61 protein-coding genes and 1 other annotated feature (1 of these 62 cut by a window edge) are annotated in these 57,671 nt (G+C 41.8%); of the genes, 19 read left to right on the forward strand and 42 right to left on the reverse strand.

The features are described 5' to 3' along the window. Positions 1–315, forward strand: the final stretch of a protein-coding gene (locus tag NSQ17_RS11005; protein ID WP_008343842.1) for an aldo/keto reductase. It extends 612 nt beyond the left edge of the window; only the last 315 of its 927 coding nucleotides appear in the window; the start codon falls outside the window, past its left edge; the stop codon is at positions 313–315. Positions 316–489: 174 nt separating this feature from the next. Here NSQ17_RS11005 and NSQ17_RS11010 read toward each other — a convergent pair whose 3' ends face one another. Then, the gene (locus NSQ17_RS11010) at positions 490–714 is read right to left on the reverse strand and encodes a YqkE family protein (RefSeq protein WP_008343840.1); all 225 of its coding nucleotides are present in this window, start codon (positions 712–714) and stop codon (positions 490–492) included. 119 nt (positions 715–833) lie between these two features. Between NSQ17_RS11010 and NSQ17_RS11015 the strand changes: the two genes are divergently transcribed. After that, the gene (locus tag NSQ17_RS11015; RefSeq protein WP_268431868.1) at positions 834–1,763 is read left to right on the forward strand and encodes an alpha/beta fold hydrolase; all 930 of its coding nucleotides are present in this window, start codon (positions 834–836) and stop codon (positions 1,761–1,763) included. A gap of 24 nt (positions 1,764–1,787) precedes the next feature. On the opposite strand, the gene NSQ17_RS11020 is transcribed toward NSQ17_RS11015, so the two are convergent. The 3 genes from NSQ17_RS11020 to NSQ17_RS11030 form a co-directional block, all read right to left on the reverse strand. Next, a complete protein-coding gene (locus tag NSQ17_RS11020) occupies positions 1,788–3,050 on the reverse strand; it encodes a tetratricopeptide repeat protein (protein WP_025207573.1) in 1,263 nt (420 codons plus the stop codon). Between the two features lie 300 nt (positions 3,051–3,350). Next, positions 3,351–3,590, reverse strand: a complete 240-nt coding sequence (locus NSQ17_RS11025) for a YqkC family protein (protein WP_008343836.1) — start codon at positions 3,588–3,590, stop codon at positions 3,351–3,353. A 12-nt stretch (positions 3,591–3,602) separates the two neighbouring features. Continuing rightward, positions 3,603–3,929, reverse strand: coding sequence for an iron-sulfur cluster biosynthesis family protein (locus NSQ17_RS11030; protein WP_039165847.1), 327 nt, complete (start codon positions 3,927–3,929; stop codon positions 3,603–3,605). A 212-nt stretch (positions 3,930–4,141) separates the two neighbouring features. On the opposite strand from NSQ17_RS11030, the gene NSQ17_RS11035 reads away from it, so the two are divergent. Then, positions 4,142–4,849 carry an expansin EXLX1 family cellulose-binding protein gene (locus NSQ17_RS11035; RefSeq protein WP_282745233.1) on the forward strand — a complete coding sequence of 236 codons (708 nt, stop codon included), beginning with the start codon at positions 4,142–4,144 and terminating at the stop codon, positions 4,847–4,849. Positions 4,850–4,866: 17 nt separating this feature from the next. On the opposite strand, the gene NSQ17_RS11040 is transcribed toward NSQ17_RS11035, so the two are convergent. Together NSQ17_RS11040 and NSQ17_RS11045 are read right to left on the reverse strand one after the other, a co-directional pair. Continuing rightward, positions 4,867–5,841 (reverse strand): GNAT family N-acetyltransferase, encoded by a 975-nt coding sequence (locus tag NSQ17_RS11040; protein WP_342467432.1) that lies wholly within the window; start codon positions 5,839–5,841, stop codon positions 4,867–4,869. Beyond that, the gene (locus NSQ17_RS11045; protein WP_007501073.1) at positions 5,838–6,317 is read right to left on the reverse strand and encodes a GNAT family N-acetyltransferase; all 480 of its coding nucleotides are present in this window, start codon (positions 6,315–6,317) and stop codon (positions 5,838–5,840) included. The genes NSQ17_RS11040 and NSQ17_RS11045 overlap by 4 nt, the downstream gene beginning before the upstream one ends. Positions 6,318–6,599: 282 nt before the next feature. Between NSQ17_RS11045 and NSQ17_RS11050 the strand changes: the two genes are divergently transcribed. From NSQ17_RS11050 to NSQ17_RS11065, 4 genes are all read left to right on the forward strand, one after another. After that, positions 6,600–7,049 (forward strand): YfmQ family protein, encoded by a 450-nt coding sequence (locus tag NSQ17_RS11050; RefSeq protein WP_024718948.1) that lies wholly within the window; start codon positions 6,600–6,602, stop codon positions 7,047–7,049. Between the two features lie 141 nt (positions 7,050–7,190). Further along, on the forward strand, positions 7,191–8,423 hold the full coding sequence (locus NSQ17_RS11055; RefSeq protein WP_024718949.1) for a DNA polymerase IV: 1,233 nt from the start codon (positions 7,191–7,193) through the stop codon (positions 8,421–8,423). A 15-nt stretch (positions 8,424–8,438) separates the two neighbouring features. After that, positions 8,439–8,783: a YolD-like family protein gene (locus NSQ17_RS11060; RefSeq protein ID WP_017367544.1), complete on the forward strand. Its 345-nt coding sequence runs from the start codon at positions 8,439–8,441 to the stop codon at positions 8,781–8,783. Positions 8,784–9,014: 231 nt separating this feature from the next. Then, on the forward strand, positions 9,015–10,250 hold the full coding sequence (locus NSQ17_RS11065; protein WP_008343828.1) for an MFS transporter: 1,236 nt from the start codon (positions 9,015–9,017) through the stop codon (positions 10,248–10,250). Positions 10,251–10,279: 29 nt separating this feature from the next. Here NSQ17_RS11065 and coaA read toward each other — a convergent pair whose 3' ends face one another. Further along, positions 10,280–11,239 carry a type I pantothenate kinase gene (coaA, locus tag NSQ17_RS11070; protein ID WP_008342294.1) on the reverse strand — a complete coding sequence of 320 codons (960 nt, stop codon included), beginning with the start codon at positions 11,237–11,239 and terminating at the stop codon, positions 10,280–10,282. A gap of 188 nt (positions 11,240–11,427) precedes the next feature. On the opposite strand from coaA, the gene NSQ17_RS11075 reads away from it, so the two are divergent. Both NSQ17_RS11075 and NSQ17_RS11080 read left to right on the forward strand, forming a co-directional pair. After that, entirely contained in the window at positions 11,428–12,756 is a 1,329-nt protein-coding gene (locus tag NSQ17_RS11075) for a CoA-disulfide reductase (RefSeq protein ID WP_342467433.1), read from the forward strand. 8 nt (positions 12,757–12,764) lie between these two features. Further along, positions 12,765–13,169, forward strand: coding sequence for a VOC family protein (locus NSQ17_RS11080; RefSeq protein WP_342467434.1), 405 nt, complete (start codon positions 12,765–12,767; stop codon positions 13,167–13,169). Positions 13,170–13,203: 34 nt separating this feature from the next. Here the strand turns inward: NSQ17_RS11080 and NSQ17_RS11085 are convergent, their stop codons facing one another. Both NSQ17_RS11085 and NSQ17_RS11090 read right to left on the reverse strand, forming a co-directional pair. Continuing rightward, positions 13,204–13,980, reverse strand: coding sequence for an SDR family oxidoreductase (locus tag NSQ17_RS11085; protein ID WP_058336677.1), 777 nt, complete (start codon positions 13,978–13,980; stop codon positions 13,204–13,206). Beyond that, on the reverse strand, positions 13,981–14,943 hold the full coding sequence (locus tag NSQ17_RS11090) for an MBL fold metallo-hydrolase (protein WP_342467435.1): 963 nt from the start codon (positions 14,941–14,943) through the stop codon (positions 13,981–13,983). Positions 14,944–15,112: 169 nt separating this feature from the next. Then, positions 15,113–15,324, forward strand: a binding site (T-box leader). A gap of 41 nt (positions 15,325–15,365) precedes the next feature. Here NSQ17_RS11090 and proC point away from each other — a divergent pair. Beyond that, positions 15,366–16,193: a pyrroline-5-carboxylate reductase gene (proC, locus tag NSQ17_RS11095; protein WP_024718913.1), complete on the forward strand. Its 828-nt coding sequence runs from the start codon at positions 15,366–15,368 to the stop codon at positions 16,191–16,193. A gap of 35 nt (positions 16,194–16,228) precedes the next feature. Here the strand turns inward: proC and NSQ17_RS11100 are convergent, their stop codons facing one another. Together NSQ17_RS11100 and NSQ17_RS11105 are read right to left on the reverse strand one after the other, a co-directional pair. Then, the gene (locus NSQ17_RS11100) at positions 16,229–16,720 is read right to left on the reverse strand and encodes a DinB family protein (protein ID WP_274660585.1); all 492 of its coding nucleotides are present in this window, start codon (positions 16,718–16,720) and stop codon (positions 16,229–16,231) included. Between the two features lie 117 nt (positions 16,721–16,837). Next, positions 16,838–18,451 (reverse strand): M20/M25/M40 family metallo-hydrolase, encoded by a 1,614-nt coding sequence (locus NSQ17_RS11105; RefSeq protein WP_046527206.1) that lies wholly within the window; start codon positions 18,449–18,451, stop codon positions 16,838–16,840. Between the two features lie 140 nt (positions 18,452–18,591). On the opposite strand from NSQ17_RS11105, the gene namA reads away from it, so the two are divergent. Together namA and NSQ17_RS11115 are read left to right on the forward strand one after the other, a co-directional pair. Continuing rightward, positions 18,592–19,608 carry an NADPH dehydrogenase NamA gene (gene namA, locus NSQ17_RS11110; protein WP_024718910.1) on the forward strand — a complete coding sequence of 339 codons (1,017 nt, stop codon included), beginning with the start codon at positions 18,592–18,594 and terminating at the stop codon, positions 19,606–19,608. Between the two features lie 119 nt (positions 19,609–19,727). Continuing rightward, positions 19,728–20,492, forward strand: a complete 765-nt coding sequence (locus tag NSQ17_RS11115) for an alpha/beta hydrolase (RefSeq protein WP_041091946.1) — start codon at positions 19,728–19,730, stop codon at positions 20,490–20,492. 44 nt (positions 20,493–20,536) lie between these two features. Here the strand turns inward: NSQ17_RS11115 and NSQ17_RS11120 are convergent, their stop codons facing one another. Next, positions 20,537–21,844: an aminotransferase class I/II-fold pyridoxal phosphate-dependent enzyme gene (locus NSQ17_RS11120; RefSeq protein ID WP_274660586.1), complete on the reverse strand. Its 1,308-nt coding sequence runs from the start codon at positions 21,842–21,844 to the stop codon at positions 20,537–20,539. Between the two features lie 139 nt (positions 21,845–21,983). Continuing rightward, positions 21,984–22,913: a ribonuclease Z gene (gene rnz, locus NSQ17_RS11125; RefSeq protein WP_041091778.1), complete on the reverse strand. Its 930-nt coding sequence runs from the start codon at positions 22,911–22,913 to the stop codon at positions 21,984–21,986. Positions 22,914–23,135: 222 nt separating this feature from the next. Between rnz and zwf the strand changes: the two genes are divergently transcribed. Further along, positions 23,136–24,611 (forward strand): glucose-6-phosphate dehydrogenase, encoded by a 1,476-nt coding sequence (zwf, locus tag NSQ17_RS11130; protein WP_008342269.1) that lies wholly within the window; start codon positions 23,136–23,138, stop codon positions 24,609–24,611. 50 nt (positions 24,612–24,661) lie between these two features. Here the strand turns inward: zwf and NSQ17_RS11135 are convergent, their stop codons facing one another. From NSQ17_RS11135 to NSQ17_RS11155, 5 genes are all read right to left on the reverse strand, one after another. Beyond that, entirely contained in the window at positions 24,662–25,384 is a 723-nt protein-coding gene (locus NSQ17_RS11135; RefSeq protein ID WP_008342268.1) for a GntR family transcriptional regulator, read from the reverse strand. A 175-nt stretch (positions 25,385–25,559) separates the two neighbouring features. Then, positions 25,560–26,966 carry a glycoside hydrolase family 1 protein gene (locus NSQ17_RS11140; RefSeq protein ID WP_342467436.1) on the reverse strand — a complete coding sequence of 469 codons (1,407 nt, stop codon included), beginning with the start codon at positions 26,964–26,966 and terminating at the stop codon, positions 25,560–25,562. Then, entirely contained in the window at positions 26,950–28,296 is a 1,347-nt protein-coding gene (gene celB / locus NSQ17_RS11145; RefSeq protein ID WP_007501108.1) for a PTS cellobiose transporter subunit IIC, read from the reverse strand. Before celB ends, NSQ17_RS11140 begins: the two co-directional genes overlap by 17 nt. A 25-nt stretch (positions 28,297–28,321) precedes the next feature. Beyond that, positions 28,322–28,654 carry a PTS lactose/cellobiose transporter subunit IIA gene (locus tag NSQ17_RS11150; protein ID WP_017357943.1) on the reverse strand — a complete coding sequence of 111 codons (333 nt, stop codon included), beginning with the start codon at positions 28,652–28,654 and terminating at the stop codon, positions 28,322–28,324. A gap of 3 nt (positions 28,655–28,657) precedes the next feature. Further along, complete coding sequence (locus NSQ17_RS11155) at positions 28,658–28,969, reverse strand: PTS sugar transporter subunit IIB (RefSeq protein WP_017367558.1); 312 nt, start codon at positions 28,967–28,969, stop codon at positions 28,658–28,660. Between the two features lie 424 nt (positions 28,970–29,393). On the opposite strand from NSQ17_RS11155, the gene NSQ17_RS11160 reads away from it, so the two are divergent. Then, positions 29,394–30,383, forward strand: coding sequence for a hypothetical protein (locus NSQ17_RS11160; RefSeq protein WP_160757540.1), 990 nt, complete (start codon positions 29,394–29,396; stop codon positions 30,381–30,383). Between the two features lie 125 nt (positions 30,384–30,508). Here the strand turns inward: NSQ17_RS11160 and NSQ17_RS11165 are convergent, their stop codons facing one another. From NSQ17_RS11165 to NSQ17_RS11180, 4 genes are all read right to left on the reverse strand, one after another. After that, positions 30,509–31,294, reverse strand: coding sequence for an SDR family oxidoreductase (locus NSQ17_RS11165; RefSeq protein ID WP_008342255.1), 786 nt, complete (start codon positions 31,292–31,294; stop codon positions 30,509–30,511). A 13-nt stretch (positions 31,295–31,307) separates the two neighbouring features. Beyond that, the gene (locus NSQ17_RS11170; protein WP_024718904.1) at positions 31,308–32,153 is read right to left on the reverse strand and encodes a GRP family sugar transporter; all 846 of its coding nucleotides are present in this window, start codon (positions 32,151–32,153) and stop codon (positions 31,308–31,310) included. Positions 32,154–32,409: 256 nt separating this feature from the next. After that, positions 32,410–33,819 carry an NADP-dependent phosphogluconate dehydrogenase gene (gene gndA, locus NSQ17_RS11175; protein WP_025207592.1) on the reverse strand — a complete coding sequence of 470 codons (1,410 nt, stop codon included), beginning with the start codon at positions 33,817–33,819 and terminating at the stop codon, positions 32,410–32,412. 98 nt (positions 33,820–33,917) lie between these two features. Continuing rightward, complete coding sequence (locus NSQ17_RS11180) at positions 33,918–35,174, reverse strand: DNA polymerase IV (protein WP_007501120.1); 1,257 nt, start codon at positions 35,172–35,174, stop codon at positions 33,918–33,920. A 120-nt stretch (positions 35,175–35,294) separates the two neighbouring features. Between NSQ17_RS11180 and NSQ17_RS11185 the strand changes: the two genes are divergently transcribed. After that, complete coding sequence (locus NSQ17_RS11185) at positions 35,295–35,576, forward strand: hypothetical protein (protein WP_008342247.1); 282 nt, start codon at positions 35,295–35,297, stop codon at positions 35,574–35,576. 64 nt (positions 35,577–35,640) lie between these two features. Beyond that, positions 35,641–36,420 carry a membrane protein insertase YidC gene (locus NSQ17_RS11190; RefSeq protein ID WP_045034397.1) on the forward strand — a complete coding sequence of 260 codons (780 nt, stop codon included), beginning with the start codon at positions 35,641–35,643 and terminating at the stop codon, positions 36,418–36,420. 126 nt (positions 36,421–36,546) lie between these two features. Here the strand turns inward: NSQ17_RS11190 and NSQ17_RS11195 are convergent, their stop codons facing one another. Genes NSQ17_RS11195 through mce form a run of 4 tightly spaced genes read right to left on the reverse strand, consistent with a single transcriptional unit; the run spans position 36,547 to position 40,042 of the window. Next, positions 36,547–37,011, reverse strand: coding sequence for a chemotaxis protein CheW (locus tag NSQ17_RS11195; RefSeq protein WP_008342245.1), 465 nt, complete (start codon positions 37,009–37,011; stop codon positions 36,547–36,549). Between the two features lie 14 nt (positions 37,012–37,025). Continuing rightward, positions 37,026–38,147, reverse strand: coding sequence for a tripeptidase T (locus tag NSQ17_RS11200; protein WP_035390776.1), 1,122 nt, complete (start codon positions 38,145–38,147; stop codon positions 37,026–37,028). A gap of 16 nt (positions 38,148–38,163) precedes the next feature. Then, a complete protein-coding gene (locus NSQ17_RS11205) occupies positions 38,164–39,627 on the reverse strand; it encodes an acyl-CoA carboxylase subunit beta (protein ID WP_047945445.1) in 1,464 nt (487 codons plus the stop codon). Beyond that, complete coding sequence (gene mce / locus NSQ17_RS11210) at positions 39,620–40,042, reverse strand: methylmalonyl-CoA epimerase (protein WP_342467437.1); 423 nt, start codon at positions 40,040–40,042, stop codon at positions 39,620–39,622. Before mce ends, NSQ17_RS11205 begins: the two co-directional genes overlap by 8 nt. A 101-nt stretch (positions 40,043–40,143) precedes the next feature. On the opposite strand from mce, the gene prli42 reads away from it, so the two are divergent. Further along, positions 40,144–40,236 carry a stressosome-associated protein Prli42 gene (gene prli42, locus NSQ17_RS11215; RefSeq protein WP_017357951.1) on the forward strand — a complete coding sequence of 31 codons (93 nt, stop codon included), beginning with the start codon at positions 40,144–40,146 and terminating at the stop codon, positions 40,234–40,236. 39 nt (positions 40,237–40,275) lie between these two features. On the opposite strand, the gene NSQ17_RS11220 is transcribed toward prli42, so the two are convergent. The 6 genes from NSQ17_RS11220 to NSQ17_RS11245 all read right to left on the reverse strand — a co-directional run bounded on the left by NSQ17_RS11220 (position 40,276) and on the right by NSQ17_RS11245 (position 44,795). Continuing rightward, positions 40,276–40,785: a L,D-transpeptidase gene (locus tag NSQ17_RS11220; RefSeq protein WP_008342241.1), complete on the reverse strand. Its 510-nt coding sequence runs from the start codon at positions 40,783–40,785 to the stop codon at positions 40,276–40,278. Between the two features lie 52 nt (positions 40,786–40,837). Continuing rightward, entirely contained in the window at positions 40,838–41,791 is a 954-nt protein-coding gene (locus tag NSQ17_RS11225) for an aromatic acid exporter family protein (protein ID WP_007501130.1), read from the reverse strand. Positions 41,792–41,902: 111 nt separating this feature from the next. Then, positions 41,903–42,625, reverse strand: coding sequence for an amino acid ABC transporter ATP-binding protein (locus NSQ17_RS11230; RefSeq protein WP_008342240.1), 723 nt, complete (start codon positions 42,623–42,625; stop codon positions 41,903–41,905). Then, complete coding sequence (locus NSQ17_RS11235) at positions 42,618–43,277, reverse strand: amino acid ABC transporter permease (RefSeq protein ID WP_024718895.1); 660 nt, start codon at positions 43,275–43,277, stop codon at positions 42,618–42,620. The genes NSQ17_RS11230 and NSQ17_RS11235 overlap by 8 nt, the downstream gene beginning before the upstream one ends. 119 nt (positions 43,278–43,396) lie before the next feature. Continuing rightward, complete coding sequence (locus tag NSQ17_RS11240) at positions 43,397–44,161, reverse strand: transporter substrate-binding domain-containing protein (protein ID WP_008342238.1); 765 nt, start codon at positions 44,159–44,161, stop codon at positions 43,397–43,399. Positions 44,162–44,357: 196 nt separating this feature from the next. Further along, positions 44,358–44,795 (reverse strand): BrxA/BrxB family bacilliredoxin, encoded by a 438-nt coding sequence (locus tag NSQ17_RS11245; protein ID WP_007501138.1) that lies wholly within the window; start codon positions 44,793–44,795, stop codon positions 44,358–44,360. 167 nt (positions 44,796–44,962) lie between these two features. On the opposite strand from NSQ17_RS11245, the gene NSQ17_RS11250 reads away from it, so the two are divergent. Continuing rightward, the gene (locus NSQ17_RS11250) at positions 44,963–45,856 is read left to right on the forward strand and encodes a YegS/Rv2252/BmrU family lipid kinase (protein ID WP_017367568.1); all 894 of its coding nucleotides are present in this window, start codon (positions 44,963–44,965) and stop codon (positions 45,854–45,856) included. 14 nt (positions 45,857–45,870) lie between these two features. Here the strand turns inward: NSQ17_RS11250 and NSQ17_RS11255 are convergent, their stop codons facing one another. The 9 genes from NSQ17_RS11255 to NSQ17_RS11295 form a co-directional block, all read right to left on the reverse strand. Further along, the gene (locus NSQ17_RS11255) at positions 45,871–46,164 is read right to left on the reverse strand and encodes a YesK-like family protein (RefSeq protein ID WP_008342236.1); all 294 of its coding nucleotides are present in this window, start codon (positions 46,162–46,164) and stop codon (positions 45,871–45,873) included. Between the two features lie 68 nt (positions 46,165–46,232). Beyond that, the gene (locus tag NSQ17_RS11260) at positions 46,233–47,489 is read right to left on the reverse strand and encodes a dihydrolipoamide acetyltransferase family protein (RefSeq protein WP_041506978.1); all 1,257 of its coding nucleotides are present in this window, start codon (positions 47,487–47,489) and stop codon (positions 46,233–46,235) included. 19 nt (positions 47,490–47,508) lie between these two features. Further along, entirely contained in the window at positions 47,509–48,492 is a 984-nt protein-coding gene (locus tag NSQ17_RS11265) for an alpha-ketoacid dehydrogenase subunit beta (protein ID WP_007501148.1), read from the reverse strand. Between the two features lie 12 nt (positions 48,493–48,504). Further along, entirely contained in the window at positions 48,505–49,497 is a 993-nt protein-coding gene (locus NSQ17_RS11270; RefSeq protein WP_039165916.1) for a thiamine pyrophosphate-dependent dehydrogenase E1 component subunit alpha, read from the reverse strand. A 17-nt stretch (positions 49,498–49,514) separates the two neighbouring features. Beyond that, a complete protein-coding gene (lpdA, locus tag NSQ17_RS11275; RefSeq protein ID WP_058336664.1) occupies positions 49,515–50,939 on the reverse strand; it encodes a dihydrolipoyl dehydrogenase in 1,425 nt (474 codons plus the stop codon). Next, positions 50,929–52,056 (reverse strand): butyrate kinase, encoded by a 1,128-nt coding sequence (gene buk, locus NSQ17_RS11280; RefSeq protein ID WP_026050108.1) that lies wholly within the window; start codon positions 52,054–52,056, stop codon positions 50,929–50,931. Before buk ends, lpdA begins: the two co-directional genes overlap by 11 nt. A gap of 27 nt (positions 52,057–52,083) precedes the next feature. Next, positions 52,084–53,178: a branched-chain amino acid dehydrogenase gene (bcd, locus tag NSQ17_RS11285; protein ID WP_007501155.1), complete on the reverse strand. Its 1,095-nt coding sequence runs from the start codon at positions 53,176–53,178 to the stop codon at positions 52,084–52,086. A gap of 25 nt (positions 53,179–53,203) precedes the next feature. Beyond that, on the reverse strand, positions 53,204–54,097 hold the full coding sequence (gene yqiS / locus NSQ17_RS11290; protein WP_008342231.1) for a phosphate butyryltransferase: 894 nt from the start codon (positions 54,095–54,097) through the stop codon (positions 53,204–53,206). 125 nt (positions 54,098–54,222) lie between these two features. Then, positions 54,223–56,295 carry a sigma-54-dependent Fis family transcriptional regulator gene (locus NSQ17_RS11295; RefSeq protein ID WP_041506974.1) on the reverse strand — a complete coding sequence of 691 codons (2,073 nt, stop codon included), beginning with the start codon at positions 56,293–56,295 and terminating at the stop codon, positions 54,223–54,225. Between the two features lie 149 nt (positions 56,296–56,444). On the opposite strand from NSQ17_RS11295, the gene NSQ17_RS11300 reads away from it, so the two are divergent. Continuing rightward, positions 56,445–56,681, forward strand: a complete 237-nt coding sequence (locus tag NSQ17_RS11300) for a DUF2627 domain-containing protein (RefSeq protein WP_017357960.1) — start codon at positions 56,445–56,447, stop codon at positions 56,679–56,681. Between the two features lie 33 nt (positions 56,682–56,714). Here the strand turns inward: NSQ17_RS11300 and NSQ17_RS11305 are convergent, their stop codons facing one another. Further along, positions 56,715–57,452 carry a glycerophosphodiester phosphodiesterase gene (locus NSQ17_RS11305; protein WP_113767106.1) on the reverse strand — a complete coding sequence of 246 codons (738 nt, stop codon included), beginning with the start codon at positions 57,450–57,452 and terminating at the stop codon, positions 56,715–56,717. Positions 57,453–57,671 lie beyond the last annotated feature (219 nt).

Raw genomic sequence — 57,671 nt, forward strand, 5'->3', positions numbered from 1 at the left:
ACTGAAAAACCCCTTTCGCAAGCAAGTGCGGCGATTCAAAAGAACGGGTATCTTGAATATTCATTTGAAGAGCTCCAGCAAATCATTCCTTCGTTAAAGAAAGTCGCTTATGACCTATCACTGACAGAGCTGTCCATTCAATACTTGCTCAAGCATTCTGCAGTCAGCTCTGTTGTTTTTGGCGCAAGCTCGGTGAAACAGTTAAAAGAAAATGTGGCAGCGGCAAATGCACGTTCATTAAGCGACCAAGAAGTTAAAGCTTTGTCATATTTCACAAAACAGTCTGTGTATGAGACGCATCGTTTGAATCAATAAAAGACAAATGGAAGAACAGCTTGCCACTTATGTTTTGTTTTAATGTACAACCCTATTGGTGCGATTCTGAAATGAAGTGATACGAGGGAGTCAGACGTGTTTTCTCTCAGCTCATGTAGTATGTATTCATCTCAATGATATAACATAAAAAAGGGAGCACCATAGCTCCCTTTTTTAACTTTTATACTTTCTCCAGTCTAAATGACTTTCATCTAGCAGCTCTGAGAAGCTTTTATTTTTTTCTTTTTCTTTCTGTTGCCGAAGGAGGTCTTGTCGTTTTTGTTCTTCTCTTTTTTCTGTCTCGGCGGCCAGATTCTGCTTCATTTGAAGGAGCTGCTGTTTCACATCATCCTTTATGCCGTCCTTTAGCTTTGCTTGATCTTGATTGGTCTTTTTCACTTTGCCTCTCTCCTTTTGCTTTAGTGTATCATCCGTTTTATTTGCTCAGCAAGAGTCACGCCAAACTCCCAACATGTGGTATGATCTTCATAGAAACCCTTCGGAAAGGAAGAATCAGCTTGAAGAAGAAATGGCTCGCTATACTCGCCTTGGTATTATTTCCACTCGCTGCAATCGGCATTTTTTTTACCAATAAAATGATGTATATACGAAAATTAACGGATGAAGAGCTCATCAAACGAGAATCAGATGAAGGGCACTATCATCACGAGGAGTTTCAACAGCTGCAAAAAGAGAAAGTTTGTATTCCTTCAGCATTTGGTTATGATCTTCATGGCTATTTTGTACCGATCCCTCATACAACACGTACCATCGTTCTTTGTCACGGGGTTACAGTCAGTTTGATCAATTCCGTGAAGTATATGAAATTATTCCAAAAGCTTGGATGGAATGTACTGCTTTATGATCATAGAAGACATGGGATGAGCGGCGGAAAAACAACGAGCTATGGATATTATGAAAAAGAAGATTTGGCTCAAGTCGTCAAGTGGCTGAGAAAAAGGCTTGGGGAAAAAGCAATCATTGGGATACACGGAGAATCGATGGGCGCAGTCACAACTTTATTATATGCTGCAAAACCGGATGCAAACGCCAATTTTTACATCGCTGATTGTCCTTTTGCTTCCTTTGAGGATCAGCTTCTGTATCGATTAAAAACAGATTTTCGTCTTTCAGGACAGTGGATTCTTCCACTAAGTGATCAAGTGTTGAAATGGCGGGACGGATACAGCATTCGGCAAGTTTCTCCACTTGATGTCATCGATCAGGTGAAAGAACCTATCCTTTTTATTCATAGCCTCCATGATGACTATATCCCTTGTGAGCAAAGCGAGCAGTTATACGCACGCAAAAAAGGTGATAAACGGCTATTTATTGCGCAACATGGTGCGCATGCGATGTCTTATAGTGACAATAAGGAAGTCTATGAACAAGAGGTCGAAGCATTTCTGGAAGCATTTCAATTCAATCAAAATGAAAGAGGAGAATGAACAGCCGTTCGTCTCCTCTTTTTGCTAACTTATACGATAGTCACCACTGTTGTATGGTGTCTGCCCGCCAGCTCCATATGGCTCTCTTCCGATTGCTGCTGACTCATGACCGATAACCCTGCAGTTGCTGCCAATAAAAGAACTATCAAACTCATTTTCATATAAATGACCTCCATTTTGAATTTTTGATATGGCTTGAATTTTCCTTTCGTAATACCGGGTAGAAACTTCAAATAATCCAAGCTCATTATAATAATGAGCCGCATCAAGTGCCAGTTCCTCAATATCTGGGTATAAACGCTTGTCCTCCAACAAATCTAATGTATCGTCTATGATTTTTATTTCTGCATCAACGTATAATGCTTTTAAAAACTGAAACTTGCAGATGTAAATTTCATCTTCTAATTCACAGGCTTTCATAATACCTTGTTGATAGAGGGTTAACGACTCTTCTATTTGTTTTTGTTTAAACAGGATTTGGGTCAGCATAAATAGTGGGTCTAGAGAGCGATTCAGATGGGTTAAATTCTCCTTTTCAAACACTTCAAGAGAGTCTTTGAGATAGCGACTTGCTGTAGCAAGATCGTTCATTTGGTAATAGCAGTTACCTAAGTTGAAAAGGGCCGAACCTATGACTCGAGGGTTTCCAATTGAGCGTGCTCGCTTTAGAGCATTTTTAAAGTAGGGCAATGCATGTTCATAGCATTTCAAATCATCATAGTTTGCACCGATGACAAATTCACAGTGGATGATTCTCAGCGTGTACGTTCTGTAGGCAGAGTACGTATCTAACGCTTGCAAAGCATAGTGCATCGAAAAGTGGGTTTGTTTCATGTGGTAGTATATTTCTGCTAATTTAAAATAAAATTCTGCTCTTTCTATATCATCTGATATGAGATTGAGCTTTTTTTCTGCGGAACGGTAATAAGCAATGGCGCTCAAATAGTTTCTCTGTTCAAATTCAAACATCCCTGTAAAAAAATGAACATAATATTCAAGCATATCTGTTAATTTGTTCTGCGAATGTTCAATTGTTTCTAGAAGCTTCTTAATCTCCTCATCATTCGAGGCTTTTTTTGCCGGTTCAAAATATTCAAGCATGACCTTATGTCGAAAATCCATCAGCTGGTAAAAAAGCAGCAAGTTCTGATCTTGCTCCATCTCAAGGATTTCCTGCTCGATCTCGGCCTTTAGCTTCTCTGCTTTCATGACATGAAATCCGCAAATCTGCCTATACCATTCGTTTATTTTGATTCCAACCTGAGGCGATGACAGCTTGAGCTTCAATTCACCTTAGCACCTCCCTCCTCATGTACGATACATGTTGTATTCTATCATATTTCCTCGAATGGAAGAAATATGAAATGTCGTTTTTCGTAAAGTTTTCGGTATCCCGCAATAACCGCTTTCATTGCCGATTTTTCGGCATTTACAGTCTCTATTTTTCTCTTTCTATTTTTCTCATTTTGTCTAAATGTTTGTTAAAAATGACTTTTTATCGTTGAAAAATCTCATTTTTCAAATTAGACAGTTCTCCTGTTTGATGAGATGATGATGGCACAAAAAAAGCCCTCTTCAGCAAAGGGCTTATAACACATCTGTTACGTGTTCCATATTCTCTTTTATCCAACTGACTGCTAATTCAAGCGTTGGAAATTCTTCCGTTTCAAATGTGACTTCATCTTGGAGAAGCCAGACGTCCTTTTTTACTGAATCCATTCCACCGATTGACCAGTGCAAAAGGCTATATGGATGATTATTATTTAAAAACGACACCCACGTTTTATTTTGTGCCGTATTTTGTATCACTTTCAGCTTTTGATCCACTACGTTTCCACCTTACTTTACAAGTATACCCATTCTCGGGCTGAGTATTTGTTGAGGACTTTTCAACATAAGTGTATTGGCTTTTTCATTAAAATCAATCGTCATTTCCTCGTCAAAAAACACCTTTTGTGCTGTGTGTATATATAGTTTTAAATGTTGGCTATTTTTAAGTGGTTCCCATTCACCTGTTCTTTCACTTGTTAACCAAAGCATCGGTACGCCACTCACTGCACAGCCACAACCTTCTGAATCGTAGCGAAGCAGTAATTCCTTCGTTCCGTTTCCTGTTTGCTGTTTTTCTATATACGTTTTAGCCAGTTCTGTGATGTGAATATACATGGCGAACATCCTTTTTAAATTGATGCTTACATTGTAACACATAAAACACCATAAAACATGACACACGACTAAATCCGAAAGTCATACTCTTTGAAATACACGCTCTTCTCACTAGGATTATATCTATCTATTGGCTCTTTCTGCATCCTGTTTTTTAGAATTATACTGATGACGCTATCAATTTTAAAAGAAGAAACAGGAGGTTTTAGATCGTGAAAAAAAGATTATCTCTCTGCTTTATCGGGGCGTTGATATTGATGTTGAGTTTCACTATGCCCAACATGAAAGCGGCATCTATCCTTGATGAAGTACGAGAAAGCTATGCGACTTATACGGGATCTGGTTACTCAGGGGGCGCCGCTTTATTAGATCCTATTCCCTCTGACATGAAAATTACAGCTTTAAATCCCCATGACTATAACTATAAAGGGGTAAATGCGGCACTTGCAGGGGCTTACCTTGAAGTAACGGGGCCAAAAGGAAAAACCGTTGTGTATGTAACCGATAAATATCCAGAAGGAGCAAAAGGAGCTCTTGATCTTTCTCCTAATGCCTTTGCCAAAATTGGCAATATGGAAGATGGGAAAATCCCAATTAGTTGGAAAATTATAAAAGCACCGATTAGCGGAAATGTAGCTTACAGAATAAAAGAAGGTAGCAGTGAGTGGTGGGCTGCGATTCAAGTGCGCAATCATAAATATCCGGTTATGAAAATGGAATATTACAAAGATGGACAATGGGTGAACATGGAAAAGACAGACTACAACCATTTCCTTGGCTTTCATATGGGGTCTACATCTCTTCCTGTTCGAATCACAGATATTCGCGGGGTCATAGTAAAGGATCAATTACCCGCTCTTCCATCTACTGCTGCTTCACAGGCCTATATTGTAAAAGGCAATGTTCAACTTCCTAATTAACGAGATGAAGAGGCAGCTTATTTAAGAGCTTCCTCTCTTCCTTCTTTATCCCAGCGATATGCCTCATTTTCTATTTCTTTTATGATTTCATTCTTTCCCGCCATATAGCTTTGTATATCTTCCGGATACTGCTTTACTAATTGTTCCTTGACAGACGCATACGCTTCAGCTCGTTCTGGGTGGACTCTTAAGTAATCTCGAAACAATAAATGTCTTTTCACATCAGGATGATTTCTTTCATACACATGGACATGATGCGTACGATTCAAGCCACCCTTTTGAAAAAAGCGTCTCCCTTTTATACCATTTTCACCGAGCGCTTCGTATCCAAGGTGTTCAAATCTCTCTTTTTTTCTATCAATCTCTTCTATATCGCTTACTTCTATTAATATATCTATAATTGGTTTGGCAACAAGTCCTGTAACTGACGTGCTGCCTATATGGTATCCTTCTATCCAGCTTTTTTGAATGATTTGCTTGAGTCGCTGCTTTTCTTGACGGAATTCTTCATGCCATTCGTTTTTGAATTCGACAACCTCAACCTTGCGTCGCGGTGTCCATTTCATTTTTGATAGGGTGAGCTCTTTTTCCACATGAATGACATTTGTTTCAAAAAACCCTAATTTTTCATATAGCCTTTTTGCAGGGGTGTTTTCCTGCCCTGTGGTCAGTTCTATCGGAACATTCTTCTCTATGATTGTGGACATAAGTCTTGTTCCAATACCCTGCTTTAGCGCTTTTGGATGCACAGCCAATCGACTAATGATCAAACAATCTTTCAGCTCTTCATAAGAGACTACACCTAATAAGAGATCATGTTGCTCAAAACCAATAAATTGCTCTTTTGCTTTCATGACATCTTGAATGGTCTCTTTTAATGGCGGAAGATCAGCATAGCCAATTTGTTCAGCTTCTTGTTGGTATGCAGCTAGTTGAATATGTAAAATCTGCTTTGCTACATCACTTATTGTGTGATCTAAATAAACAATCATTTCATTGCCTCCAGCTTCTTCACAAATAACACACGGTCTTCATGAATGCCATCGTAATCTGAAAAGACTGAGATGCCATCTACTGTTTTATCTCCCTTTTCTATCTGAAACCCGAGTTTTGTATGGTAAGCAATGGAGACTTTATTGATAGGAGCTGTGACAGCTTTAATTGTTGTTCTTCCTTCCTTTTCAGCCGCTTCATAAAAAGCTTGATAGAGGATTTTACCTATCTTTAATTTACGGTGATCTGGGTGGACGCCAACAAAGTGAATATAGGCTTCATCCGAATGAGATTGCGATAAAAAACCAACCAAAAAGCCGATCAGCTCTCCCTTTTCAACGACAACAAAACTTGTTTGCTGGAAATGTTCAAAAAAGAGCTTTGGCAATTTTGCACGCAAATCTCTGCCTCCCCACCAGCTTTGAATGACGGATGTGACTGCGTAAAAATCTGACGGTTTCACTTGACGTATCATGATGGCCTCGCCCCTTTTTCCATTTTGGCTTTCCTTTGATTCGTTTTTTCTCAAAAATGCGATTGTTTCAATAGTCTACTGTCTGATCAAATGGTTGTAAAGACAGTATGCCTGTCTTTTTTCATATTCACTTGTTGGTTCTTCGTCTTTCAGCCGTCATCTCCTTTTAAATCTTCACACTTATTTCAAAAAGTTCACTTTTTGTGCGAAAGTTTCATTCATTTGTTATGTTAAGATGGTTCATATAGGAAATGGTACAAATGTTTATTGGAGATGATGAGATTGGTTTGGGTTGTTATTTCGCTTGTTGTGTTTAGTCTTTTAAAGCTGCTTGTCACCTCTTTGCCTTCTGGTGTTGTTGAGCGCCTTTTTAGCCGCTACGCCGTACATGCTAAAGTAACAAGTGAGCAAACAAATATTACTTTTCAAGGTCGTTCGCTTGATGAGCAGCGAGCATCTGAAATCATTCAACATTTTAATGATGCGATCTTTATTGAACGCTATTATATTTACCCTGGTGATGAAGAACGCTTTCTTCATCCGAATGAAGGGCCAGCGCCGCTTACTATGCAAACAAAGCATGGGAAACATGATGTCACCCTTTATCTGTTCCATTATGATGACCATGTGGATGTGGTTCGGCAGTTTACACATAAGCCAAAGAAAAAGCTGATGGCTTATCGTCTGCGTTCTGAACCGCTCCAAACATTCCACAACATGGCACATGCCTAACAATCGTTGCAGCAGACGAGACGAAGTGTTCACCACTTCGTCTTTTTTGTATGGACAGCTTTTGAATGATTTACCAGTATGAATTTCACCTCATGTTGTTTACAATAGATACAGAACATACGTTCTAAGAGGTGAAGTACAATGAATGAACGAGCCATTCTGCTTGTGGATATGCAGTCATTTTATGCATCAGTTGAGAAGGTGGAGGCGCCTCATTTGGAGAATGTGCCGCTCATTGTCTCTGGAGATCCAGAACGAAGAAGCGGAGTCGTCCTGGCAGCCTGCCCTCTCGCGAAGAAACGTGGCGTACAAAATGCATCAAGGTTATGGGAAGCACAGGAGAAATGTCCTGAAGCAGTGGTTGTACGTCCACGTATGCAGCGCTATCTCGATGTTTCGGTCATGATTACAGAACTGCTTGAACAATACACAGACCTTGTCGAGCCATATTCCATTGATGAACAGTTTCTTGATATTACAGGCAGTCTTACACTATTCGGCTCTCCACATGAGATCGCTCAACATATACAAACAACGATTATGAATCAGACTGGCATTTACGCACGTGTGGGCATCGGCCCTAATAAAGTGCTCGCTAAAATGGCCTGTGACCATTTTGCCAAAAAAAACACATCCGGCATCTATGAACTGAGTGCAGACCGGGTTGCTGCTGATTTATGGCCGCTTCCAATCGGAAAATTATTTGGCGTCGGCAAACGAATGGAGCATCATTTGAAACGAATGGGCATCAGTACTATTGGCACACTTGCTACTTATCCGTTAGACCGATTAAAAAAACGCTGGGGAATCAATGGTGAGCTTCTGCAGCGAACAGCTTTAGGACACGATCCCTCCCCAGTCACTATTCACACACATGATCAACAAAAAGCCGTTGGGCATCATATGACCCTTCCCCGTGATTACGCATCTTTTGAGGAGATCAAAGTCGCTCTTCTTGAATTGAGTGAGGAAGTCGCTAGGCGGGCACGTTTTAAGCATTATCTCGGTCAAACGGTGTCTGTTGGTGTAAGAGGGGCTGATTTTTCACATCCAACAGGCTTTCATCGACAAATGAAGCTTCATTCACCGACACAGTATGGCTCAGATATTGCAGAGGCAGCGATTCAGCTATGCCAGCAGCACTGGGATGGCCAGCCCATTCGCAGTGTAGGCATTACCCTCTCACAGCTGCAGCCTGACAGCCACTATCAGCTGACTTTATTTGATCATCATTTGAAGAAAGATCAACTCAGCAAAGTATTTGATGAAATCCATCTGAAATATGGACCTGCGGCATTATTGCATGCTTCGTCACTGACAAGCGCAGGGCAGGCATATCACCGCGCCGAAAAAATTGGCGGGCATTACAAATAACGGAGGCGAACAAGCATGAATCCCAATAAATTAACACCTGGATACAACATCATGTGGGAATCAAGCCGAATGATGCTACCAGAGCACAGAGAGCAACTACTTGCTCAAAAACGAAAGAAAAAAGAATATACACCTCTACCGCTCAGCTCCGATCAACTAGAGGAAATGAATGTTTTGATCACACAGTCGATTACCGAGGATCAAGCGATTTGCGTGACATATGTCTCATCAGGCATGAAAGCACAGTTTTGGGGCTGGGTGAAAGCCATTCATTATGAAACACGCCAAATGAAAATCGTGAATGACGAAGATGTTCTAAACCTTTCCTTACATCAAATTATTGCCATCGATCTCAATTGATTTTCGCAAAACGAAAACATGATCATTGAAAAACACGCTTCGTTTTTCTGAAAAAATTATGACCCATCAAGGCTTAAAACCTTGAAAACGAGGCATATGCTCTTCGAATGAACGGAACGGTTCAAGCTTCTCTGTCATTTGACGGATGACTCCTCCATCAAATTGTGTATTTAATTTGCACAATTTTTCATGTATGATTGGAACATCTTACAAACTCAGGGGAGACACAGCATGAAAAATAACTTACGCACTTTACATCCACTTAGTTGGACGATCATCATCGGCACGATATTTGGCCGAATGGCGACATCCATGAGCATTCCCTTTTTAGCCGTTTATTTGACACAAGTCAAAGGCGCCTCAGCCTCTTCAGCTGGATTGATCATTGCCGTCAGCTCTCTTATTGGGATTGTTGCGAGTTTTTACGGCGGCTATGTTTCCGACCGAATCGGCAGAAAAAAGGTCATGCTTTTATCCATCTTTGGCTGGACACTTGTCTTTGTTGGCTTCGCATTTGCAGATGCCATTTGGGTCTTCTTTTTTATGAATGCTTTAAATGGACTGTGCCGGGCGCTGTTTGAACCAACGTCTAAAGCACTCTTATCCGATGTCACCCCATCGAGCATTCGGTTGTTTGTCTTTAACTTACGGTATACGGCCATTAATATTGGTGTCATTTTCGGCCCGCTGCTTGGCTTATATCTCGGATCATCAAAAACGACTTTTCCATTTCTCGTCGCTGCCCTCATTTACTTGTTGTACGGGTTAACGCTGGCATGGCAATTTCAAAAGCATCCAGTGGCTGCTCCAGAAAGCACCAAACAAATCGGCGTCAAAAAAGCTCTTTCCATTATTCAGAAAGATACGGTCTTTAGCATCATCCTCATTGGCGTTACTTTATGTTCATTTGGCTATTCACACCTAAGCTCAACACTGCCTCAATATTTATCGGCATCCCCTATGATTGAGGATGGCCCTAAACTGTTTGGGTATCTTTTATCCTTAAACGCAGTGGTTGTCATTGTCGTTCAGTACCCGCTGATTATGATCGCTAAGCGCTATTCAACGATTTTGTCATTAACGACTGGGAACGTGCTTCTAGCAGGCAGTTTGTTTGCCATTGCTTTTTCACAAAGTCTCGGTACGCTTGCTTTCATCATTGTCGTGTTTACGATTGGTGAAGTGCTGCTCTTTGCGATGATGGATCTGTTTGTAGACAATATTGCAAAACCTGAAGTGAAAGGATCATACTTCGGCGCAATGGGGTTTTCTCAGCTCGGTAGCGTCGTCGGACCGTTTGTCGGAGGATTGTGTATTGACTTATTTGGCGCAGCCCATCCCCTTTCTATTTTTTCAGTCTTGGCGATTGTCACCGCTGCAGGCGTTCCGTTTTTACTCATCGGATACTATCGCCTAAAAAAACGAACAGCGGCTGCCGTGGCTGTGAAAGTAAGTGGAGGTCATTAAAAAAACCGCTCTCAATTGAGCGGTTTTCTTTATACCCTGCGGATGGCGATCTCTTCCACCTTATGCTGATCGCCTTTTTTTAAAATCAAATCGGCTCTATATTTTGTCGGCAAAATATTTTCATATAAATTAGGCCGGTTCACTGTATTCCAAATCGTGCTTGCCATCTGATCTGCTTCTTCATCCGTCAAATCTTTGTATTGATGAAAGAAGGATTCAGGGTCTTGGAAGGCTGTTTCCCGCAGCAAACGGAACCGTTCTTTATACCAGCATTGAATTTGCGTCTCAGCGGCATCTACATAAATCGAAAAATCGAAGTAATCTGATACAAACACGCGCGGCTCATCCTTCAGATCATCCAGTGCCGGTGATTGCAACACATTGATCCCTTCAATGATGACAATATCTGCATCTTCTACTGTTTCATACACCCCTTCAAGACGGTCATAGGTCAGATGTGAATATACAGGTGCATGCACAGTTTGTTTCCCTGATTTTAATTCATTTAAAAACGAAAGTAGCGCTTTAACATCATAGCTTTCCGGGAAGCCTTTCTTTTCCATCAGCCCCCGATCTTTTAACTCTTTTTGAGGATACAAAAAGCCGTCCGTTGTTACGAGACTCACCTTCAGCCCATCTCCAAGCCTTGATAAAAGTGTTTCAATAATACGTGCTGTCGTGCTTTTTCCGACGGCCACACTTCCTGCAATCCCAATTAAAAAAGGGATTTTCGCATGATGCGGGTAGTTTAAAAAAGCATTGACATGCTGATTTTTTTGTTTTTCTGCAAAGACATGTAATGTCAGAAACCGAATAAGCGGTATGTAAATATCTCGCACTTCTTCTAGCGATAAGTAGTCGTTTAATCCTTGAAGTGCTCTCACTTCTTCTTCTGAAACAGATACCGGCATATATTCTCCAAGAGCGGCCCATGCCTCTCTCGTATGGCGTGTATATAGTGTATTAAAATCTAGTCGTTCGTCACCCAAAGTCTTTCCCACCAATCTAAACTAAACTCATAACCAAAAAGACGATAATCCGATTGTAGCTTAAAATGAAGGCGCTGTCTTTATTTTTCAACGAAAGTTTGCTTCTTTTGCGAAAAAAAAGCATTAAATAAAGGAAAATGAGGGTAAATAAGAGTATTCAGTTTGATAGATAGAAGGGAGCACACCAAATGAAATATGTGATGATTGGCGGAGATGCAGCAGGAATGAGCTGCGCTATGCAAATATATAGAGAGGATCCAGACGCACAAATTGTAGCTTTTGAAAAAGGAGAGATTTTCTCATATGGACAGTGCGGGCTCCCCTACTTGATCGGCGGTCTCATTGATCATCACAGAAAACTCATCGCACGTAGCGCTGACACTTTTCGTGACAAATACGGAATTGATGCCAGATGCTTACACGAAGTGACCTCAATTGACCCGGAGCAAAAAACAGTATCGGGTATTCATTCTAAAACAAAAGAGCCCTTTACAGAAACGTATGACCGTCTGTTAATTGCGACAGGAGCAAGCCCCGTCACACTTGATCTAGACAGTCATTCATTAGAAGGTGTCCACGTATTAAAAACAATCCCGCATGCGCTGTCTATTTTAGACAATCTAAAAAAAGACGTCACACATATCACGATCATCGGCGGAGGATATATCGGCTTAGAAATGGCAGAAAATTTAAAAGGGCTAGGCAAAGACGTTCATATCATTCAGCGGGGTGCAACACTTGGCCCAGGCTTTGATCCCGATATGGCAAAATATCTGAAAGAAGAAGCGGACAATCAAAGCATTCAAGTAGTACTTGGTGAAGCAGTGCAAAAGTTAAAGGGCAAAACACATGTAACAGCTGTTCAAACAGACAAACAGACCATTGAAACAGATATGGCCATCATTGCCGTTGGCGTCACTCCGCAAACATCCTTTTTAGACAGCACAGGAATTCAGCGACTTCAAAATGGTGCAGTTGTTGTGAATGAATACATGCAGACGAATGTACAAGATATCTATGCGGCTGGTGACTGCGCAGCGACCTACCACCGTATCAAAAAGGAACTGGACTATATTCCGCTCGGCACGACAGCAAATAAACAAGGAAGAATCGCAGGTTTTCATATGACAGGAACAAACCGTGCGTTTCACGGCGTAACCGGCACAGCGGTGATGAAATTTATGGACGTGACAGCAGGGCGAACGGGTTTATCAGAGAAAGAAGCAAAAGACGCGGGCCTTCCTTTCTCCACCATCACCATCGACAGCACTGACCACGCTGGATATTACCCAGATCCAGAGAAAATAAAAGTGAAACTGATTTACAGAAGCGATGATCACACCTTGCTTGGCGCACAAATCATCGGTAAAGAAGGTGTTGATAAACGAATTGATGTCATGGCAACTGCTCTTTATCAAGGGCTGACTGTGACAGACCTTGAAGATTTAGATATTAGCTATGCCCCTCCTTTTAACAGTGTATGGGATCCACTTCAGCAAGCGGCAAGACGAATATAGAAAAAGGAGTGAAGCCATTGACCATTCAACAAATTGCTACTATTGAAATTCCTGTGACTGATATCCCCCGGGCTATCTCTTGGTATGAACAGATTTTAGAGATGATCGTTCTACATCAATCAGAAGAAGCCGCCATGCTCACTTTTACTCATGGCGAGGGACCTTCTTTTTATCTCGTCAAAACAAAACACGAGAAACGAATCTACTTTATGAACTCTTTTACAGGAGTTCGGCATAGTATGATTGATCTATTTGTGAAGGATTTAAAAAACTTTCACCAGTATTTAAGCGAGAATGAAGTGACCGTATCGAATATTCAAATATTAGCTGACCCAGACTTAGGCGGTTTTAGCTTTGAAGATGTTGATGGCAATGTCTTTGGCGTCACCAATATTAAGCCCCATCAAACATAAAAAGAAACCAGCCTGTGACCGGTTTCTTTTTATGTTATTTTTTCATCATCGCTTTACGTGCTGCTTTTTCAAATAAAAACGGGAATAATTGATACAATTTACTGCCAGCATTCATCCATCCTGGTAAATTAATCTCTCTTTTTTTCGTCATCATGGCGGATACGACCTTCCCTGCTACCTTGTCAGCACTGAGCATCATAAAATCAACATTTTTCACATATTCACCACTGCGGTCTGCAATGGTAAAGAAGTCTGTGGCAATCGGTCCTGGATTGACGGTTGTGACATGAATTCCGCTGTCTGCCAGCTCCATTCTGAGGCTGTTTGAAAATCCGAGAACCGCATGCTTTGATGCGGAATAGATGGCGGATTTAGGGGTGGCAATTTTGCCTGCCTGTGACGCAATATTGATAATATGTCCCTTCCCTCTTTGTTTCATCTCAGGAAGGACCTTTTTTGTGCAGGCAATTAAACCAAAGACGTTGACCTCAAACATCGACACCATTTCCTCAATGGATGCGTCTTCGACGAGATCGAACACACCAAAGCCGGCATTGTTCACCAAAATATCAACAGCACCCACTTGTTGATAGGCTTGATCAATGTCCTCAAGCTGACTGACATCAAGCTGAACGATGTGACATACGCCGCCAGCACTTATAATCTTTTCTTGTACACCTGTGAGCTTTTCAATTCGTCTTGCCGACACAATGATTTCTGCTCCTTCGGCTGCTGCCAAGTACGCCATCTTTTCACCAATACCGCCTGAAGCACCTGTAATCCATATTCTCTTTCCTGTTAGTCGCCCCATTTATTTCACTCCTTCATTTGCTCGATAGTAGAGGGTTCCGTCTTTTTGCACTTCTTCAATTTGTCCAGCCGCTAAAAGCACATCAAGCTGTCCGACTGTCTCAGACATTGTCAGAAATAATGCTTCTTCATACAGGCCCGGAAATAGGGTGCGACAAAGATGAAAGGCGGTCATTTCCTTTCGTTGAAGCAGCTGATACATCGTATTGGCCCGTTTTTCCTGTTTTTTAAATCTTTCTTCGATCAATTCGTGATGAGAGGTAATGAGCTGGCCATGCCCTGGATAAATCGCCTGAATGGGCAAATGCAATAAACGCTCGAGTGATGCTTTATATTGAAGCAGCGATTTTTGACGTTCTGTTCCTTTCATTGGCGCTTCCATTAACGGATTGGAAGAAATGGTCGTAAGCAGCAGATCACCGCCGATGAAATTCCCTGTTGTTTCATCTAAAAAAGAAAGATGAGATTGTGCATGTCCCGGTGTCTCTAGCACTTGGAAGTGCTCATGTCCCTTCAAACGATCGCCTTCTTTTATGACGTCATCGACATGTGCCGTACATGAATATGTATAAGACTGCCTCACAATTCTTTCACACTCACCTTGACGAAGCGGCACACCTAACTGCTGAAAAAAATCATTCATAAAATGGATTTGACGCTGTTTAAACGCTTCATCCTGACTAATATAGGGCTCATTCAACTCGTGTCCGATGACACGGACATGAGGTTTCATCAGATCTAAAAGACCGACATGATCTGCATGATGATGTGTCAAAACCACTTGATCAATATCATCTATTGATAAATGATGTTCCTTTAATTGCGTGACAAAGGCATGCTGTGCATCTTGTGTCATCGGTCCGCAATCGACTAAGGTCACGGCATCGCCTTTTAATACATATGCATGGACATCCCCCACCGCAAACGGTGTGGGGATGGATAATTGAATCATTTCTTCTTTCACTTTTATACGTCATCTCCTGATTTTTGACTCATAGATCATCTGAACTCACTCTTCTTTATTCATTGTATCTTGCAAAGGGCAGACTGTCATGCGGTTTAGATGGTCAATTTTTTTATCTCTCCCTATTGACACAAACTTGTCCATCGTTGCATAATGAACAACAAATATAAGATGCGCGATGACAAGGATTAGTAAGCAAAATAACGATGCAAGAGAGTGAGGTCCGCCGGCTGTAAGACTTCACCATCCTCTTATTTGCTGAACCTGCCCTTTGAGCTGTTAGGCAAACCTAAACGTTTCCCGCGTTAAGGGACTAGAGCTGAGTATGCAACATTGCATGCTAATTGAGGGTGGTACCGCGAAAAACCTTTCGTCCTTTGCAGACGAGAGGTTTTTTTATTTTCTACAAGGAGGAGCAGCTTATGAGTAAAATTGGATTTATTGGTGCAGGCTCAATGGCCGAGTCTATGATTAAAGGTCTTTTAAAGAGCGGCATTATGTCAAATGAAGATATCATTGTCACAAATAAAACAAATGAAAAACGATTAGAAGAATTAAATGCACGTTATGGAGTCAAAACAGATTTCGCGCGTTCCTTTATTTATGAAGAAGCCGATATGCTGGTGTTTGCTTTAAAACCAAAAGATGCGGAAAGTGGCATTTCTGAAGTAAGGCCCCATTTAAATGGACAGCTGATTATTTCTATTTTAGCGGGCATTTCTATTGAAACCATTCAGCATTATGCTGGCGCAAAAACGGCGGTGGTTCGTGCGATGCCAAATACATCAGCAGCCATACAACAATCAGCTACTGGCATTGCAGTCAGTGATGAAGTCACAGAGGCGCAAAAGGAAAAAGCAGTTCAGCTGTTTGAAACGATCGGTCATGTGACGGTTTTAGATGAATCACAGCTGAATGCGGTCACAGCCATTGCAGGCAGCGGTCCTGCCTTTATTTATCATTTGATTGAAGGAATGGAGCGAGGTGCATCGGAACTTGGGATGGACCAAGAGACAGCGAAATTGCTCATTTGTCAAATGATTGCAGGCGCTGCAAATATGCTTCAGGATAGCGGAAAGGAACCTGCTGAATTGCGCAAAGAAATTACGAGCGAAGGTGGAACGACAGAAGCAGGACTGAATACCCTTGCTTCCTATCAATTTGAAGAAGCGATTGTCGATTGTGTGAAAACAGCGACAAAACGCGCAGCAGAATTAAACGATATGTTTTCAGCGAGTACGTATAAATAATATAGAAAAGCACCTGCCTTGATGACAGGTGCTTTTCATCTATCACTCGATGCTCTCATGGACATGATGGCTTTGATTTGATCGAGGTGATGAATTTCATGTAAAGCAATGGTTTCAGCTAATATTTGGACTGTCATCACTCCTTCTTCAGGATGGAGACCTGAAAAATCCCATGTATCCTTTTCTAATAGTTGTAGTGTTTTGTTTCTGCTCTCTTTTAAGCGCTCGATCAATGCACTGACCTCTTGTGCGGTATACGTTTCATAAGCTCTTCCCTTCACATATATCTCTGGATCATATGATGCGAAAAGCGTTTGCTCATTTGATATTGCCTGCTCTATCCGCTCTGACCAGACTTCTTCTGTATCATACAAATGTCCAACAATTTGTTTAATTGACCACTTGCCTTCCCCAAAAGATTCATCTAATGTAGCCTCATCACATGTCCATACTAACTCCTCAAGCTTACGCAAACTCTCTTGAAGTGATGTCATGATCTCTGTTTTTGTTAGTACTCCTGTTTTCACTCTCACAATCCCCCTTCAAATATATGTAAGTATCATTCTATATCATACTCTATTTCTTTAGACAGAAGGTGATTAAAATCAAAAAGAAAAGCCCTATCATGGCGATAGGGCTTTCACTTAATTCTTTTCTAATAAAGCATGAATTGTTGATTGTAAGAGCGACGGCAAAACGCCAAAAGAGAATGGGACATGCAGCCGTTCTGTCCATTTGTGCGCATCCTTTCCTAATGGACCAACGTTGATGACAGGAACGTTAAGAGCTTCTTTTTCTCCTTGTGGTAACGAGTAGCCTTTTTGGTATAGCGGCATGTTGGCTGTATAATCGTCTATATCTTGATTTTCAAGCTGTAAGTAGCTTAAATCAGATAAACCAGGAAAATATTTGACTTCTTCTACTTCGATTCCATAGATCTCTTTTGCTTCTCTTTGAATCTTCTTTAAGGTCGTTTGAATATGCAGATCGTTTGTTGAAGAAACAGATGGGTAAAATGGCGGACTATAAAACAACACAATCAGTGCTCCATCTTCCTTACAAAGGGTCGTCAGTTCCGATACAATTTTGGTTGAAAAATCACGATCCCCAAGCTCACCCCGGTTGGCAAAGGCGTAGTTGACAATTCGCTCGACCTCCTGCTTGCCGGATCGTTCAGCAGCTTTTTCGTACAGCTCATGATACGTTAACACCGTGATGTTTGTATCGATGGGTGTAAAATGTTTAAAGCGTTGAAATGCAGCGGTTTTCTGTTTGAGATTGGCTTCGATTTGGGCTGCTGCTTGTTTCGCAGTTTCATAGAGGAGCCCGTGAAGCTCTTCACTAGAGCGGTTCATCATCAACACATTAAATAAAGAAACAGCCGTGTGAGGCGTTTGAACAGAGTAAGCTTCTTTCAAATCCTTTTGCATCAAATTGGTCGGAGGCGGTGTCACTTCACCATCTACTTCCTCACAATAATCACTATTCAGTTCTAACAGCCTGTTTAATTCAGATACCATAAAATTTGCATTTAATCCTGAGAATGGCTCACCTACATGTGTTTCAATTCCTTTGCAGAAAAATCCCGCAAGTACCTTCCCTATACTACCTGTATAGATGTATTGGTGCGCATCCCCGGGATACTTTTCAAACATCGGCTCACTGTTTAAACAAGCGGTATACTCAAGGTCATACTTCTGCTTGAGCTCCTTTAGTTTCGGAACAGCCTCCAGCATCCCCTGTGAATTCACTTCTTCATCTGGCACTGTGACGAGCAGAATATTTCCTTCAAACCTCCCTGCCATCGCTCTTTCCAGCATGGAAAGCTGGACAGTCAGGCCTGCTTTCATATCCATGGACCCTCGTCCAAACAGCCAGTCACCTGAAGCTAAATCCTCTCTTGCCCTTTTTGGAAGAAGTGCACTTTTTTGAGAAAAGGACGCCATTAACTCTTCGGGCTTACACGCCATATTTTGAAATTCTCCGTAATCCTCTGTATCGACGACATCAAAATGGCTGAGGAGTAAAACAGTACGTGGCAGCGTACTTCGTTTGACAAGTGCCGTTAAAAAATACCGGCCATCTTTCATTGGATGCAAAGCCAAGTGATCAGGATGCTGCTCAAAATATGGCCGCTCCCTCAGCAAGTAATATAAATATTCCGCTAATGCGACTTCTCCCGTTGTACCAGATATGCTTTCATACTGCATCAGAGCTGTGAGTAGCTCCTTTAGTTCACTTTCCGTTTGCCATTTCATCCGTTTATCCCCCTTTGATGTCCATATCTTTCATTATACAAAATCATGTTCAAAAGCTATATGGTTTGAGCACCTTTTATGACGAATGTTTGAATGACTGTTATAATCGGCTATACCATTCTATGAGGAGGCGAAGGTAATTGGAAACAAAGCTTTTTTCACCTTGGACATTAAAAGGTGTCACACTCAAAAACCGCATCGTCATGTCCCCGATGTGTATGTATTCATCCTATGACCGTGATGGAAAACTACAGCCTTTCCACTTTGCACATTATATTTCCCGTGCGCAAGGTCAGGCCGGATTAATTATGGTCGAGGCAAGTGCTGTTTCACCTGAGGGAAGAATTAGTGATCAGGACCTCGGAATTTGGAGTGATGAGCACATTGAAGGGTTTGCCTCATTAAACGAACAAATCAAAGCGTACGGAACAAAAACGGCCATCCAGCTAGCCCATGCAGGACGCAAGGCTGAGCTAGATGGTGACATTCTTGCTCCATCCAGCATTCCATTTGACGAGCAATCTAAAACACCTCTTGAGATGTCTATCGATCAAATAAAAGACACAGTTCAGGCGTTTCAAGATGCCGCTGTCCGCGCCAAGAAAGCTGGATTTGACATCATTGAGATTCATGGTGCGCATGGCTATTTGATTAACGAATTTCTCTCACCGCTTGCCAATCACCGGACAGATGAATATGGCGGTTCACCAGAAAATCGTTATCGCTTCTTGAGAGAAGTTGTTGATGCAGTCAATGAAGTGTGGGATGGACCATTATTTGTCCGTGTATCCGCTTCTGATTACACAACAAAAGGACTAGATATTGCAGATTATATTGGCATTGCCGCATGGCTGAAAGAGCAAGGAGTCGATCTAATTGATGTGAGCTCAGGCGCTGTGGTGCAAGCCAGTATTAAAACATTCCCCGGCTACCAAGTCACCTTTGCTGAGAAAATAAGAGAAGGTGCCGGCATCCAAACAGCCGCTGTCGGTATGATCACATCTGGTGTACAGGCCGAAGAAATTTTACAAAATCAGCGTGCTGACTTGATCTTTATCGGCAGAGAATTTTTACGGGATCCGTATTTCCCCAAAACAGCCGCTAAAGAGCTTCGTACATCCATCGAAAGCCCGCGCCAATACGATCGCGCTTGGTAACATCTTTAAGCAAAAAGGTGTCTATTTTTTGAAATAGGCATCTTTTTTGTTTTTAAGAGAAACATCTTTGCCTTTTGTGCCGTCTTTTAGCTAAAGAACCACTTAGAGGAGATGGAAGAATGAACTCGGCATTGATTGAAAGAACGTATCATATAGATGGACATCACTTTTATACAAGGCATCGTCAAGGAAAAAAGCAAGCCACCATTATTTTTGAAGCAGGATATGGAATTTCAGGCGATACGTGGGCGAATATCGCTCGTGATATTGACCCAGAGCTTGGTGTTTTCTTATATGACCGTTTAGGCAATGGAAAAAGCAGTGAAAGCAAAGAAGGAAGAACTTTGCATGATCTTGCGGATGATTTAGATACACTCTTACATCAAGCCAATATTCAGCCGCCATTTCTCATTGTGGCGCATTCATTTGGCTCTCTTGTCAGCCGCTTATGGGCAAGCCGCAGAAAAGAAGATGTTATCGGTATGGTCCTTCTAGACCCAGCAAGTGAGGAGCAAGAGCAGGTCATTCTGCCGCTCTTATCAAAGGAAGAACGCACTTCATATATGGCGCAATTCACAGCAGAATGTACACATGAGGACTTTGAGCAAATGCTGCGTACGATCAAAGAGGAGCAAACGCATTATGGAATGATGCCCCTTCTTGTCATTTCATCAGGCAAAAGCCGCTTGTTTCATCCAGCACATGAAGCTTGGCTCAGGCTTCATAAACGAATGCTCACATTGTCATCCCAAAGCGGATGGATTCAGGCGCAGAACAGCTCGCACTATATTCATCACGATGAACCACATATTGTGCAGCTTGCGATTTATGATGTATGGTGTGCAGCAAAACAGCCTGTCTCTTATTATCAAACAGCCAACTAAAAACAAAAACTCCTTGACCGGACATCAGTCAAGGAGTTTTTTCATTATACCGTTGGTGCTGATTGACTTTTCTCAGACAACAACTTTTCAATGCTGACAAGCTGAACGCATAACGTAAAGATGTCAATCGCCTGCTCTAGTTCTTCAAGTGTTGGGAACGTTGGCGCAATACGGATGTTACGATCAAGCGGGTCGTTTCCATAAGGATATGTCGCCCCTGCACCCGTTAGTGTCACACCGGCTTCTTTCGCTTTTTGCACAACAGCTTTTGCACAATGATCGAGTGTATTTAAGCTGATAAAATATCCGCCATTTGGTTTGTGCCACTCAGCGATATCCTTTCCACCAAGCTTTTCATCAAGGATCGAAAGAACGAGGTCAAATTTCGGCTTAATAATCGCTGCATGCTTTTTCATATGTTCCTTCAATCCTTCTGGATTCTTGAAGAAACGAAGGTGTCTTAATTGATTGATTTTATCTGGCCCAATGGTTTGAACTGATAGCTGTTTTTGAATAAAACTGACGTTGTCCTGACTAGATGCCATTAGTGCAACACCTGAGCCTGGGAACGTAATTTTAGAAGTAGAGGCGAACATAAACACACGGTTTGCATGTCCTGCTTTGTCTACTGCTTGAAAAATATCTTTTAACGTATCAGGCGTATCTGTTAGATGGTGGACTGCATAAGCATCATCCCAAAAAATACGGAAGTCGTCTGCTTTTGTCTGCATGGAAGCAAGACGGTCAACAACCTCATCTGAATACGTAATGCCGTCAGGGTTACTATATTTCGGTACACACCAAATCCCTTTGATGGCTTCATCTTCTGCAACCAATTTTTCCACCTGATCCATGTCAGGTCCATCCGACTTCATATCTACCGTAATCATCTCTATGTTAAAATGCTCACAAATGGCAAAATGACGATCATATCCTGGGCTTGGTGCAAGGAATTTTACCTTTGGAAGCTCTCCCCAAGGTATTTTGCTGCCATATACGCCGTGAGTCATAGCACGTGCAATTGTGTCATGCATCATATTCAGACTAGAATTACCGCCAATGATGATTTGTTCTGGCTTCAGATTGAGCACACTTGCAAAAAATTTCTTTGTTTCAGGAAGGCCTGTCAAGCCGCCATAGTTTCGCACATCTGTACCATCCTCAGCTGTCATTGCATCCTTTGATGTCACGACATCGAGCATGCCCATAGATAAATCGAGCTGTTTTGGTGAAGGTTTCCCTCTAGACATGTCTAAGTGTAAGTTTTTACTTTTGTACGTTTCATATTCTTTTTGTCGTGCTGCATATAGGTCATTTAATTCTGCTTCACTTAACGCTGTAAAACCGCTCATCTTTGATTGTGCCTCCCGTATTCTTCATAGTGTAATTCGTCATTTGTTTTTTCTTCACCATTTTACCACTACCTGAAAAAGAGCGTCATCATAAATATCAAAAAAATCACACAACTTTTTTTGACGATTCATCCAATTTTTACAGGGTACGGTCAATAGGAAAAGAAAAGAAATCATGTGCAGCTTCAGTCAGCGGGAATATATCGCGGGCTTCTTTGAGTAATTGTTTCAGTGACTCTTCCCCTTGGTACCGTGCACTAATATGGGTCAAAATCAGTCTTTTTGCGCCTGCTTCCTGCGCTGTTTTTGCTGCCTGTTCTGTCGTACTGTGATAATAATTATAGGCTAGTTCTGCATCTTCTTTCCCAAATGTTGCTTCATGGACTAACACATCCGCATTCTTGGCAAGCCTTGTTATATTCTCGCACAAACGGGTATCTCCTGAAAATGCAACGATTCTCCCTTTTTTAGGGGGTTCCAAATAATCGGTTCCATCAATCATTCTTCCATCTTCGAGTGTAACGGTTTCCCCATTTTTCAACTTCTGATACAAAGGTCCAGGTTTTACACCGATTTTTTTTAGGTCTTCGGCTTTTAGTGCACCAGGTACATCTTTTTCCACGACCCGATAACCGTAAGCTGGGATCCCATGAGACACTCGTCTTGCTTCTACTTGAAAGGTCTCATCTTCAAAAACGATCCCTTCCTCTATTTCTATGATATGCAGCGGATAAGTCAAATGCGTTTGTGTCGCTGAAAGTGTCGCGTTTACAAAAGCTTTAATGCCGCTTGGACCATATATCGTCAATTCATCCTCTCCGCCTTGAAAGGACCTGCTGCCAAGCAGACCCGGGAGACCATATACATGATCACCGTGCATATGCGTGATAAAGATCTTCTCAATTTTTCTTGGTTTAATCGTTGTATGTAATATTTGATGCTGCGTCGCTTCTCCGCAATCAAAAAGCCACACGGCTTTTCTCTCTTCTAAAAGCTTCAGCGCAGTGCAAGTGACGTTTCTTGTTTTTGCAGGAATGCCTGCACCTGTTCCTAAAAAGAGCAGTTCCATTACGATTTCCTCCTACAGCCGGTATACAATCTCTTCATTCATATAGAATACATGAAGACAGGATAAATGTGAATTCAGCGGAATTTTTGAAAAAAGTCAAACTCGGGCAGAAAAAGTCGAATCAAATGTTTGCTTTACGAACAATGAACCTTTAAAATAAAGAAAATGTACATACATTCTCGGTTTTTACAACAATGCTACGAATAAAGTGAGGTACTTTTCGTGAATACAGAAACTAACTATCCAAAAGCAGTCATTGTCATTTTTGGCGCAACAGGAGACCTTGCAAAACGCAAGCTCTACCCTTCTATACATAGACTTTATCATAGCGGAAAGCTTGGAGATCAATTCGCCGTTGTAGGTGTTGGACGTCGTCCTTGGTCTCATGAAGACCTAAGAGCTGTGGTAAAAGAATCGGTCTCTTCTGATGATGCAGAAGCAAAAGCAGAGGAATTTATTTCTCATTTCTATTACCATGATTTTGATGTCTCAAGCCCTGCTTCCTATCAAGCACTGAACACGCTTCTTTCTGGTCTTGAAGATACATACAGTATCCCGAATAACCGGATGTTCTATTTAGCGATGGCACCAGAATTCTTCGGAACCATTGCGAAGTTTTTAAAAAGTGAAGGCGTATCAGAAACGACTGGATGGTCTCGACTTGTTATTGAAAAACCGTTTGGTCATGACCTGCCTAGTGCCAAAACATTAAATGAAGAGATCCGAGATGCATTTACAGAGGATCAAATTTATCGTATTGACCACTATCTTGGTAAACAGATGGTGCAAAACATTGAGGTAATTCGTTTTGCGAATGCGATCTTTGAACCGCTTTGGACAAACCGCTATATTTCAAACATTCAAATCACATCGAGTGAATCATTAGGTGTCGAAGACCGTGCGAGATATTACGAGAGTTCTGGTGCACTGAGAGATATGGTACAAAACCATATGCTTCAAATGGTTGCACTACTAGCCATGGAGCCACCGATTAAGCTCAATACAGAGGAAATCCGTAGCGAAAAACGGAAAGCATTGCGTGCGCTTCGTCCATTCTCGAAAGATGAAGTGGATCAATTCTTTGTCCGCGGACAGTATGATGCAGGAACGATTGATGGCAATATGGTTCCTTCCTATCTTGAAGAGCAAAATGTCGACCCAAACTCCAACACAGAAACATTCGTTGCAGGAAAACTTCTCATCGATAACTTCAGATGGGCCGGGGTACCATTTTACATTCGTACAGGAAAACGTCTAGAAAAGAAATCCACTCAAATCGTGGTGCAATTTAAAGACATTCCGATGAACCTGTACTACGGAAACGGGAATTCCATGCATCCAAACTTACTTGTGATTCACATTCAGCCAGACGAAGGCATCACCCTTCACCTGAATGCTCGCAAGCTTGATGGCGGAACGTATGCTAAACCAATTAAGCTTGACTATCAAACAAATTACAACGACATCATGAATACACCAGAAGCGTATGAAAAGCTAATTCATGACTGTTTGCTAGGTGACGCAACAAACTTTGCCCACTGGGATGAAGTAGCACTGTCTTGGAACTTTGTTGATCCAATTTCAGAAAAATGGGCTGAAACCAAAACGTTAAAACCAAATTATCCTGCTGGTTCTATGGGACCAAAAGAAGCAGATCAGCTTCTTGAAAAAGATGGATATCACTGGTGGAATATATAAAATCAACAAAAAAAGAGCAGTCTCCCGATTGAGGGGGTTCTGCTCTTTTTTTAAAGTCGTGTTTTCGTAATTTCAACCGTTGAAAAATCAAATTTATCATAGCGATGATGGCTAAAGGAATATTCAAACGGCCGACCTGTGTTTAAATAAGCCACCTGTTCCACTTCTAGCACCGGATCCGTAGGGTCACAGCCTAAATATTGCTGATCAAGCTGATCTGATTTAGCCGCTCTAATTTTTTTGTGCGCTCCTGCTACTTTTAATTGCAGTGTGTTTGTAATGTAGCTATAGATGGAACCCAATAAAACCTCTTCATCTATTCCCTTAATGACATTGACAGGCATAAAGGTTTTTTCTAATACATATGGCTCTTCTTCTACCAAACGGAGCCGAATAATGTCATAGACAGGTGTGCTTGAGTCAATGGATAAATGAGCTGCCACCTCTTCACTTGGAAAATGCACATCAAAGCGAATGATTTGGCTCGTCACGTTTTTATCTGCCATCACTTTCGTGAACCCTTTATTTTCATGACCTGATACGTTGATCGCACCTTGATTTAGTGCTGCCTTCACAATAAATGTGCCATGACCTCTTTTTCTAAAGAGCAGACCTTCCGCCACTAAAAGATCGAGCGCACGCTTCATCGTCATTCTGCTGCATTTAAATTCAGCGGCAAGCGAGTTTTCATCTGGAATGGGTTGATCTTCTGGATAATATGCTGTTCCTATTCTTTTTCTAATTTCTTCTGAAATGAGTTCGTACTTTGTCATCTCACACCACCAACTGACTTGTTTTTTCATATCCTATTATAGCGCTTTCTAGCCTTCCTCTCATTCTACACTAAGCCTAGTGCGCTTAAAAGGTTCGAGCCACTTTCATTTCAACCCTTTCATCTTTACATAAGAAAAATACTTGCCCTTTTCAAGGAAAGAGCAAGTATCTTGATTAGAAACCATTATTCTCTGAAACCGATTGAAACCAGTAGCCACTTTTTTTGATGGTACGTTTCCCGTCTTCCTCAAGGTCCACTGAGACAAATCCATAGCGATTTTTATAGGCATTCGACCATGACCAATTATCCATAAACGTCCACAGATGATAGCCTTTTACATGACTTCCTTCTTGAATGGCTTGATGCACCCATTTAAGATGGTCAGAAATAAAATCAATGCGGTAATCGTCATGAATCATTCCTTCTTCATCCTGAAACCGCTCTTCTCCTTCGACACCCATTCCATTTTCAGAAATAAAGCATTCAATATTCCCATAGTCTGTCTGGACTTTTTTCAATATATCGTAAATACCCTTTTCATAGATTTCCCAGCCGCGGTACACATTCATTTTTCTGCCCGGCATTTCAAAAGAATCAAAATAATGATCTGGCATAAATGGTGCATCAGGGTGAGGCATATGTTCCTTTGCTTTCACTCTTCTTGGCTGATAATAGTTGATGCCGAGAAGGTCGATCGTGTTCTCTTGAATGAGTTCAAGGTCTCCTTCCTCCATAGCCGGCATCAATCCTTCTTTCTTTAACACGTCCACTAGCTTTTCAGGGAAATGTCCTTTCACTGCTGGATCTAGGAAGGACCGGTTAAAGAAGGCGTCAGCCATCTCAGCTGCTTCGACATCCCGCGGATTCTGGCTTCGTGGATACGAAGGAGTAAGGTTCAGGATAATGCCTATTTTCCCATCCTGCTTCATCTCTTTATAAGCCGCAATGGCTTTAGCATTTGATAAAATCTCATGAAATCCAACTTGTACTGCCTTTTGGAAATCAACTTCGTTTGGATAATGGAAGCTATACATATATCCACCCTCTACAGGGACAATCGGCTCGTTATGGGTAAACCATTTTTTCACCCGGTCGCCAAATAGCTGAAAACACAATGTCGCATAGCTGACATAATCGTCTACAACCTGCCTGTTTACCCATCCTCCCGTCTCCTGCAACGCCATTGGCATATCAAAATGATACAAGTTCACAAACGGTTCAATGTCATTCGCTATCAGTTCATTGATCACATCATTGTAAAAAGCCACAGCTTCTTCATTAACAGCCCCTTTTCCCTCAGGTAAAAGGCGTGACCATGAAATAGATAGACGAAACGAGTTGTGCCCAATCTCCTTCATGAGGCGGATATCCTCTTTGTATTTACGATAAAATTGTGAGGTTACACCTGGACCGACGCCCTGAAAAAAACGATTCGGCTCTTTTTCAAACCAGTGATCCCAAATGTTCGGCCCCTTTCCATCTCCTGGATAACTGCCTTCTGTTTGCGTAGCAGAGGCAGAAGATCCCCACCAGAAACCTTCTGGAAATGTATATAATTGACTGTTAGTTTCCATCGACATGTATTGAGTCTCCTTCACCTTTGATGTTTGTTTGTTTCGTTTTTTCTGTCGTGACTATTTTTTCATTTTTCACATTCATACGATCAATAAATTTTAGGAACGGGAACCAAATGACAAACACAATCATTAAATTAAACAGCTGAAGCAGACCGCCCGCTAATGAATTTGTTGCCATGACTCCGCTAATAAAGATCGGTACTGTCCAAGGTATATTCACGCCTGTCGGAGGCGGCACAATACCTGCGGCCATCGCAAAATAAGAAATACAAGTAATCACCATTGGCGCCAAAATCCATGGAATGAGAATAAGCGGGTTCATCACAATCGGTAAACCGAAGATAATGGGTTCATTGACGTTAAATAAACCTGGTCCTAAGCCGAGCTTTGCTACTTGTTTCAATTGCTTACTTTTAAGAAAAATTAAAATCGTAAACACAACAGCTAGCGTCATACCGGTTCCACCCATACCCACTGTATAGATTTCGATAAACTGCTTGCTGATGATGTTCGGAACCTCACCTGTTTTTGTGTAGCTTTCTAGATTTTGAATGGACAATGTATTCCAAATCGGGTCCATGACAGAGTTGATAATAATTTGGCCGTGGAGCCCAAAGAACCAAAGAATTTGTATAAAGAAAATAGCGATCAAGGTCGGAATGATACCGCTTCCAAGTCCGACAAGCGGCGCCTGAATCGCATTGTAAATCAAGTCATGCATGTTGGTTTTGAACCCTTGTGTAATGATGATATTGATCAGTAAAAAGGTTGTAAGTGTCAAAGTAGCCGGGATAAGTGCAGCAAAAGACTTAGAGACAGCTGGCGGAACCCCTTGCGGCATATTGATGACAAATTTCTTTTGAACAAAATAGCGATAAATTTCAGCAGACAAAAAGCCTGTGATCATTCCAAGGAACATTCCCTTTGCGCCTAAACGATCGACTGGGATGACGCCTGCAATGGATGCACCGCCCTCTTGTTCTAGTAAAAATGGCGTAAGGAGTAGAAAAGAGGCTAAAGCGATCACACCGCCAAAGACAGCTTCCACATCATAGCTTTTCGATAAATAGTAGCCAATCCCAAATACAACAAACACACTCATAATGCTGATGGTCGCACTAGGTGCAATATTCAGTGCAGACTGAACACCTTCCAGTGCTGTTTGACTCATGATCTTATCTAAAAATGGCAAATTCATTAATACGACCATGATGGAACCAAAAATTGTTAATGGGAACGCAAGCATAAAGGCATCCCTTAATACCCCTAGATAGCGATTGTTGTTCAATCTCCCAGCAATCGGAACCAAAATCGCACTTATTTTATCAAACATTGGTTTCCCCCCTTGTTTACACCCTTTATTGTTTCAGTGATTGCAATATCGGTAAGAGCTCTCCCACAAGCTCTTTTATTGTCATCGTTGACATGAAATGATCTTCGGCATGCATGAGCAGCAAGGAGAATGAAATCGTTTCTCCGCTTGCCTCTTGCTGTACCATTTGAAAATGGATATCATGTGCATTCCGCAAATCATCTTCCGCTTCTTTGAGAAGGTCAGATGCTACTGTTTCATGACCTTCTCTAAATTGTTTAAGAGATTGAAGCAATTTGCTTCGTGCATTTCCGCTGTGTAAGATCAATTGAAAACTGATTTGTTCTTCCGTGAGTCCTTCGAGCGTTTTCTTTTCCATCCTTTAAGATTCCCCCATCAATGAAACCGCTTGTTCATACGCTTTTTGTCCATCTGCTAGCCCATACGCCTGCATATCGATGACCTCTACTTCAATCCCATATTTTTGAGCTTCTTTTTGAAGATCCCCTTTTAAAAAGCTCATTTGCGGTCCAATTAATACAACATCGGCATGTGCCATTTCTTTTTTCGCTTGGTCTTGTCCGACTGCCCAAATCTCTGCTTCTTCCCCTATAGACTCAGCATGTGCTTTCATCTTTGTGACTAGTAAACTCGTAGACATACCTGAACTGCATGCTAATAAAATACGTTTCATTTCTCTCACCCCATTGTTGTAATAAAAGCGCTTCCAGTTAATATTATATATTTTTATTTTTAAATGTCTAGACATTTAATTTTATATGTATGTATTTTATTTTAAAAATGACCGTATCATTATTCATAACAAGCTTTCAGAACAAAAGAGATCTCATCCAGATATGAACGAGGCCCCTTTTCTTTTAAAAAATACTCTCCGAATGAACCATAAAGTAGCTTCTTCTTCAGAAGACAGTCTTTGAGAACTTTGTTAAAATAAGTGCTAATGACTTAGCTCATTCAAAAACCCATAAATCATGAGAAGTAACTGCCCCGAGATGGAAACAGATTCTATTCCCACTCAATTTGATAGATAGGTAAACGTCTTTTGCTGCTACTTTTCGAGTCTATTCATATCTTTGCAATCAAAAGGAGTCGATATCATGGCAGTCACTCATTTGTGTGAAGCCTGTAAAAGAAACGAGATTGATGTTGTAAAAACTTCTGATGAACCAGCTCAGCCTTATCGTTTATGCAATGATTGTCACAGGCGGCTCTTAACCTATTCTTTACGTCCAATTGAATGGTATCACTTAGCGATCATCCACTCTCCAAAGAAATTTTTATTGCACGATGATTTTTATGAAGAAGACGGAGAGGGTTGTCAGCCAGAAGAAGATGTATTGGTCACAGCAGAAGAGAAAATACCCACATTACAAGCGCTTCAACACGATTTGGAGTCTTTATTAGATTTCTCAATCACAAGATGGTTTCTTCAATACGATGTCATCAATGCCCTGAAAAAACACGATACACAAAAAATTTTGATGTCTGTAAAATCTAGATTTTATGGAACGGAAAATCATGAAGTTAAATCAAGAATGCTGGAGATCGCAGCTGATGTTTTAGGTACTACAGCTTCGGATTGGGTAAGAGAGCTTTGGGAGAATGATGCCGATAAATTTTTTCATCCGCTTTCTTGGGCAGCAGCCAGTAGTTTACCAGCCGAGGAAGGAATGAGACGTATTTTTGATCAATTGAAATGTGTAAGTGAAAAGGAATTGCCAATGACGGCTCTCTCCAGCCTATATCGTTTCCGTTCACATCACATACTTGATTGGATGGAGTCTCATTGCTCCTCTTTTAACGACAGTTGGGGCAGGTTGGCATCAGCATGCTTTCCAACATGGCTCAGAATGAAATCATGGCTAAACAAAGGAAGACCTTTCAGTTTAATTGCACTCGATACAATGGCGAACTGTCTAGCAGTTAAAAACGATCCATTTATCGAGGAGTTTTCTCCTAAAATACTTCGTACAGATATAAATGAAATAGAACCTATTTTATATGATTATCTTCAAAAAGATGGCGTTCCTCGTGTCAAAACCAAAGTAGGCATCATCGTGAACAACAAAGAAGCCATATTTGAATAAGGCGTATAAACGAATAAAAGCGTGTGAATGTTTATACACACGCTTTTCACTAGTCTTCACATGCACATACTAGATCATAATTTGATGTTGTGTTATCCTCTGGGCCCAGCCCGTGATTATCACGATTATCCTTTTCCTGCTTGGAATCCAGGGTACTTGGTCATACCGCCGTCTACATATAACGTCAACCCTGTCACATAGCTCGCCTCTTTTGATGCAAGCCAGACAGCACATGCTGCCACTTCTTCCGGTTTTCCGATATAACCAATCGGTATCAGCTCAATGACGCCCTTTTTCAATGCTGGATCATCAAATTTTTCGGCATTGATCGGGGTATCAATTGCGCCTGGTGCAATGCTGTTTACACGAATTTTTTTAGGCGCATATTCTAGTGCCAGCGTTTCCGTCAAAAGCTTGGCGCCTCCTTTACTTGCTGCATAATGGACAAAATGAGGCCACGGAATTTGCTGATGGACCGACGACATATTAATAATCGACCCCTCGATCCCGTGTTCTGTCATATACTTTAATGCATCACGGCACCCTAAAAACATACCTGTTAAATTGGTGGACATCACTTTGTTCCAGTTATCTAGCGTCATTTCAGTTGAAGGAACTTCATTTTCAATTCCTGCATTATTGATCATGACATCAAGACTGCCATATGTATCAACAGCTTGATCAATCATCGCCTTCATGTCCTCTTCTTTTGAAACATCCCCTTGAATTTTGACAGCCTGTCCGCCACTTTTTTGAATCTCAGCAATCGTGTCGTCCGGGTTTTCTTTATCTGAGAAATAATTGATCACTACATTGGCTTTTTCTTGTCCAAACCGGCGTGCCATCGCCTGACCTATCCCTGTACCTGCTCCTGTGATGAGAACTGTTTTTCCTTCCAAATCTGGATACATTCGCTTAAACCTCCTATTTTGTAAAACCTAGTAGCACACCGCCTGCGATAATCATCAAGCAGCCTGCAATGACAAAGCTTGTTTTTGATGCTTTCTCTTTTAATAAATAAATACCGCCTAAAGTCGAGATGACAATTCCTGTTTGAGACATGGAAAAACTTACTGCTACGCCAATGAGTGGAATCGCCAAAAGAAGTCCTAGATTTCCTGTCGACCACACAAGACCAGCAATGATATTTCTGAACGTATATTTGCTAAACGGGTCTTGCTTTAGACTAATCGCTAACGATGAAAGCAGCATGCCGACAGATTGTGGAACGAGCGCAGACCAGCCATCTATATGAAACCATCTTAAAATGACGACATATCCGACGTAGCCTACGGTTGAGATGAGCAAAATGATAATTCCCTTTTTAAAATTGCCGCCTTCGTTTCCGCCACTCTTTTTTTGACCGAGGGATGTCATGACAACGCCAGCAATAATAAATAAAATGGCACAAGAACCAATAAGTATGACCGTCATGGTTTGCCATTCTTTGAAAACGATGACACCAAATAATGTCGTGCTCACAAGCTGCATACCCGTTGATAAAGGAACAGCCTTTGACACCCCTAGAAAGGCGACACTTGAAAGCTGATTCATTTGCCCAATACTCCAAAAGATCCCAGAGATAACGGAAACCGCAAAAATAAGCGGTGTCAGTTCCGGCATTTTGATCAAATAGGCGCCGATTGAAAACAAAAAAGCGCCGAGGGTAATGCCGAGTGTTTGCTGATAGGCATTACCGCCAAGTTTGACACTGATGAGAACAATACTTCCCCAAAATATCGCTGGGAGAAGTGCATATAAAATGCCCACTTCTATCCCTACTTTCTGTTCTTTTTTACTTAGCATCCCTCTTTTTCGGATTTTTAGCCGAATAGATGTAAACACAAAAAAGACCTTACCAAAGGTAAGGTCACAGCGTGTAGACAAACCCTCGCATTCGGTGTCAGTCCTGCAAAGGTTTTCTATCACGCTAAAAAGAAGACAAAGGGCTAAAACCAAGTTCATTTTAGCCCTTTGTCAACAATCTAAGACCTTACCAAAGGTAAGGTCTTTTGAGGTTTTATACTTATTTCATCCATTCAGTATGGAAGACGCCTTCTTTATCTGTGCGCTCATACGTATGTGCGCCGAAGTAGTCACGCTGTGCTTGAATTAAGTTAGCTGGAAGGACAGCTGTACGATAGCTATCAAAGTAAGCTAGTGCACTTGAGAATGAAGGAACAGGAACACCTTGTTCTACTGCAAGTGAAATCACTTTACGAAGTGATGATTGATAGCTTTCTACGATATCCTTGAAGTAAGGATCAAGCAATAGGTTTTTCAATTCAGGGTTACGGTCATATGCTTCTTTGATTTGCTGCAGGAAGGCTGCACGAATGATACATCCACCACGGAAGATCATCGCAATTTCACCGTATTTCAAATCCCAGTTATACTCATCAGATGCTGCTTTCATTTGCGCAAAACCTTGTGCATATGAGCAGATTTTACTCATGAAGAGAGCTTTTCTAACAGCTTCGATTAATGCTTGTTTATCTTCAGCTGATTGAGTTGGCTCAGGCCCTTGAATTAATTGACTTGCTTCCACACGCTCATCTTTCATCGCAGAAATAAAACGAGCGAAAACAGACTCCGTAATGATTGGAAGCGGGACACCTAAATCAAGTGAGCTTTGGCTTGTCCATTTTCCAGTTCCTTTTTGGCCAGCTTTATCTAAGATGACATCTACTAGCGGCTGGTTCGTTTCCTCATCCACTTTTGTGAAAATGTCAGCTGTGATTTCGATTAAGTAGCTGTCAAGTTCGCCTTTATTCCACTCTGAGAATACTTCATGAAGCTCCCCTGCTGATAAACCAGCGACATGCTTCAAGATAAAGTATGATTCAGAGATCAATTGCATGTCTCCGTACTCGATACCGTTATGAACCATTTTGACATAATGTCCTGCTCCATCTGGACCGATATACGTTGTACAAGGCTCACCATCTACTTTCGCAGAGATGGCTTCTAAAATTGGTTTCACTAGCTCGTGCGCTTCTTTTTGACCGCCAGGCATGATAGAAGGACCTTTAAGTGCGCCTTCTTCACCGCCAGAAACACCTGTACCAATGAAGTGAATACCACTTTCCGCAAGCTCTTGGTTACGTCTTTGTGTATCCTTGTAATATGTATTTCCACCATCAATTAAAATGTCACCTTTCTCTAGGTGAGGAAGTAATGATTGAATGGTTGCATCTGTTGCTGCACCTGCTTTTACCATTAAAAGAATTTTACGCGGCGTTTCAAGCGATTGAACAAATTCTTCAATGCTGTATGTGCCTACAACGTTTTTCCCTTGTGATTCTTGAAGAAACTCTTCTGTTTTGCTGCTAGATCTGTTATAAACGGACACGGAGAAACCGCGGCTTTCAATATTTAGGGCAAGGTTTTTCCCCATAACGGCTAGTCCAACGACACCGATTTGTTGTTTTGACATAATTCTGACGTCCCTTCTAACACACTATATTGATTACTGCTGAAATGATGTACCCTTTGAAATTACCACAACATCACCTCTTTTATCAAGTTTTCAGGCTAGTCATTTCCTCTTTCGTCCTGAAAAAAGTCTTTATTAAAACTTGTACCACTTGTTTTGCTCTCTTTTTCCTTAATGGTCACTCCTCTTTGAATGAGTGGTTTACCGTATTTTTCTTTCAGTCCGTCTAAAAGAGATTGGAGCGGTTCGTCTTTTGCATCTTCTGTATAAGAGAATAAATCAAGTTGCTTGACGGCTGATTTTCGTTCCACAAGATCGGTCCCCGTCACGCCTAAAAGTCTTACTGGCTGGTCATTCCAATGCTTTAGGAATAGCTGCTTTGCCGCCTCAAATAGATCTTCCTTTCGATCAGTAGGATTCGTGAGTGTGACGCTCCGTGTGATATTTTTCCAGCTTGCATACCGAATCATAATGAGCAGCCGGTTTGCCATTACTTCTTTTCTTCGTAATCTGGCACTCACCGATTGCGACAGTTTCTCTATTAATGAGACGAGTTCATCTGTATCATCAGAATCGTGAGGAAGAGTGGAAGAATTTCCGACAGATTTAAATTCGTATATTCTTTCTGGGTCGACAATGCCGTCATGCTCTCCGTTTGCCTTTTGCTTTAACCTCGGTCCATTGATGCCTAATAACTCTTTTAGCGCATATTCATTCGCTTTCGCTAAATCTTCAATTGTATGAATTCCGATGGTTTTCAGCTTATCTGCCGTTTTCTGTCCAACCCCATGCATGTCACCTGCAGGGAGCGGCCAGAGCATTGTCGGGACATCTCGTTTACGCAAAATGGTAATGCCCATTGGCTTTTTCCAATTAGACGCCATCTTCGCTAGAAATTTATTTGGTGCAATGCCAATACTCGAAGGAAGCATGAGCTCTTCTACGAGCCTCGTTTGAATATCATGAGCGGTTTTCACGGCATGCTCAGCATAAGGTGTATCGGTTAAATCAATATAGCCTTCATCAATTGAAACGGGTTCAACTAAGTCACTATATTCTCTTAATATGGTAAACATTTCTTGTGAGGAGCTGCGGTACCGGTCGAAGTTGGGTGTACGCACAATCAGTCCCGGACATAGCCGCTTCGCTTCCCAGAGTGGCATCGGCGGCTTCACCCCGAGTGCTCTTGCCTCGTAGCTGCAGGTCACAACAATCCCTTTGCGCTCTTTTGCATTTCCGCTAATGGCTAAAGGTTTCCCTCTCAAAGAAGGATCATACGCCATTTCTACCGATGCATAAAAACTATTCATATCAATATGAAAAATGATTCGCCCCTTCTTTTGAGAATCAGCCATTTGCTTGCCTCCTTAGGTGATCTACTTTCCTTCACTTCACCGTAATTTCACCTGTTTGTTCCATTAGACATTTCATATGGTGTATAGTACACTGTGAGTAATGAAATGGATGTGATAATCATGATTATTGATACATTCAATGAAGTCTTTTTCCTTGTTGAATTCTTTACGATTATTCTTCCAGCGCTGACCGCCATCGGTATTGCCTTCTTATTAAAAGACTGCCGAATGAACGAGCACCTCGGAGGACATCGTTTAGAAGAGTTGGATGCATCTTGTTTGAATCGAACAGACTTTCTGTTTATCATATATGATCGCATTACAACTTGGATTAGTAAAGTCATTCGAATGAAAAGATCATCAAATGATGATGAAGACCATTCGCTTCCTCTCTCTTATTAGATTTTATTATTGAGGAGGAAATGAATTGAAACGTTTATTGACTATTTGTACGACTTTATTTTTTATGATGGTAGCGTCACCTGCATTTGCTGCAAGTGCGCAAACAAATACAAGCTCTGATGGGTTTTTCCATCATTATTTTGTTCAGCCTTTTTCTGAGTTGATTATCTGGCTTGCGAACTTTTTCCATGATGACTACGGTTTATCTATTATGTTCGTAACATTGATTGTCCGACTGCTTATTTTCCCGCTTTTTGCAAACCAATTTAAAAAGCAGAGAGTGATGCAAGAGAAAATGGCACTCGTTAAGCCTCAGATTGACCAAATACAAAGCAAATTGAAAAAAACAAAAGAACCTGAAAAACAAAAAGAACTGCAAATGGAAATGATGAAAGTATATAAAGACAACAATGTGAACCCGCTGGCAATGGGCTGTCTGCCGATGCTGATTCAAATCCCAATTGTTCTTGGCTTTTACTCAGCAATCCGCTCAACACCTGAGATTGCGACGCATTCGTTCTTATGGTTTAACTTAGGACAAACTGATCTTTTGGTGGCGATCTTTGCAGGGGCCATGTATTTCTTGCAATTTTATGTCACACAAAAATTCGCAAAGCAATCAGGCACCCAAACAGAAGCTGCACTGAAACAAGCAAAAATCATGGGCATGATTTTCCCAGTCATGATGCTGTTTCTATCAATTAATGCTCCCGCTGCTCTTCCTTTATATTGGATGACAAGTGGACTTTTACTCACCATTCAAACGATTATTTTAAATGTGATGTACCAAAAATCAAAAACAAAAGCTGCGGCAAACGATTCAATTAACCCAGCAGCTGAATAAATGATAGCCTCCTTACCCGAACATGGTAAGGAGGCTTTATTTGTCTTCTGTAGAGCGCAACAAATAAAAGATGCGTAAGCTCCAGCACGCAAAATGACCCCTTATCCATGGATAAGGGGCCTTTGTTTATGCCAATTCCTCTTTCAATCGCTCAGGCAATTGATCAAGATCCTCAATTTTCCCAAGAAACTTATTAGGATCCACTTGTAAAATCATCTTGTTCTCTCTCTCAACGACGCCGAAGAAATATTCAGATGCTTTTGTGTTCATATGAAATGGCTTGATCTCACTTAGCTCGATATCAATGATATCTTTTGCATCAGAAACAAGGCAGCCAATCATTTGATCGTTTAATTCAAATAGTAGAACCTTAGACTGTTCGGTTACATCCAGAGGTTTTCCGTGCAGCATGACACCTGTGTCACTGACTGGAATGACCTCTCCTCTTAACGACATGAGTCCTTTAATCTCTTTTGGAAGGTTCGATACTTCTTGTAAATAAGGGACCTTCTCAATTGAGCGTATATGTTCTACGCTGATACCAAAATCCTCTTGTCCCACTTGGAAAATAATGATCTTTTGCGTGCTCACAGAGTCTCCTGCCTTTACGATGGATTTGTCGTTTCTTCGATAATGGCGAGAACCATTTCAGCTGTCTTGACTAATTCTTCAATCGGCATTTTCTCATTTTTCGTATGAATATCTTCATATCCAACAGCTAGGTTGACGGTCGGGATGCCGTTTCCAGCAATGACGTTTGCATCACTGCCTCCCCCGCTTGTCTGTAGTTCTGAAGGACGGCCAATTTTCGCAGCCGCTTTTTTCGCCACTTCAACGACTTGATCGCCGTGTGAGAATTTAAAGCCTGGATACATGATGTCAATTTGTACATCGGCACTTCCGCCCATTTCTTTAGCGGTTTTTTCAAAGGCTTCTTTCATTTTCGCTACTTGCGCTTCCATTTTTGCCGGTTCTAAAGAACGTGCCTCTGCCAAAATATCCACTTGATCACAGACAATATTCGTTTGTGTTCCGCCTTCAAAGCGGCCGATATTCGCCGTTGTTTCTTCATCAATACGGCCAAGCGGCATGCTCGCGATCGCTTTTGATGCAATCGTAATCGCAGAGACGCCTTTTTCAGGTGCCACGCCTGCGTGAGCTGTTTTTCCGTAAATGGTTGCACGTACTTTCGCCTGTGTTGGCGCAGCCACGATAATGGTACCGACCTTGCCATCTGAATCAAGGGCATAACCATATTTTGCTGTCATCAGTTTCGGATCTAACGCTTTTGCTCCTACAAGTCCTGATTCTTCACCAGCTGTAATGACAAATTCAATCTTGCCATGCGGTACATTTTTCTCTTTTAGGACACGGATCGCTTCAAACATCGCGGCAAGCCCTGTTTTATCGTCAGCACCAAGAATGGTTGTGCCATCTGTCTTGACATAGCCGTCTTCAATGACTGGCTTAACACCATTACCTGGTACAACTGTATCCATATGAGAAGTAAAATAAATCGTATCTGCCTCTTGATTCCCTTCAAGTGTGCAAATAAGATTGCCTGCTCCGTGGCCGGTTGTCTCTTTTGAATCATCTTCAACTACATTAAGCCCTAAACCAGTAAATTTCTCTTTTAGGACTTCAACAATTTTTTCTTCATGTTTCGTTTCTGAATCGATTTGAACAAGTTCTAAAAATTCGTCTAATAAGCGTTTCTCATTGATCATGATGATGTTCCTCCTCTTATAGCGGCATGTTTCCATGCTTTTTTAACGGTCTATCTTCTTCCTTACTGCGAAGCAGGTCAAATGAGCGAATGAGCCGCTCTCTCGTTTCATCTGGCATTAAAATATCGTCGATTAATCCTAATTGTGCTGCCTTCATGACACTAGGTTCATTGTCCACCTCACGCAAAGCAGGATGAACAATTTCGTCTGCAAACGATTTTCCCATGACATCAATTTCTGCCTCTGGCCATGCATACACAAAGTCAGCACCTAAGCCCTTACTATTCATCGCAACGTATGCACCGCCAAATGCCTTTCGCAAAATCACAGTGATCTTTGGAACGGTCGCCTCAGCGTACGCATACAGAAGCTTTGCGCCGTGGCGGATAATGCCTGCATGCTCAGCTTTCTCACCTGGCAAAAAACCAGGAACGTCCACAAGGGTTAAAATGGGAATATGAAATGCATCGCAAAATCGAATAAACCGAGCCGCTTTATCAGCAGCATTGAGGTCAAGGCTTCCTGCCAGCACCTTAGGCTGATTGGCTACAAGACCAATGGAAGACCCTTGTAATCTGGCAAAACCTGTGACGATATTTTTGGAGAAACAACGCTGCGTTTCAAAAAATGAGCCGTGGTCGGTGATCGCTGTCACCACTTGTTTGACATCATAAGTACGTGATGGCTCCTTTGGCAAGATGTTCCCAAGATCGCTCGCATCATGCTTTTGCACCTTACGATGAATGACAGGCCGTCGTTTCGTTGGTATGTACGTTAAAAGCGTTCGAACTGCTTTTAACACGTCTCTCTCATCTTTCCCTGTATAGTGCACATTCCCGCTTGTTTGATGCTGAACCGCTGCACCTCCAAGTCGGTCAGGACAGACCGTCTCTCCTGTTGCTTTTTCTATCACTTTCGGACCAGTTAAAAACATATGAGCTGTTTGCTCCGTCATGAATACAAAATCCGTCAATGCAGGTGAATATACTGCACCTCCCGCACAGGAGCCTAAAATAACGGATATTTGCGGAATTTGACCAGAGTACAGCACATTCCGTTTAAAAATCTGACCGTATCCCTCTAATGATACCACACCCTCTTGAATTCTCGCACCACCTGAGTCTTTTAGACCGATAACAGGCATTTGATTTTTAGCAGCCAAATCCATTAAAGCCGCTATTTTTTTCGCATGCATGTCCCCTAGCGAACCCCCGTACACGGTCGCATCTTGTGCATAAACGCCTACTTGTCTCCCATGAATCAGTCCCGTCCCAGTGACAACGCCATCCCCTAAATGTTCTGAGCGGGAGCCTTTAGCAAATGACTGGATTTCCATAAAGCTGCCTTCATCAAGAAGTTCATGAAGCCGCTGACGAACAGTCAGCTTTCCTTTGTTTCGGTGAGCCGCTGCTCGTTTTTCACCGCCTCCCCTTAAAGCTTTCTCGCGCCATTCAGACAAGTCATTGAACGATTCATGCATCTTCCTGTTTCTCTCCTTTCAAAGGCTCACACAATTCAATTAGCACACCTGACGTTTCTTTTGGTGAAATAAACGCAATGCGCTTTCCGTTCGCACCATTTTGTGCGCCTTTTTCAATGAGCTGTACACCGAGCTCGTCAAGTTGACTGAGATCAGCCTGAATGTCACCTGACTTTAATGCAATATGATGAAGCCCCTCTCCTCTTTTTATTAAAAAGGTATGTAATGTGCTGTGATTTGACATCGGTTCAATCAACTCAATGTGCAGATCACCTAGGGAAGCAAAAGATACTTTGACCCCTTGATTCGGAAGTACTTCTATGTCTGAAAATTCCCAGTTAAACAGCCTAGAGAACGTACGTGCTGTTTTTTGAATAGAAAAAACGGCAATGGCTATATGATCGATTTCATTCATCCGTTCACTTCCTTTGTACATCACTTGTCGCCTGCGTAAAAACGAGCTAGAATAAAGAAAGGTGCGCTCGTCGCAAAAACATTTGATTATAGGGGTGCGATATGTCTCAGAAATTCATGAAATTTATGGTATTGCTCATGATTAGCTTACTGTTAATTTCTTCACTTTTAGCAGGAGCGGCAGCCTTTTTATAAAGTGTTGATAAAAAAGCAGACAAGCAGGTGATTCGTTTTTTAACGAATGGCCTGTTTGTCTTTGGCCAGCTTTTCAAATGCATCGCTTGATGTCGTGATCCATACCTTTGTACCAACTGGAAGCTGATCAAATAGCCGTTCTACATCTTGATTATGAAGACGTACACAGCCTGCCGTAATAAATTTCCCTATCGATGTCTCATCACTTGTTCCATGAATGCCATAGGTTCTCCCGTCGGTTCCTCGCGCATCAAATCCAATCCACCTTCGGCCGAGTGGGTTATTCTTTGCGCCGCCTTCAATATTTTTTCTTCTGTAATAAGGATCTTTCGCTTTGATCATAATCGTAAATTCCCCTTCTGGCGTTAAATCAGCTGTTTTGCCAGTAGAAGCTGGGTAGACTTTTTGAATTTTCCCATGATCAATATACGCAAGCTCGTTCGTTTGTTTATTAATAATGACATACGGATCTCCTGGAAGCGGGTTTTGCCCGAGCGGCCAGATGGGTGAAAGGGACATGGTCAGCACAGTATAAAATAAAAGACGCATAGGCTCCTCCTTTTTCATTAGATTGACCAATGAAGGAGGAACTCATGCGTCTTTATTCTTTCATCCCTTTAAAATAGCTTTTCAGTACCAAATATTGTTCCATTTCCCCGAGAAAATGAAAGAGTGCGGCTCTAGCTTCAAATTCTTCACGTGTTTGTGGAAGCGGCAGTGCATCGAACTCTTCTTTCATATCAATCAGGCGTCTTAAGAACTTATGCGCCGTGTTCCCTGGGTGAATATGTTCTCGTAAATCTCTAATATATTCTGCAATGATTTGCCCATGCTCCGTTGTAACAGATATGGACGTAATTTTCGGAAGCACCCGCTCAATGATTTCAAATTGCTTTTGTCTCATATTGAAATAATGATAATACAGATTTTCATGTCTTAAGACATGATTTTCAACATCACGGTATGCAAGAGCTTTCGCTTCTTTAATCAATTGATGCGTCTCTGGTATTTCTTTTCCTGTCCAGTCTTGTTTTCCGGTCATTAAATATTGCTCGATTTCTTCAAAGATTTTCGCAAAATTCGCTTCAATTTGTTCACTGTATTGTTTCAGCTTTTTATCAACGCTAGGCATATACAGGTTCATAATGAGTGCGACCCCTACACCAATGGTGATGAGTAAAAGCTCATTCCAGATGAGATGAAGCGTAATGCCTCCAGACATATACAAATGAAGGATAATCACTGAACTTGTGACAATCCCTTCTTTAATCCGAAGCAAGACCGTTGTTGGAATAAAGACGAGCAGCATCAGTCCAATGACGAAAGGATGATAGCCAATCAGATCAAAAAACAAATAAGAAAATAAGATGGCAAGACTGCATGCGGCAAAGCGAGCCCCCGATGCGAGGAGTGACCTTTTTTTCGTCACCTGAATACAAAGGATCGTAATAATGCCGGCAGCTGAATAGTTTTGCAGACCGAGCATTTGTGCAATATAAATGGCTAGAGCTGTTCCTAATGCTGTTTTCAGCGTTCGGTAGCCGATTTTAAACATGATGTAATTCACTCTTTTCTGTCTACTTTTGTGAAATGATGAACTTTTTTTACTTTCCCCATTATAATCAAAAAAAGAAGGAGATGTTAAGTCTCCCCCTCGTTTTTTTCATTATAATATTTTTTGCAAGAAATCTTGAGCACGCTGTGAAGACGGAGATTCAAAGAATTCTACAGGATTTGCATCCTCTACAATTTTCCCATCATCCATAAAAATCACACGGTCTGCCACTTCTTTTGCAAAGCCCATTTCATGTGTGACGATCATCAGCGTCATCCCAGATTGAGCGAGCTCTTTCATGACCTCTAATACTTCCTTTACCATTTCTGGATCAAGAGCAGACGTCGGCTCGTCAAAAAGCATGATGTCTGGTGTCATCGCAAGGGCACGTGCAATGGCGACACGCTGCTTTTGACCACCTGACAGCCGGTTCGGATAATCATCTTTTTTCTCTAAAAGGCCTACCTTTTTTAAAAGATCCTCTGCCTGCTTGATGCTGTCTTCCTTCGATTGGTTCTTCACATTCATTGGCGCATACGTAATATTTTCTAGCACTGTTTTGTGCGGGAATAAATGAAAATGCTGAAATACCATACCAATATTCTCGCGCACTTTTAGTGCATTTGTTTTTGGATTGGTAATTTCCGTCCCCTGAATCGTAATCACTCCAGAAGTCGGTTTTTCAAGTAAGTTAATACAGCGAAGAAATGTTGATTTTCCTGAACCAGACGGCCCGATGACAGCTACCACTTCGCCTTCTTTAATCGTGGTATCAATCCCTTTCAACACTTCATTTTTACCGAAAGATTTTGTGAGTTTCTCTATTTTAATCATTTGATTTTAACTTCCTTTCCACCGATTTGCCGACGAAGGTAAGAATAAGCACGATGACATAATAGATGAGACCCGCAAAAATAAGCGGTTCAAGATAGTTATAGGTGACGGCACCTGCTTGATAGGCTCGTCTCATGACATCGCCCAGTCCAATGACTGTGACAATCGCGGATTCTTTTGTCAGTGTAATCGTTTCGTTCACTAGTGCTGGGGAAATATTTTTGAATGCTTGCGGAAGCAATAAGTCCTTCATCATTTTAGCATACGGGATACCTAAAGCAACGGCTGCTTCTTTTTGCCCTTTATCAATGGCATTGATTCCCGCACGAATGATCTCAGAAACGTACGCCGCCGAGTTTAGTGAAAAGGCGGCTACAGCTGCCCAGTATTGATCAATTTGAAAGCCGAGCAGCTGCGGAAGACCAAAATAAATAATCAAAAGCTGAAGCACAAGCGGTGTGCCTCGGAAGATTGACGTATAAAAATCGGCAAGCCAGATAAGCGGCTTAAATACACTAATTTTACAGAGCGTTAATAAGATCCCTAAAATAAAACCAAGGAACAGTGATACCACAACAATAGAAAGCGTTACTTTAAGACCTTCTAAAATAAAGGGCATCTGAGGTATTACATCTTTAAAATCCATCATGATATTCTCCTTTTTTCCTTCAGATAAAATCAAAGAATAAACAGGAAAAAAGTTCAACACATGTTGAACTTTTCAGCGCTTTCTACTTGATTTTCATGAATGACGCTGATCCTTTTCCTGACTTACTTTTCATCAGCAAACCATTTTTTAATGAGTTTATCAAGTTCGCCATTATCCTTCATTTCTTTTAATGATTTATTGAATTTCGCTGTTAAGTCGCTATTTTTTTTGAATGCAATGGCTGAACCTTCGTTTGAGCTATTCAATCCAAATGCTTGGAAATCCTTTTCCTTTTTCAAGTAGCCAGCCGCTACTTTATCTTCAATAATGGCTGCATCAAAACGGCCTGCTTTAATTTCTTGAATGATATCAGAGATTTTATTACGATCTTCAACCGTTAAGTTATATTTCTTTTGCAATCCGTTTGCTTCATCTTGCTGGATAGAACCTAATTGAACGCCAACCGTTTTGTCTTTTAAATCTTTCTCTGTTTTTATACCGCTAGATTTTTTTGATACAACCAAGTTTTCAGCATTGTAGTAAACATCTGAGAAATCAACTTGTTTTTTACGCTTTTCAGTAGGTGTCATGCCTGCAAGCACAATATCAGCTTTATTTGTTTTAAGAGCTGACACGAGGCTTGCAAAGTCCATATCTTGAATTTCTAGCTTATAGCCGTTCTTTTTCGCTAGAGCTGTAGCAAGGTCGACATCAAAACCGATAATTTTATCACCGTCTTTTGATTCAAATGGCGGATAATCTGCTGAAGTCGCCATAATGAGTGTTTTGTCGTCTCCTGATGCGTTTGAATTATTAGAAGAAGTTCCGCATGCTGCTAGTGCAGCTGCAAGACCAGCTGTCATAAGTAATAATAACCACTTTTTCATATGATAATGCCTCCTAGTATTTAAAATCATGAGTAGATTTGAATATTTATTCACTATAATGTATTTTAAACACTTTCTTTTTGATATGCAATAGTATTTTGCTAAAATTATTTTGATTCGTATGTCATATAAAACAAAAAAACAGACCGATCAAAAGACCGGACTGCCTCTAAATGATTCATTCAAAAGTAACATGTTACACTTCTTCGCAATACTCATCGAAAGCGGCTTGAAGTTTTGACACCACTTCCATCGGTTCATGTCCTTCGATTTCATGACGTTCGACCATTTTAATGATTTTCCCGTCTTTTAATAGAGCAAATGATGGTGAAGATGGCGGGAAGCCTTCAAAGTATTCACGTGCTCTTGCGGTTGCTTCTTTGTCCTGTCCAGCAAACACTGTGAGCAATTGATCTGGACGCTTATCGTAATGAACAGAATAACCAGCCGCTGGTCTAGCAATACCGCCTGCACAGCCACACACTGAATTCACCATGACAAGTGTCGTTCCTTTTTTCGTCAGCGCTTCATCGACTTCTTCAGCTGTTGTCAGTTCCGTATAACCTGCCTGTTTAATCTCTTCTCGTGCTTGTTTCACAATATCATTCATAAATAAATTAAAATCAATATTCATAACCGTCCACTCCTTCTACGTACCAAACCATTTTAACTACATCATATCAAGGAAAACGCCGGCGGGCAAATGTCTTGTTTCGCCCCCTTCACTTTTTTCAAACGTCGTTTATGACCTGTGGAATTGGGGAAAAGTGATAGTAAAGTGATGAAAGGGAGAACTGCGTGATGGCACAATTCAAAAAAGCGATACTCATTTATAACGGAAATGCTGGACAAAAAAACATGGAAAAAACACTAGGTCAAACAGTACCTCTTCTTTCTTTACATATTGATGAACTCATCCTTAAGCCTACAAAACAGCCGAATGATGCCTATCATTTCTGTCGTGAAATGGATGAGTCGGTTGAATTGCTGATTATACTTGGCGGAGACGGAACCGTCCATGAATGTATGAATGGAATTGGCGGTTTAGAAAAAAGGCCGACTGTAGCGATCTTACCTGGCGGGACGTGCAATGACTTTTCTAGAACGCTGGGCATCCCTCAGCAGATGCCAAAGGCCGCTCAAATGGTGATAGATGGCACTGAAAAAAAGGTCGATTTAATCAAAGCAGAGGATCGATACCTTTTAAATTTTTGGGGGATTGGTCTCATCGCAGATACCTCAAACAATATTAATGATAAAGAAAAAGCTGTCCTCGGAAAAATCAGCTACTTCACGAGCGCTCTTCGAACCCTTCAGCAGACAGAACCTTTCTACGTACGCATTGAAACCGAAGAGGAAAACTGGGAAGAAGAAGCTGTGATTGTCCTTGTCATGAATGGGCACTTTATCGGTACAAATAAAATAGATCTGCCAAATGCTTCAATTGATGATGGAAAAGCCGAAATTTTAATTTGCAGAAATACGAGTTTCTCTGCTTTAAAAGAGATTTTTTCAATGAACCGCGAAGAGCTAGAAGATTTTAAAGGTGACCTGTCTCTTATACAAGCATCCCGCATTCATATTCATACTAAAGAGGAAATGGATGCAGATACAGATGGTGAAGTATACATGACCGCTCCTTCTTCCCTTGAAGTATTAAAACAGCATTTGACCTTTATCGTTCCAGCAGAATAAAGAAAACGCCTGCATCATTTCGATGCGGGCGTTTTTTTGATATAACGTCTGTATAAATATTCAAGTGCATACCCTAGCAGTGTACCTATCAGAAGGGAAATGCCTAATAAACTATTGGCGACTCCTTTAAATCCTCCTATCATCAACAAGCAATAGGCGATTTGAATGATTGAAACGATCGATATGATGAGCAGTAAGCGTTCAGGATGATTGCGTGATTTGGAAATATACCGAAGAAAAGCGAACGCAATGGCTGTGATAAACATCAGACCGATCGTAAGAAAAGCAAAAAAATCTAGTCCAGACATCTCATCGCTCCTTTCTGATTGATATGGAAATCCCCCTCTCATTGTGAGAAGGGGACATATAAATGAGCTTAATAGACGGACGTCTCTTCGTCAATGCCTTCAAGAATTTGTTTAATTCTTTGCAGGAATCTACCGCATACAAGACCATCGAGTACTCTATGATCTAATGAAAGACAAAGATTCACCATATCTCTTGCGGCAATCATTCCATTTACAATCATCGGGCGCTTTACAATAGATTCTACTTGCAAAATGGCTGCTTGCGGATAGTTAATAATCCCCATTGATTGAACCGAACCAAATGATCCTGTGTTGTTCACAGTGAAAGTGCCGCCTTCCATGTCACTTTGCTTCAGTTTGCCTTGTCTGACCTTGAAAGCAAGTTCATGAATTTCTTTGGCGATTCCCTTAATCGTTTTCTCATCCGCATCTTTAATCACTGGGACAAAAAGAGCGTCATCTGTCGCAACAGCAATGGAGACATTGATCGCTTTCTTTTGAACAATTTTATCACCAGCCCACATGCTGTTCATTTCAGGGAATTCCTTTAAGGCCTGAGCCACTGCTTTGACAAAGAATGCAAAGAACGTCAAATTAAAGCCTTCTTTTGCTTTGAATTGATCTTTTAGCTGATTTCTTCTTGTCACAAGGTTTGTCACATCCACTTCCATCATCGTCCAGGCATGTGGAATTTCATGCTTGCTTCTTAGCATGTTTGCGGCAATCGCCTGTCTAATCGGAGTGACCGGCAGTTCAACATCTCCAGGCATTGAAGAGATGGAAGGAGCCGCTTTTGCTTGTGACGGCTTTGCAGGTTCTGTTTGACCCGTACCTTCACTCACAGGTGCTGCCGTTTCTTTTACGCCTCCACTTTCGATAAGCTTCAGCAAATCTTTTCTTGTGATTCTGCCGCCAGCTCCCGTTCCTTGAACAGCCGTTAAATCAATTCCGTGTTCATCTGCTAAACGCAGGACTGCCGGAGAGTATCGTTTCTTTTGACTCTGATCCACATTTGTTTGGTCAGGTTCTGGTGCTTCATCTTGCGCAGGCGCCTCTTCTATTTTCGCACTCTGCTGCGCACTGCCTTCTACTTCAATTTCACAAAACACTTCTCCTACTTGAAGTGTATCACCCTCTGCAGCCGCTAGTTTAGTGATTGTTCCTGTAAAGGATGACGGAACCTCTGCATTTACTTTATCTGTCATGACTTCCGCAATCGGATCGTATTTATTCACATGATCGCCAGGTGAAACGAGCCATTTGCTAATGGTTCCTTCTGTTACACTTTCACCAAGCTGAGGCATTTTCATTTGTTCAGTTGCCACTTTGAAACCCTCCTCTTTCTTAAAACGCCGCTAGTTCTCTCATTTCAGCTTCTACCTTATCCGGATTAACCATGAAGAATTTCTCCATTGTCGGTGCATAAGGCATTGCAGGGATATCAGGTCCTGCTAGACGTTTAATTGGCGCATCTAAATCAAACAAGCAGTGCTCTGAAATGATGGCAGCTACTTCACTCATGATGCTTCCTTCTTTTGTATCTTCTGTTAACAAGAGTACTTTTCCTGTTTTTGATGCCGCTTCAATAATCGCTTCTTGATCAAGCGGGTACACTGTACGTAAATCGAGAATATGAGCAGAAATTCCGTCCTTCGCAAGGCGCTCTGCTGCTTGGAGGGCAAAATGAACACAAAGGCCATATGTAATGACCGTAATGTCATCGCCTTCTCGTTTCACATCCGCTTTTCCAATAGGGAGCGTATAATCCTCTTCAGGCACTTCTCCTTTAATGAGACGGTATGCACGTTTGTGTTCAAAGAACAATACAGGATCTGGATCACGCACTGCGGCTTTTAACAACCCTTTGACATCATAAGGTGTAGAAGGCATCACAATCTTTAAGCCTGGCTGATTGGCAAAAATGGCTTCGACCGATTGTGAATGATAAAGCGCCCCGTGTACGCCGCCCCCGTAAGGAGCACGAATGACCATTGGGCAGCTCCAATCATTATTGGAACGATATCTAATTTTTGCAGCCTCTGAAATGATTTGGTTGATGGCTGGCATAATAAAATCCGCAAATTGCATCTCTGCGATCGGACGCATTCCATACATAGCAGCCCCAATACCTACACCTGCAATCGCTGATTCGGCAAGAGGTGTATCCATGACGCGCGCTTCTCCAAATTGCTCGTAAAGACCCGCTGTTGCTTTAAATACGCCGCCTTTTTTCCCGACATCCTCTCCGAGCACAAACACTTTCGGATCTCTCTCCATTTCTTCTTTCATCGCTAGTGTAATAGCGTCTATATATGACATAACAGGCATTTTTCTTCCCCCTTACTCCGCATACACGTAACGAAGTGCGCTTTCTGCATCGGCATAAGCTGCGTTTTCCGCTTCATCAGTGGCTTCGTTTACGATTTGCATGATTTCTTTTGTCATCTCTTCTTTCATTTCAGAAGTCATGACATTTCCTTCGATTAAGTACGTTTCATATTGAATGAGCGGATCTTTCTTTCTTGCTTCGAGCACTTCTTCTTTTTCTCGATAGCTAGAATCATCGTCATCACTTGAATGCGCAGTTAACCGGTAAGAAATGGTTTCGATCAATGTTGGGCCTTCGCCTCTTGCCGCACGGTCTCTCGCTTCTTTGACCGCTGCATACACTTCAAGCGGATCATTTCCATCAACCGTCACACCAGGCATTCCGTACCCTATTGCACGATCTGAAATACGCTCACATGCCACTTGTTTGTCATACGGGACAGAAATCGCATACTTATTGTTTTCACACATGAAAATAACAGGCAGCTTATGCACCGCAGCAAAGTTGGCGCCTTCGTGGAAGTCTCCTTGGTTTGAAGAGCCTTCACCGAACGTGACAAAGCTAACAAAATTCTTTTGCTCTAGACGCCCGGCAAGTGCGATTCCAACCGCATGAGGAACCTGTGTTGTCACAGGTGATGATCCAGTCACAATTCGGTTTGATCTTTGCCCAAAATGACCTGGCATCTGTCTCCCGCCTGAGCTTGGATCGTCTTTTTTCGCAAAACCAGACATCATTAAATCTTTCGCCGTCATCCCGAATGCAAGGACAACCCCCATATCACGGTAATAAGGTAAAACGTAATCCTCTTCCCTATTGAGGGCAAAAGCGGCACCGACTTGCTGCGCTTCCTGTCCTTGACAAGAGATGACGAATGGAATTTTTCCAGAACGGTTTAAAAGCCACATCCGTTCATCAATTTTTCTTGCTAAAAGCATGGTTCTATATATGTCAATCGCTTGTTCATCTGATAATCCTAATTCCTGATGACGCATGTTACTCATCATGTTTCCCTCCTTGATTAAAAATGGATCGCCTTTCCGTCAACAGCCAGTGCTGCCTCGCCAATTGCTTCTGACAAGGTTGGGTGCGGGTGGATCGTCTGCCCCACTTCCCACGGAGTTGCATCTAATACTTTGGCTAATCCAGCTTCAGATATCATATCTGTTACATGAGGACCAATCATATGAATCCCTAAGATATCATCTGTCTTTTGGTCAGCAATGATTTTGACAAATCCATCAGACTCTCCAAATACAAGCGCTTTTCCGATGGCCATGAAGGGAAACTTCCCAATCTTGACTTCGTAGCCTTGCTCTTTTGCCGCCTGTTCAGTCAGTCCAACACTAGCGGTTTCTGGGTGAGAGTAAACACATTTAGACACGAGCGTTTCATCAAGTGGCTTTGGATCTTGACCAGCCATATGTTCCACTGCAATCATGCCTTCATGTGATGCGACATGTGCCAGCTGAAGACCGCCAATGACATCACCTATTGCGTAAATATGCGACTCTTTCGTTTGATAATGCTCATTCACGACAATGCCTTGCTTTTCTGTCTGGATGTCCGTGTTTTCAAGACCTATGCCTTCCACGTTTGGCACTCGGCCAACTGAGAGAAGCAGTTTCTCTGCCTCAAACGACTGAGTGTCTCCACCTTGTTCCACTTGGATCTTGACGAAATTCTCGTGCTTTTCGGCAGTATCTGGCAGAACCTTCGCATTTGTCACTAGGGTAATACCTTTCTTCGTCAAAAGCTTTTCCATTTCTTTAGAAATATCTTGATCCTCTGTTGGTAAAATGCGATCTGCAAATTCGATCACTGTGACTTTTACGCCAAAATCGTTAAGCATGGAAGCCCATTCGATCCCAATCACGCCTCCGCCGACAATCAGCATGGACTGAGGGAGTTCTTGCAGTTCAAGTGCTTCGTCTGATGTAAGGATGTGTGTTCCATCCGCTTCAAGCCCAGGCAGGACGCGCGGTCTTGACCCAGTCGCAATGATGACCTGCTTTGGAATCAGCATTTCATTTTCATCACCATTCGCCATTTCTACCGAGATGGTGCCTGGCATTGGCGAAAAGATCGAGGGGCCTAGGATACGGCCTATTCCTTCGTATACATCAATTTTCCCTTGTTTCATTAAGTGTTTGACGCCGCCTGCTAATTTGTCGACAATCTCTGTTTTTCTTTTTTGTACGTTGGCAAATTGTAAGGCAATTCCGCTTGCTTCAACGCCAAAATCAGCGGCACGTTTGACCGTTTGATAGACTTCTGCACTTCTAAGAAGCGCTTTAGATGGGATACAGCCTTTATGAAGACATGTTCCACCGAGCTTTGATTTTTCTACGACTGCTGTTTTCAATCCAAGTTGAGAGGCACGAATGGCCGCTACATAGCCGCCTGTGCCTCCACCAAGAATGACGAGGTCATATTCAGTTGCCATGACTTGTCACTCCTTTCTCCGCCTTTTGATCATTTGGGTATTCTTTTGGTGATTCTTCTTCTTTTAAAATGCGAAGCGCCCCTTCTGCTAAGGATTGCAATTCATTTTCACCTGGGTACACAACAACATCTGAAATCCAGTCAATGTATCCTCTAATACTTGACGTAATTTGTTTGCTGTACGCAAGGCCACCTGTTAACACAATGACGTCAACAGCTCCTTTTAAAACCGCACTAGCCGCACCGATTTCTTTGGCAATTTGATAGCACATCGCTTCATAAATAAGCGCCGCACGCTCATCGCCTGCTTCAATCATGCGCTCTACTTTTACTGCATCTGTCGTACCAAGATAGCCCGCAAGACCGCCTTCGCCAATAATGCGTTTGAGCATTTCCTCTTGCGAATATTCACCAGAAAAGCATAAATTAACAAGGTCACCTGTTGGAAGAGTACCTGCCCGCTCTGGGCTGAAAGGACCCTCGCCATGAAGACCGTTATTCACATCAATGACTTTTCCTTTTTGATGTACACCAATCGTAATTCCACCGCCCATATGGGTAATGATCATGTTCAAATCTTCGTAACGCTTTCCAAACGAAGCAGCCGTTTTTCTTGCGACTGCTTTTTGATTTAACGCATGAAAAATACTTTTCCGCTCAATTGTTGGCAGTCCTGAAATACGAGCAATCGGCTGCAGTTCATCTACGACTACGGGATCAACAATAAAAGCTGGGATGTTAAGGCCAAGTGCAATTTCTCGGGCAATAATTCCGCCTAGATTAGAGGCGTGCTGGCCAGCATACCCTTCTTTTAGATCTTCAACCATTTGCTCGTTTACTTCATATGTGCCACCTTCAATCGGACGAAGAAGACCACCACGTGCGCAAACTGCATCAAACTTTGAGATGTTCATCCCCTGTTCATGCAGTGTTTTCAAAATGGTTTCTTTACGGAATGAAAATTGATCAATGATATGAGGAAACTGCTTGATTTCCTCATCTGTATGTCTTAATGTCGTTTCAAAAATAGAACGTTCATTATGAAACACTCCGATTTTTGTTGAAGTAGAGCCAGGATTAATAGTGAGAATACGCCATTCTTTTGTCAGCAAAAACAAAACCTCCGTTTCAACTCATTCATCCATTTAGCGACGACTTAAAATATGTTGACCATTTTGCAGGAATTGGCTTCTTGATTTGCGCATTCTTTCAATTCGCTCTTCAGCCAATCGGTCTGCCGCTTTATAAGTTGGAATGGCATCACGGTTAGAGATTTCAATCACTCGCTCAATGTTTTGGTAAATGCCTTCTACTTTTTTCATTGCACGATCTGCATTATAGCCATAAAGCTCATCTGCAACGTTAATCACACCGCCTGCATTGATCACATAATCCGGTGCATACACAATGCCCATTTCATGAATAAGATCTCCATGATGTGTTTCTCTCAGCTGGTTATTCGCTGCACCTGCGATGACTTTTGCCTTTAATTTAGGAATCGTCACATCGTTAATGGTTGCACCGAGTGCACATGGTGCGTAAATATCACATTCTTGATCATAAATATCATCAGGGTCTACCGCTTTTGCACCGAAGTCTTCTACAGCTCGCTGAACTGAGTCTTTGTTGATATCAGTGACGATGAGCTGTGCGCCTTCTTCATGCAGGTGTTTACATAGGTTGTAAGCCACGTTTCCAACACCTTGAACGGCAATTGTTTTTCCTTCTAATGAATCTGTACCGAATGCTGCTTTTGCAGCTGCTTTCATCCCTTTATATACACCGTAAGCAGTCACTGGAGATGGATTTCCTGAAGAACCAAATGCAGGAGAGATGCCTGTGACAAAGTCTGTTTCTTCATGGATAAGATCCATATCTTCTACCGTTGTACCGACATCTTCAGCGGTGATATAACGGCCATTTAATCCTTGAATGTAACGGCCAAAAGCACGGAACATTTCTTCATTCTTGTCTTTTCTCGGATCACCGATGATGACCGTTTTACCGCCGCCAAGGTTAAGCCCTGCCGCCGCATTTTTATAAGTCATACCTCTCGCAAGACGCAAGGCATCTTCGATAGCTGCTTCTTCATTTTCATATGTCCACATTCTTGTTCCGCCGAGTGCCGGCCCAAGTGTTGTATCATGAATGGCAATGATGGCTTTTAAACCAGACTGTTCATCCTGACAAAATACAAGCTGTTCATAATCGTATCGTTCCATATATTTAAAAAGTTCCATTTTCTATTCCTCCTAATACTTTCGCTTAATTAGATGTACAGATGGCAAGTGCAATTGAATAGAGCTTGCTTTCAGCTGAATCAGACCGACTTGTTAAAGCAATCGGTGCTTTCGCTCCTGCCACCACAGCTCCCACTTTTGCATGAGCAAAGTAGATGAGAGATTTATAAAGAATGTTGCCTGCTTCAATGGTTGGCACAAGCAAAATATCTGCATGACCAGCCACATCACTCGTAATATTTTTATGAGAAGCTGCCGTTTGAGAAATGGCATTATCTAAAGCAAGCGGCCCATCAATCAGACAGCCAGAAATTTGACCTCTTCGATTCATTTGCGCAAGGCTTGCAGCTGTGAGCGTCGAATCCATCGCTGGGTTTACGACTTCTACCGCTGATAATACCGCCACTTTGGGCATATCATTTCCGACAGCTTGTGCGACTTGAACGGAATTCACCGTAATTTCTTTCAGCATATTTAAATCAGGCGCAATGTTCATCGCAGAGTCCGTCACATAGATAAAACGGTCAAAGCCAGGTACTTCGAAGGCTGCAACATGTGAAAGGACACTCGCTGTCCGAAGTCCATATTCTTTATTTAGTACAGCTTTTAACAGTACGGCTGTCGGGACATGACCCTTCATGAGAATATCTGCATGATTTTCACTTACTGCCTGAACGGCAATTTTGGCAGATTCTTCGGGTGAATCTGAATGAATAATATCTATCCAGTCTTCATTAATCTCATGCTGTTTGACTAGCTCCTTTAGGTTGCGTTTGTTTCCAACCAGCAGGAAGCGAGCGACTTTTCGTTCGATTGCCATTTTGATGGCATGAAGCACTTCTTCGTCTTCTGCATGAGCCACAGCCGCTGTTTTATTCTGCAGCTGCGAGGCTTTGATAATCAGATCGTCAAGCTTCATACTTGCCCACCTTTCCTTGTGCTCGGTTCCTCTTTTTATATGCAAGTTCCGTGCCAGCTTGAAATGTGTGAAAAATAAGCCTTTTTGCAAAGAAATTATGCAATTTCTTGCAGGTTACGTGCATGTTACTGCATGCTATCTTTTGCAAGCTGATACTTATCCATTTTATAGTAAAGATTCCGAATGCTGATCCCTAACGTTTTCGCTGTTTTTGTGCGATTGAATTGATGTTTTTCAAGGGTTTGTTTGATCAGCTGCGCTTCAAATGCTTCTACAGCATCTGAGAGCGTCTCCCCCTCAAATTGACTAACAGCCAGTTCCTGCTGCTCTTTTTCCTCATGCTCGTCTGACTCCATGAAGGCGATATGCGCTTCATCGATCCATTCTTCTTGCGGATTCAAAAAGATCATCGCTCGTCCAAGCACATTTTCAAGCTCTCTCACGTTGCCTGGCCAGCTGTATGATCGAAGTCTATTAAGTGCACGATCTGTTAAGCCGCTGACGTTTCGCCCATAGTCTAAATTGATCTTCTGGATGAGGCGTTTACTTAATGATTCAATATCTTCGAGGCGCTGTCTGAGCGGCGGGATCGATATCGGGTATCTGTTCATTCGATAATATAAATCCTCTCTGAACTTCCCTTCTGCCATCGCCTTTTCAATATTGACATTTGTCGCTGTGATCACACGCACATCGACCGGTATCGCTTTCGTTCCGCCTACCCGAACAATTTCTTTTTCCTGCATGACACGCAGCAATTTCGCTTGTGTACTTGGCGTCATTTCACCGATTTCATCTAAAAAGATACTGCCGTGATTGGCTTCTTCAAACAGCCCTTTTTTCCCGCCACGCCTTGCACCAGAAAACGCTCCTTCCTCGTAGCCAAACAGTTCTGACTCTAAAAGAGTTTCTGATAAGGCAGCACAGTTGACACGGACAAAGCGGTTGTACTTGCGATCACTTTCATTGTGAATGGCATGCGCAAACAGCTCTTTCCCAGTACCTGATTCTCCACGGAGTAAAATGGTTGCCGGCGTTTTTGCACCCAGCTTTGCCTGCTCAAGTGCGACAAGCATTTGTTCACTTTCTCCAATAATGTCTTCAAATGTGTACTTTGCTTCAAGTGTTCGGATGAGCTGTCTTGCTTTATTTAATTCATTCGTCAATGATTGAATTTCGGATACATCGTGAATGACCCCGACACTGCCTTTTAGAATGCCGTCAACAATAACAGGTGCTACATTGACGATGACATCTTTTTTGTTTGGACCGACCTTCATTCTGACGCCTCGAACAGGTCTTCTTGTTTCAAGCACCTTTAAGTGCATGCTTTCCCCTTCGGAAATATCAGCTCCTGCTGGTTTCCCCACGACCTCTTTATCCGTTAAACCGGTCATTTTCGTATAAGCACGGTTGATCAAAATACCTTTTCCCTGCTCATCGACAACCGATATGGCTTCATCTGATGATTGAATAATAGCCTCAAGCATCGTTCTCACTTCTTTGAGGTTCGTTACTTCCTCCGCTAGCTCCACCGCATCTGTTATGTCTTTAAAGATGGATAAAGCACCTAACATTCTCCCTGCGTCATCAATAATCGGCAGACGGGTGGTCACAATTTGAATTTGCTGATTCAAAAATTGCTTTTGGTTAAATTCCGGCTCCCTTGACCTTAATATATCGGGAAGTTTCGTGTTCGGAATCACTTCTCGAATGTGACGGCCAATCGCATCCTTTTGCGAACACCCCACCATTTTGGCAGCCGATCGATTAAACAGGACCACTTCTTCATCCATATTAATAAAAATCATGCCATCATTCGTTGCATTAAAAATGCGGTCATGTTTATAGGTTTGTTCCTTCAATATTTGAATAAGCTGTTGTTTCTCTGCCATTAATTCTGAAATGACGTATGCCATCGAGCTTGGCACAATCACAGCATGCTCTGGTTTTTGTTCAATTAGTTCCTTCAGTACAGCAGAACTGCCTGTGGTTTCAATGATGATATCAATGTCATCTTTTATGTATTCTTTCCAATCCGTCGTCGTCTCAATTCCATTCTTTTTCGCTTCATCCATCCCCGGTGCCTCGAGATCAAGGTCGGCGATCGCAATGATTTGAACCGTATTTGTTTTCAGCAATGTTTCAAGCAGTGCTGATCCACCTTGTCCTGCACCGACAATCAAGACTCTCTGCATCCCGTTACCCCTTTATATGAAAAATTTTGCACACCATATTTTTCCGTTGCAAAAAATTGCACAACACCTATATTACCACGTTTTCCTTTCTTGACAAAATATTTTTTGAATTAGACAATGGAAGTAAATGACGTTTAAGGGGACATTTGATGGGGAGAATACTGGCATTAGTGATTATTTTAATACCTGGAGCCTTTGCAGCACTTGGCATTAAGCTGCTGCGTGACACTGTTTTCGGCATCATCATTGCACCATTTCCATATTTATGGCTGCAAGGAATTGCAGGGTTGTTATTTTTAGGGGGAGGTCTTTACGTTGTTGCAGGATTTATTTTATATAGGGACCGTAAACGAAATAAAGTAACAACTCGTTTTAAGCAAAGGTAATCATGAAAAAGACCCGCTGTTGATAGCGGGTCTTTATTTCATTTCTTCTCTTATTTTGACGGCTCGATCAGGAAAATCAGTAAAGATTCCATCAACACCCAATCTCAACATATTTTTTATTTGCTTCTCACTGTTTACAGTAAACGGTCTAATCACTTGTTGGTCCGCATGGAGAGCGGCTACTACTTCTTTTGTCACCCCAGCGCCCTTTATATTCGGATGGTAGCCCTTAGCCGGGATTGTTTTTAAATACATGTCCGGCTGATGAATCACATCCATTGTGAGGACCGCCAGTTCAATGTGCGGCATCAGCTTGTGAAAAAGAGCTAAACTGCCGTGATGAAATGATGAGACAAGTACTCGATCTTCTATTTGAAAGTGCTCAATTTGCTCTTTTACTTTTTCTTCAATCCCTGGATATCGATAAATAGAATTTTTTAATTCGATGTTGATCATAAAGGATGATCTCTGCGTCACTAGCTCTAATACTTCTTCTAAAAGAGGAATGGTGACCGCACCCGTTTCTTCATAGAAAGAATGACTGGCATCTCCTCTTTTTAACTCTTCATATGTATAGTCTTTCACTAACCCTTTCATATTGGTCGTTCGGTTCAGCTTTTCATCGTGAATGACAGCTAGTCTGCCGTCTTTGGTGAGCTGAACATCAAGCTCAATTCCATCCGCTCCAGAATGGAGTGCATGCTCGAAGGCAATCATGGTGTTCTCTGGATAGTTTCCTTTAAACCCTCTATGTGCAAAAATTTTCGTCATATGCCACCTCTAAATATGATGATTACCTATATTATGACGTGTCTTTTTTCGTTTTGCCAGTTTGAGCACATAAAAAAACCTCTTCTAATAAGAGAGAAGAGGTTGACAGGTAAATTCGATCACGTAATCGCTCTGATGGCTTGCTCTGTCGTCTCTGCGTCAAGAGCAAAAAGGGAAGAAACAACTGCGACTGCTGTAACGATTGTTACACCTAACAAC

It is taken from the genome of Bacillus sp. FSL W8-0629 (assembly GCF_038593225.1).
Lineage (GTDB): Bacteria > Bacillota > Bacilli > Bacillales > Bacillaceae > Bacillus > Bacillus altitudinis.

What these genes read in the sequence shown, in the direction of transcription:
- NSQ17_RS11030 (WP_039165847.1), bottom strand. Translation starts at nt 3,929, where the DNA reads ATGTATATTCACATCACAGAACTGGCTAAAACGTATATAGAAAAACAG.
- NSQ17_RS11040 (WP_342467432.1), bottom strand. Translation starts at nt 5,841, where the DNA reads ATGATTGTTTATTTAGATCACACAATAAGTGATGTAGCAAAGCAGATT.
- NSQ17_RS11045 (WP_007501073.1), bottom strand. Translation starts at nt 6,317, where the DNA reads ATGATACGTCAAGTGAAACCGTCAGATTTTTACGCAGTCACATCCGTC.
- NSQ17_RS11055 (WP_024718949.1), top strand. Translation starts at nt 7,191, where the DNA reads ATGAATGAACGAGCCATTCTGCTTGTGGATATGCAGTCATTTTATGCA.
- NSQ17_RS11060 (WP_017367544.1), top strand. Translation starts at nt 8,439, where the DNA reads ATGAATCCCAATAAATTAACACCTGGATACAACATCATGTGGGAATCA.
- NSQ17_RS11065 (WP_008343828.1), top strand. Translation starts at nt 9,015, where the DNA reads ATGAAAAATAACTTACGCACTTTACATCCACTTAGTTGGACGATCATC.
- NSQ17_RS11075 (WP_342467433.1), top strand. Translation starts at nt 11,428, where the DNA reads ATGAAATATGTGATGATTGGCGGAGATGCAGCAGGAATGAGCTGCGCT.
- NSQ17_RS11085 (WP_058336677.1), bottom strand. Translation starts at nt 13,980, where the DNA reads ATGGGGCGACTAACAGGAAAGAGAATATGGATTACAGGTGCTTCAGGC.
- proC (WP_024718913.1), top strand. Translation starts at nt 15,366, where the DNA reads ATGAGTAAAATTGGATTTATTGGTGCAGGCTCAATGGCCGAGTCTATG.
- NSQ17_RS11105 (WP_046527206.1), bottom strand. Translation starts at nt 18,451, where the DNA reads ATGAAATGGCAAACGGAAAGTGAACTAAAGGAGCTACTCACAGCTCTG.
- NSQ17_RS11115 (WP_041091946.1), top strand. Translation starts at nt 19,728, where the DNA reads ATGAACTCGGCATTGATTGAAAGAACGTATCATATAGATGGACATCAC.
- NSQ17_RS11120 (WP_274660586.1), bottom strand. Translation starts at nt 21,844, where the DNA reads ATGAGCGGTTTTACAGCGTTAAGTGAAGCAGAATTAAATGACCTATAT.
- rnz (WP_041091778.1), bottom strand. Translation starts at nt 22,913, where the DNA reads ATGGAACTGCTCTTTTTAGGAACAGGTGCAGGCATTCCTGCAAAAACA.
- NSQ17_RS11135 (WP_008342268.1), bottom strand. Translation starts at nt 25,384, where the DNA reads ATGACAAAGTACGAACTCATTTCAGAAGAAATTAGAAAAAGAATAGGA.
- NSQ17_RS11140 (WP_342467436.1), bottom strand. Translation starts at nt 26,966, where the DNA reads ATGTCGATGGAAACTAACAGTCAATTATATACATTTCCAGAAGGTTTC.
- celB (WP_007501108.1), bottom strand. Translation starts at nt 28,296, where the DNA reads ATGTTTGATAAAATAAGTGCGATTTTGGTTCCGATTGCTGGGAGATTG.
- NSQ17_RS11150 (WP_017357943.1), bottom strand. Translation starts at nt 28,654, where the DNA reads ATGGAAAAGAAAACGCTCGAAGGACTCACGGAAGAACAAATCAGTTTT.
- NSQ17_RS11155 (WP_017367558.1), bottom strand. Translation starts at nt 28,969, where the DNA reads ATGAAACGTATTTTATTAGCATGCAGTTCAGGTATGTCTACGAGTTTA.
- NSQ17_RS11160 (WP_160757540.1), top strand. Translation starts at nt 29,394, where the DNA reads ATGGCAGTCACTCATTTGTGTGAAGCCTGTAAAAGAAACGAGATTGAT.
- NSQ17_RS11165 (WP_008342255.1), bottom strand. Translation starts at nt 31,294, where the DNA reads ATGTATCCAGATTTGGAAGGAAAAACAGTTCTCATCACAGGAGCAGGT.
- gndA (WP_025207592.1), bottom strand. Translation starts at nt 33,819, where the DNA reads ATGTCAAAACAACAAATCGGTGTCGTTGGACTAGCCGTTATGGGGAAA.
- NSQ17_RS11180 (WP_007501120.1), bottom strand. Translation starts at nt 35,174, where the DNA reads ATGGCTGATTCTCAAAAGAAGGGGCGAATCATTTTTCATATTGATATG.
- NSQ17_RS11185 (WP_008342247.1), top strand. Translation starts at nt 35,295, where the DNA reads ATGATTATTGATACATTCAATGAAGTCTTTTTCCTTGTTGAATTCTTT.
- NSQ17_RS11190 (WP_045034397.1), top strand. Translation starts at nt 35,641, where the DNA reads ATGATGGTAGCGTCACCTGCATTTGCTGCAAGTGCGCAAACAAATACA.
- NSQ17_RS11200 (WP_035390776.1), bottom strand. Translation starts at nt 38,147, where the DNA reads ATGATCAATGAGAAACGCTTATTAGACGAATTTTTAGAACTTGTTCAA.
- NSQ17_RS11205 (WP_047945445.1), bottom strand. Translation starts at nt 39,627, where the DNA reads ATGCATGAATCGTTCAATGACTTGTCTGAATGGCGCGAGAAAGCTTTA.
- mce (WP_342467437.1), bottom strand. Translation starts at nt 40,042, where the DNA reads ATGAATGAAATCGATCATATAGCCATTGCCGTTTTTTCTATTCAAAAA.
- prli42 (WP_017357951.1), top strand. Translation starts at nt 40,144, where the DNA reads ATGTCTCAGAAATTCATGAAATTTATGGTATTGCTCATGATTAGCTTA.
- NSQ17_RS11220 (WP_008342241.1), bottom strand. Translation starts at nt 40,785, where the DNA reads ATGCGTCTTTTATTTTATACTGTGCTGACCATGTCCCTTTCACCCATC.
- NSQ17_RS11225 (WP_007501130.1), bottom strand. Translation starts at nt 41,791, where the DNA reads ATGTTTAAAATCGGCTACCGAACGCTGAAAACAGCATTAGGAACAGCT.
- NSQ17_RS11230 (WP_008342240.1), bottom strand. Translation starts at nt 42,625, where the DNA reads ATGATTAAAATAGAGAAACTCACAAAATCTTTCGGTAAAAATGAAGTG.
- NSQ17_RS11240 (WP_008342238.1), bottom strand. Translation starts at nt 44,161, where the DNA reads ATGAAAAAGTGGTTATTATTACTTATGACAGCTGGTCTTGCAGCTGCA.
- NSQ17_RS11245 (WP_007501138.1), bottom strand. Translation starts at nt 44,795, where the DNA reads ATGAATATTGATTTTAATTTATTTATGAATGATATTGTGAAACAAGCA.
- NSQ17_RS11250 (WP_017367568.1), top strand. Translation starts at nt 44,963, where the DNA reads ATGGCACAATTCAAAAAAGCGATACTCATTTATAACGGAAATGCTGGA.
- NSQ17_RS11255 (WP_008342236.1), bottom strand. Translation starts at nt 46,164, where the DNA reads ATGTCTGGACTAGATTTTTTTGCTTTTCTTACGATCGGTCTGATGTTT.
- NSQ17_RS11265 (WP_007501148.1), bottom strand. Translation starts at nt 48,492, where the DNA reads ATGCCTGTTATGTCATATATAGACGCTATTACACTAGCGATGAAAGAA.
- NSQ17_RS11270 (WP_039165916.1), bottom strand. Translation starts at nt 49,497, where the DNA reads ATGAGTAACATGCGTCATCAGGAATTAGGATTATCAGATGAACAAGCG.
- lpdA (WP_058336664.1), bottom strand. Translation starts at nt 50,939, where the DNA reads ATGGCAACTGAATATGACCTCGTCATTCTTGGTGGAGGCACAGGCGGC.
- bcd (WP_007501155.1), bottom strand. Translation starts at nt 53,178, where the DNA reads ATGGAACTTTTTAAATATATGGAACGATACGATTATGAACAGCTTGTA.
- yqiS (WP_008342231.1), bottom strand. Translation starts at nt 54,097, where the DNA reads ATGAAGCTTGACGATCTGATTATCAAAGCCTCGCAGCTGCAGAATAAA.
- NSQ17_RS11295 (WP_041506974.1), bottom strand. Translation starts at nt 56,295, where the DNA reads ATGCAGAGAGTCTTGATTGTCGGTGCAGGACAAGGTGGATCAGCACTG.
- NSQ17_RS11300 (WP_017357960.1), top strand. Translation starts at nt 56,445, where the DNA reads ATGGGGAGAATACTGGCATTAGTGATTATTTTAATACCTGGAGCCTTT.
- NSQ17_RS11305 (WP_113767106.1), bottom strand. Translation starts at nt 57,452, where the DNA reads ATGACGAAAATTTTTGCACATAGAGGGTTTAAAGGAAACTATCCAGAG.